The organism is Saccharothrix longispora, from assembly GCF_030852425.1.
Lineage (GTDB): Bacteria > Actinomycetota > Actinomycetes > Mycobacteriales > Pseudonocardiaceae > Actinosynnema > Actinosynnema longispora.
Window position 1 is genome coordinate 403,222 of the sequence record NZ_NSDM01000002.1, and the last position, 57,671, is coordinate 460,892.

General features: G+C 73.9%; 48 protein-coding genes (1 of these 48 running past the window's edge). 27 read left to right on the forward strand and 21 right to left on the reverse strand.

Going from position 1 to position 57,671, the window contains the following annotated elements:
• Positions 1-203 precede the first annotated feature (203 nt).
• A complete protein-coding gene (locus CKY47_RS06875; RefSeq protein WP_306744808.1) occupies positions 204-947 on the forward strand; it encodes a class I SAM-dependent methyltransferase in 744 nt (247 codons plus the stop codon).
• Between the two features lie 69 nt (positions 948-1,016).
• On the opposite strand, the gene CKY47_RS06880 is transcribed toward CKY47_RS06875, so the two are convergent.
• Positions 1,017-1,604 carry a TMEM165/GDT1 family protein gene (locus CKY47_RS06880; protein WP_306744809.1) on the reverse strand — a complete coding sequence of 196 codons (588 nt, stop codon included), beginning with the start codon at positions 1,602-1,604 and terminating at the stop codon, positions 1,017-1,019.
• 392 nt (positions 1,605-1,996) lie between these two features.
• On the opposite strand from CKY47_RS06880, the gene CKY47_RS06885 reads away from it, so the two are divergent.
• Positions 1,997-3,418 (forward strand): phosphatase PAP2 family protein, encoded by a 1,422-nt coding sequence (locus tag CKY47_RS06885; RefSeq protein WP_306744810.1) that lies wholly within the window; start codon positions 1,997-1,999, stop codon positions 3,416-3,418.
• A 62-nt stretch (positions 3,419-3,480) separates the two neighbouring features.
• On the opposite strand, the gene CKY47_RS06890 is transcribed toward CKY47_RS06885, so the two are convergent.
• On the reverse strand, positions 3,481-3,888 hold the full coding sequence (locus tag CKY47_RS06890; RefSeq protein ID WP_306744811.1) for an SPW repeat domain-containing protein: 408 nt from the start codon (positions 3,886-3,888) through the stop codon (positions 3,481-3,483).
• 1,000 nt (positions 3,889-4,888) lie between these two features.
• On the opposite strand from CKY47_RS06890, the gene CKY47_RS06895 reads away from it, so the two are divergent.
• Positions 4,889-5,938: a glycoside hydrolase domain-containing protein gene (locus CKY47_RS06895; protein WP_306744812.1), complete on the forward strand. Its 1,050-nt coding sequence runs from the start codon at positions 4,889-4,891 to the stop codon at positions 5,936-5,938.
• Complete coding sequence (locus CKY47_RS06900; protein ID WP_306744813.1) at positions 5,935-6,714, forward strand: PIG-L family deacetylase; 780 nt, start codon at positions 5,935-5,937, stop codon at positions 6,712-6,714. The genes CKY47_RS06895 and CKY47_RS06900 overlap by 4 nt, the downstream gene beginning before the upstream one ends.
• A gap of 118 nt (positions 6,715-6,832) precedes the next feature.
• On the opposite strand, the gene CKY47_RS06905 is transcribed toward CKY47_RS06900, so the two are convergent.
• The gene (locus CKY47_RS06905) at positions 6,833-7,720 is read right to left on the reverse strand and encodes an EamA family transporter (RefSeq protein ID WP_306744814.1); all 888 of its coding nucleotides are present in this window, start codon (positions 7,718-7,720) and stop codon (positions 6,833-6,835) included.
• 116 nt (positions 7,721-7,836) lie between these two features.
• Between CKY47_RS06905 and CKY47_RS06910 the strand changes: the two genes are divergently transcribed.
• Positions 7,837-8,730: a LysR family transcriptional regulator gene (locus tag CKY47_RS06910; protein ID WP_306744815.1), complete on the forward strand. Its 894-nt coding sequence runs from the start codon at positions 7,837-7,839 to the stop codon at positions 8,728-8,730.
• 30 nt (positions 8,731-8,760) lie between these two features.
• Here CKY47_RS06910 and CKY47_RS06915 read toward each other — a convergent pair whose 3' ends face one another.
• Entirely contained in the window at positions 8,761-9,915 is a 1,155-nt protein-coding gene (locus CKY47_RS06915) for a helix-turn-helix domain-containing protein (protein WP_306744816.1), read from the reverse strand.
• Positions 9,916-10,199: 284 nt separating this feature from the next.
• On the opposite strand from CKY47_RS06915, the gene CKY47_RS06920 reads away from it, so the two are divergent.
• The 15 genes from CKY47_RS06920 to CKY47_RS06990 all read left to right on the forward strand — a co-directional run bounded on the left by CKY47_RS06920 (position 10,200) and on the right by CKY47_RS06990 (position 36,522).
• Complete coding sequence (locus CKY47_RS06920; RefSeq protein WP_442638265.1) at positions 10,200-11,417, forward strand: YncE family protein; 1,218 nt, start codon at positions 10,200-10,202, stop codon at positions 11,415-11,417.
• 1,298 nt (positions 11,418-12,715) lie between these two features.
• The gene (locus CKY47_RS06925) at positions 12,716-14,152 is read left to right on the forward strand and encodes a M20/M25/M40 family metallo-hydrolase (protein ID WP_306744817.1); all 1,437 of its coding nucleotides are present in this window, start codon (positions 12,716-12,718) and stop codon (positions 14,150-14,152) included.
• Positions 14,149-15,828 (forward strand): pyridoxal-dependent decarboxylase, encoded by a 1,680-nt coding sequence (locus CKY47_RS06930; protein WP_306744818.1) that lies wholly within the window; start codon positions 14,149-14,151, stop codon positions 15,826-15,828. Before CKY47_RS06925 ends, CKY47_RS06930 begins: the two co-directional genes overlap by 4 nt.
• A gap of 13 nt (positions 15,829-15,841) precedes the next feature.
• Positions 15,842-16,573: a hypothetical protein gene (locus tag CKY47_RS06935; protein WP_306744819.1), complete on the forward strand. Its 732-nt coding sequence runs from the start codon at positions 15,842-15,844 to the stop codon at positions 16,571-16,573.
• 150 nt (positions 16,574-16,723) lie between these two features.
• Positions 16,724-17,212, forward strand: a complete 489-nt coding sequence (locus CKY47_RS06940; protein ID WP_306744820.1) for a YbaK/EbsC family protein — start codon at positions 16,724-16,726, stop codon at positions 17,210-17,212.
• A gap of 406 nt (positions 17,213-17,618) precedes the next feature.
• Complete coding sequence (locus tag CKY47_RS06945; protein ID WP_306744821.1) at positions 17,619-25,358, forward strand: alpha/beta fold hydrolase; 7,740 nt, start codon at positions 17,619-17,621, stop codon at positions 25,356-25,358.
• 42 nt (positions 25,359-25,400) lie between these two features.
• A complete protein-coding gene (locus tag CKY47_RS06950; RefSeq protein ID WP_306744822.1) occupies positions 25,401-26,618 on the forward strand; it encodes a hypothetical protein in 1,218 nt (405 codons plus the stop codon).
• On the forward strand, positions 26,615-28,552 hold the full coding sequence (locus tag CKY47_RS06955) for an FAD-dependent oxidoreductase (RefSeq protein WP_306744823.1): 1,938 nt from the start codon (positions 26,615-26,617) through the stop codon (positions 28,550-28,552). Before CKY47_RS06950 ends, CKY47_RS06955 begins: the two co-directional genes overlap by 4 nt.
• A gap of 10 nt (positions 28,553-28,562) precedes the next feature.
• On the forward strand, positions 28,563-29,543 hold the full coding sequence (locus CKY47_RS06960) for an NAD(P)-binding domain-containing protein (RefSeq protein WP_306744824.1): 981 nt from the start codon (positions 28,563-28,565) through the stop codon (positions 29,541-29,543).
• A 15-nt stretch (positions 29,544-29,558) separates the two neighbouring features.
• Positions 29,559-30,971, forward strand: a complete 1,413-nt coding sequence (locus tag CKY47_RS06965) for an aminotransferase (protein WP_306744825.1) — start codon at positions 29,559-29,561, stop codon at positions 30,969-30,971.
• A gap of 60 nt (positions 30,972-31,031) precedes the next feature.
• Positions 31,032-32,441: a diaminopimelate decarboxylase gene (locus CKY47_RS06970; RefSeq protein WP_306744826.1), complete on the forward strand. Its 1,410-nt coding sequence runs from the start codon at positions 31,032-31,034 to the stop codon at positions 32,439-32,441.
• 66 nt (positions 32,442-32,507) lie between these two features.
• Positions 32,508-33,416, forward strand: a complete 909-nt coding sequence (locus CKY47_RS06975; RefSeq protein ID WP_306744827.1) for a class I SAM-dependent methyltransferase — start codon at positions 32,508-32,510, stop codon at positions 33,414-33,416.
• Between the two features lie 18 nt (positions 33,417-33,434).
• On the forward strand, positions 33,435-34,490 hold the full coding sequence (locus CKY47_RS06980) for a TauD/TfdA family dioxygenase (RefSeq protein ID WP_306744828.1): 1,056 nt from the start codon (positions 33,435-33,437) through the stop codon (positions 34,488-34,490).
• Positions 34,491-34,564: 74 nt separating this feature from the next.
• Positions 34,565-35,749: a phosphoserine transaminase gene (locus tag CKY47_RS06985; protein ID WP_306744829.1), complete on the forward strand. Its 1,185-nt coding sequence runs from the start codon at positions 34,565-34,567 to the stop codon at positions 35,747-35,749.
• Entirely contained in the window at positions 35,746-36,522 is a 777-nt protein-coding gene (locus tag CKY47_RS06990; RefSeq protein ID WP_306744830.1) for an inositol monophosphatase family protein, read from the forward strand. Before CKY47_RS06985 ends, CKY47_RS06990 begins: the two co-directional genes overlap by 4 nt.
• Positions 36,523-36,528: 6 nt before the next feature.
• On the opposite strand, the gene CKY47_RS06995 is transcribed toward CKY47_RS06990, so the two are convergent.
• The 11 genes from CKY47_RS06995 to CKY47_RS07045 form a co-directional block, all read right to left on the reverse strand.
• Positions 36,529-36,993, reverse strand: a complete 465-nt coding sequence (locus tag CKY47_RS06995) for an Lrp/AsnC family transcriptional regulator (RefSeq protein ID WP_306744831.1) — start codon at positions 36,991-36,993, stop codon at positions 36,529-36,531.
• A 129-nt stretch (positions 36,994-37,122) separates the two neighbouring features.
• Positions 37,123-38,550, reverse strand: a complete 1,428-nt coding sequence (locus CKY47_RS07000) for a gamma-aminobutyraldehyde dehydrogenase (RefSeq protein ID WP_306744832.1) — start codon at positions 38,548-38,550, stop codon at positions 37,123-37,125.
• Positions 38,551-38,623: 73 nt separating this feature from the next.
• Positions 38,624-39,976, reverse strand: a complete 1,353-nt coding sequence (locus CKY47_RS07005; protein ID WP_306744833.1) for an APC family permease — start codon at positions 39,974-39,976, stop codon at positions 38,624-38,626.
• A gap of 40 nt (positions 39,977-40,016) precedes the next feature.
• A complete protein-coding gene (locus CKY47_RS07010) occupies positions 40,017-40,400 on the reverse strand; it encodes an STAS domain-containing protein (RefSeq protein ID WP_306744834.1) in 384 nt (127 codons plus the stop codon).
• A gap of 102 nt (positions 40,401-40,502) precedes the next feature.
• Positions 40,503-40,889, reverse strand: coding sequence for a response regulator (locus CKY47_RS07015; RefSeq protein WP_306744835.1), 387 nt, complete (start codon positions 40,887-40,889; stop codon positions 40,503-40,505).
• The gene (locus CKY47_RS07020; RefSeq protein ID WP_306744836.1) at positions 40,886-41,956 is read right to left on the reverse strand and encodes a PAS domain-containing sensor histidine kinase; all 1,071 of its coding nucleotides are present in this window, start codon (positions 41,954-41,956) and stop codon (positions 40,886-40,888) included. Before CKY47_RS07020 ends, CKY47_RS07015 begins: the two co-directional genes overlap by 4 nt.
• A 46-nt stretch (positions 41,957-42,002) precedes the next feature.
• Complete coding sequence (locus tag CKY47_RS07025; RefSeq protein WP_306744837.1) at positions 42,003-42,413, reverse strand: ATP-binding protein; 411 nt, start codon at positions 42,411-42,413, stop codon at positions 42,003-42,005.
• Positions 42,414-42,484: 71 nt separating this feature from the next.
• The gene (locus tag CKY47_RS07030) at positions 42,485-43,135 is read right to left on the reverse strand and encodes a response regulator transcription factor (protein ID WP_306744838.1); all 651 of its coding nucleotides are present in this window, start codon (positions 43,133-43,135) and stop codon (positions 42,485-42,487) included.
• Between the two features lie 189 nt (positions 43,136-43,324).
• Positions 43,325-44,110, reverse strand: a complete 786-nt coding sequence (locus tag CKY47_RS07035; RefSeq protein WP_306744839.1) for an endonuclease/exonuclease/phosphatase family protein — start codon at positions 44,108-44,110, stop codon at positions 43,325-43,327.
• 100 nt (positions 44,111-44,210) lie between these two features.
• Positions 44,211-45,392: an FAD-dependent oxidoreductase gene (locus CKY47_RS07040; RefSeq protein ID WP_306744840.1), complete on the reverse strand. Its 1,182-nt coding sequence runs from the start codon at positions 45,390-45,392 to the stop codon at positions 44,211-44,213.
• Positions 45,389-45,982 carry a PadR family transcriptional regulator gene (locus tag CKY47_RS07045; RefSeq protein WP_306744841.1) on the reverse strand — a complete coding sequence of 198 codons (594 nt, stop codon included), beginning with the start codon at positions 45,980-45,982 and terminating at the stop codon, positions 45,389-45,391. The genes CKY47_RS07040 and CKY47_RS07045 overlap by 4 nt, the downstream gene beginning before the upstream one ends.
• Positions 45,983-46,092: 110 nt before the next feature.
• Between CKY47_RS07045 and CKY47_RS07050 the strand changes: the two genes are divergently transcribed.
• Positions 46,093-46,620: a GrpB family protein gene (locus CKY47_RS07050; protein WP_306744842.1), complete on the forward strand. Its 528-nt coding sequence runs from the start codon at positions 46,093-46,095 to the stop codon at positions 46,618-46,620.
• Between the two features lie 103 nt (positions 46,621-46,723).
• Positions 46,724-47,602: an endonuclease/exonuclease/phosphatase family protein gene (locus CKY47_RS07055; protein WP_306744843.1), complete on the forward strand. Its 879-nt coding sequence runs from the start codon at positions 46,724-46,726 to the stop codon at positions 47,600-47,602.
• 190 nt (positions 47,603-47,792) lie between these two features.
• Here CKY47_RS07055 and CKY47_RS07060 read toward each other — a convergent pair whose 3' ends face one another.
• On the reverse strand, positions 47,793-48,278 hold the full coding sequence (locus tag CKY47_RS07060) for a carboxymuconolactone decarboxylase family protein (protein WP_306744844.1): 486 nt from the start codon (positions 48,276-48,278) through the stop codon (positions 47,793-47,795).
• A gap of 160 nt (positions 48,279-48,438) precedes the next feature.
• Here CKY47_RS07060 and CKY47_RS07065 point away from each other — a divergent pair, with 160 nt between their 5' ends.
• The 5 genes from CKY47_RS07065 to CKY47_RS07085 all read left to right on the forward strand — a co-directional run bounded on the left by CKY47_RS07065 (position 48,439) and on the right by CKY47_RS07085 (position 54,349).
• A complete protein-coding gene (locus CKY47_RS07065) occupies positions 48,439-49,329 on the forward strand; it encodes an RNA polymerase sigma-70 factor (RefSeq protein WP_306744845.1) in 891 nt (296 codons plus the stop codon).
• A gap of 91 nt (positions 49,330-49,420) precedes the next feature.
• Positions 49,421-50,863, forward strand: coding sequence for a beta-galactosidase (locus tag CKY47_RS07070; RefSeq protein ID WP_306745003.1), 1,443 nt, complete (start codon positions 49,421-49,423; stop codon positions 50,861-50,863).
• A gap of 41 nt (positions 50,864-50,904) precedes the next feature.
• The gene (locus CKY47_RS07075; protein WP_306744846.1) at positions 50,905-52,419 is read left to right on the forward strand and encodes a glycoside hydrolase family 53 protein; all 1,515 of its coding nucleotides are present in this window, start codon (positions 50,905-50,907) and stop codon (positions 52,417-52,419) included.
• 107 nt (positions 52,420-52,526) lie between these two features.
• The gene (locus CKY47_RS07080; protein ID WP_306744847.1) at positions 52,527-53,201 is read left to right on the forward strand and encodes a GntR family transcriptional regulator; all 675 of its coding nucleotides are present in this window, start codon (positions 52,527-52,529) and stop codon (positions 53,199-53,201) included.
• Positions 53,198-54,349, forward strand: a complete 1,152-nt coding sequence (locus tag CKY47_RS07085) for an MFS transporter (RefSeq protein ID WP_306744848.1) — start codon at positions 53,198-53,200, stop codon at positions 54,347-54,349. Before CKY47_RS07080 ends, CKY47_RS07085 begins: the two co-directional genes overlap by 4 nt.
• Positions 54,350-54,405: 56 nt before the next feature.
• Here the strand turns inward: CKY47_RS07085 and CKY47_RS07090 are convergent, their stop codons facing one another.
• The 5 genes in view from CKY47_RS07090 to CKY47_RS07110 are tightly spaced (at most 2 nt apart) and all read right to left on the reverse strand, a layout consistent with a single transcriptional unit that may run on beyond the window.
• Positions 54,406-55,905: an FAD-dependent monooxygenase gene (locus CKY47_RS07090; protein ID WP_306744849.1), complete on the reverse strand. Its 1,500-nt coding sequence runs from the start codon at positions 55,903-55,905 to the stop codon at positions 54,406-54,408.
• Positions 55,898-56,227, reverse strand: a complete 330-nt coding sequence (locus CKY47_RS07095) for a TcmI family type II polyketide cyclase (RefSeq protein WP_306744850.1) — start codon at positions 56,225-56,227, stop codon at positions 55,898-55,900. The genes CKY47_RS07090 and CKY47_RS07095 overlap by 8 nt, the downstream gene beginning before the upstream one ends.
• A complete protein-coding gene (locus CKY47_RS07100) occupies positions 56,212-56,670 on the reverse strand; it encodes an SRPBCC family protein (RefSeq protein ID WP_306744851.1) in 459 nt (152 codons plus the stop codon). Before CKY47_RS07100 ends, CKY47_RS07095 begins: the two co-directional genes overlap by 16 nt.
• Positions 56,671-56,672: 2 nt before the next feature.
• Positions 56,673-56,915: a phosphopantetheine-binding protein gene (locus CKY47_RS07105; protein ID WP_306744852.1), complete on the reverse strand. Its 243-nt coding sequence runs from the start codon at positions 56,913-56,915 to the stop codon at positions 56,673-56,675.
• Between the two features lies 1 nt (position 56,916).
• Positions 56,917-57,671 carry the 3' portion of a beta-ketoacyl synthase N-terminal-like domain-containing protein gene (locus CKY47_RS07110; protein WP_306744853.1) on the reverse strand. The gene runs 472 nt beyond the window's last position, so the window shows 755 of its 1,227 coding nt (coding positions 473-1,227); its start codon lies beyond the right edge, outside the window — the gene reads right to left on this strand; its stop codon occupies positions 56,917-56,919.

Consider the following 57,671-nt stretch of genomic DNA (forward strand, 5'->3'; position numbering starts at 1 on the left):
GCTGGTGGCTCGACGCCGGCCGGCACGTGGTCGGCCGGAGCGACCGGGGTCCCACGCCCTCGCCCGGCCCGCGTTGCCGCTGTCGGCCGGCCTGCCGCGCAGCGGCCCAGCCGCGCGTGCTGTTCCCGCCGTCGGGAGCGGCGCCGGGAGCGGCGCTGAAATCCGGTGGCGTGCCCACCCCCCGGCCGCCCATGGTGGTCGCCATGACGTTCGACGAACTGGTCGCCGAGGGCGAGTCCGTCCCGGTCGAGGGCTGGGACTTCTCCTGGTTCGAGGGCCGCGCCTCGGAGCAGCGCCCGTCGTGGGGCTACGCGACGCTGCTGGCGGCGCGCGCGGCCGAGGTCGACGCGGTGCTGGACGTGCAGACGGGCGGCGGCGAGGTGCTGGCGACGATCCCGCGCCCGCCGCGCCTGCTGGTGGCGACCGAGTCGTGGCCGCCGAACCTGGCCGTGGCGCAGCGCAACCTGGCCCCGCTGGGCGGCGTGGTCGTGCACGCGCCGGACGACGGGCCGCTGCCGTTCGCCGACGCGGCGTTCGACCTCGTGGTCGCCAGGCACCCGGTGCGGACGCCGTGGGACGAGGTCGGCCGGGTGCTGAAGCCGGGCGGCTCGTTCCTGTCCCAGCAGGTCGGGATGGGTTCGGTGCGCGAGCTGGCGGACTTCGTCATGGGCCCCCGACCGGTGGGCGACGACCGCGCCCCCGACCGCGTGGCGGCGGAGGCGCGCGCGGCCGGGCTGACCGTGGTGGACCTGCGCCCGGAGACGCTGCGCGTGGAGTTCTTCGACGTCGCCGCCGTGGTCCACTTCCTGCGCAAGGTGATCTGGATCGTCCCGGGCTTCACCGTCGCCGCCTACCGCGACCGCCTGGCGGCGATGCACGAGCACATCGCCCGCGAGGGCTCGTTCATCGCCCACTCGACCCGGTTCCTGATCGAGGCGCGGCGCTGACACGGCGCCCGGCGCGCGCATGGTCCGATGTGGACGGTGGGCGAACGGGGCGCCCGCCCACCGCGCCGATCAGGTCAGCTGGCGGACGGCGTCGACCGCGAGCCAGATGCCGAACAGGAAGAACAGGGCCGACGCGCCGTAGCGGATCGCCTTCTCCGGCAGGTTCCGGCCCAGGGCGCGTCCCACGACGATCGCCAGCGCGTCCGCCGCCACCATGCCCAGGGTCGAACCGACCCACACGCCGAACCAGCCGTGGTCCGTGGCCAGGGTGATGGTCGCGAGCATGGTCTTGTCCCCCAGCTCGGCGAGGAAGAACGCGGTGCCGACGGCGATGATCGCGGACTTGGTCACGCGCTGCGCCTTGGACTTCTCCTCGTCGGTGAGCGTGTCGCCGCGCAGCGTCCAGAACCCGAAGCCGATGAACGCCAGCGCCGCCACGAGGGCGATCCACCCGGTCGGCAGGGCCGCGCCCAGGCCGAACCCGATGCCCACCGAGGCGAGGTGCACGACGGCGGTGGCGAGGGTGATGCCGATCAGCACCGGCCACACCTTGAATCGGGTGGCGAACGTCAACGCCATGAGCTGCGACTTGTCGCCCAGCTCCGCGACGAAGATCACCCAGAACGACAGCGTCGTCCCGACCAGCACTGCATCCATTGAACCCGGTCCCTCATCCTGCGACCGGACCGGGGCGCGACGTGGGCGACCTCGATCCGGCACGCGACTGTGCCTGGATCGAAGGTCTCGCCCGCCCCGGCGGACCGGGGCCGCCCGACCGGACCCGGAACGGGTCAGTGTGTCGATCGGGACGTTGGGGGCTACTCCCCTTCGCTTGCACCGCGGAGCCTAGTCGACGGGACCTCCCGGAACCAACCAGGTGTGGCCCCGCCCACGTGGCGTCCGGACCAGGTCGACGACGGGTCGGCGTCGACGTCGGAGCGGGGATCGGGGTCGATCGACCGCAGCCGCGCGGGACGCGGCGGCGCCCCGGGTTTTCCGGACGATCCGGATGGGCACGCTGGAAGGTGATCAACGCACGAGGAGGCGTCGTGGCACGCGCGCGAACGGGTGTGGTGGTGGCGGAGCGGTTCGCCGCCTCGCTCGTCGTCGCCGCGCTGGGCGGGATCGGCTTCGGACTGGTGTTCCTGCTGGTGCGGTGGTCGCCGGTCGGCGGGGTGGACCAACTGGTGGCCGACTGGGCCAACCGGGTCGTGGCGGGCGACGACGGCGTCACGGCGGTGCTCCGGTCGGTGACGCGGCTCGGGGACACGCCGGTGCTGCTGTTCGTCGGCGGGCTCGGCGTGCTGTGGCTGCTGGTGCGCGGCCGGCGACGGGAGGCGGTGTACGTCGCCGTGACCGCGCTGGGGGCCGGGGTCCTCGGGCTGGTGGTGAAGGAGGCCGTGGGGCGGTTGCGGCCCCTGGTCGAGGTGGCGGTGGCGACCGCGCCGGGGCCGAGCTTCCCCAGCGGGCACGCGCTGGGCTCGTTGACCACCTACGGCGTGCTGCTGCTGGTCTTCGGGTCGGTGCGCCGGGTGCGCGTGGTGGCGGGTCCGGTCGTGGTGGCCGTGGTGGTGGCGGTCGGGGTGACGCGGGTGGCGCTGGGCGTGCACTTCCTGACCGACGTGCTGGCGGGGTGGCTGCTGGGACTGCTGTGGCTGGGCCTGACGGCCGAGGCGTTCCGGCGGTGGCGGCGCGACGTCGGGCTGCGCGACGTGCCGGTGACGCACGGCGTGGCGCCCGAGGCCGCCGACGACCTCAGGCCGGTGCCGCGCGGGCACGTGCCCGCGTTGGCGCACCCGTGGCGGGTGGCGGCCGAACTGCTGGTCGTGTGGGCGCTGCTGCTGTGCACGCTGTTCGGCCTGGGCCACCTCCTCACGGCGGCGGGACCGGACGCGCCGACGCGCTTCGACCGCGCGGTCTCGACCTGGTTCGCCGAGCGCCGCACCCCCTTCTGGGATTCCGTGCTGACCCCGTTCAGCACGATCGGCGGCACGCGCGTGGTGGTCGCGGGGGCCGTCGTGGTGTGCGTGGTGGCGCTGGCCGTGGCCCGCGCGTGGCGGCCGCTCGTGCTGGTCGTGACCGGGATGCTGGGCGAGATCACGCTGTTCCTGCTCGTCACGGCGATCGTCGACCGGGCGCGCCCGGCCACCCGGTCGACCGACGACCTGCCGCCCACGTCGAGCTTCCCGTCCGGGCACGTGGCGGCGACGCTCGTGCTCGGCGCGCTCACGGCCTACCTGGTGCTGGCCGGCACGCGCCACCGGTGGCGGTGGGTGGTGGTCGCGATCTGCGTCGCCGTGCCGCTCCTGGTGTGCCTGCAACGCCTCTACGCGGGCCTGCACCACCCCACCGACGTGCTCGGCAGCGCGCTGCTGGCCGCCGTGTGGGTGCCCGCGACCATCATGCTGACCGCGAGCGGCACAGGTCGCGCAGCAGCACCTCCCCTCCGCGGTGGCTCACCCCGCGGTTGACGTGCGGTCCCCCGAAGTGCCCGGCGGCCGGCCACCGGTCCCGCGTCAGCGGTGTCCCGCCGTCAGCGCGGCCTCGTCACGAGGGTCATCGCGACGCCGACCAGGGCGACCGCGCAGCCGAGGGCGAGCGCGTTCACCACCGGCACCACCTCGCCCTGCCGGATGCCGTTGAGCCACGGGTTCGCCGCGATCCACCAGCCGGACAGGGTCAGCACCGGCCCGGTCCAGCGGGCGTCCAGGGGCGTCATCATGCACACCAGGGAGACCACCACGACGATCGCGCCCGCCACGACGGCGTCCCGGACACCGTCGACCTGGTCGGCGAAACCCAGGCCGACCGCCACCGGTGACATGAGCTGCCACAGCCCGAGCAGGAACGCGGCCACGCCGAGCCACGACGCGAGCCGCCGCTTCACGCGCGCCCCGCCGTCGGTGCGCACGGCATCGATCGACACTTCCCAGCTTCCCATCGCACGACCGTTCGCGGTACCGACCCCCGGCAGGTGTCACTACGGCGGGCGGCGGCGTCCGGTTCACCCGAAGGCCCGCGTCACCCCGGGAACCGCTTCACGGGTGGAGTCCGATCAGGGGCCGTCCGGGCCCCGCCCACCCGGCCTGTGACCGATCACGCGGCACCACGGCACGGCCACTCCCGCGAGTGCGTCTTCGACGTCGTCGCGGAGGCTCGGCCCAGGGCTCCCCGGACGGTCACGACCGACGCCCCGTGGTGACTCGGCGAGGTGGCGGAGGAGTGCCGCGGGTCGTGCAGCCGGCAGCCCCCGGGCAACTCGGCCGCGGCTACCGCGTCGGCCGCGATCGCGACCCGGTGGGACGTCCGGCGCTGTGGGCGGTTCCCCACGTCCACCCGAGCGGAGCACCCACGCGTCCGTTTCCGCGTCCACTTCGGTCCCGACGACCACGGCCCGTGGTGCGCGGGTCACGGCGCTGCTCGACCTCACCCGGGCGGAGCACGGATTTCACGCTCCTGTGGTGGCCCATCACCCAGCACACTGGAAGCGGTGTGAGTGGGTGACTCCACGACGCTGCTCACAGCCGTCGGAGGGCTTGTCACGGCGGTGGCCGGCGCGCGGGCACCGGTCCGCGACACGCTCCGGGTTCCCGGCGCGAGAAGCAGACCGCGGCGAAGGGCTCGGCCCGGGAACCGGCCGTTGCGGCCGCGGACGGCGAGAGCACGCCCGACGAGTCGGCGGCGACCTTGGAGGAGCTCCCCGACCAGCCGGACCCGGAGGTGACCAGTGACGAGCGGGACGCGGGTGGACGAGCCGGTGCGGCAGGTGCGCGGCCTCGGCGGTACCCGGGCGGTGCAACCGGCCGGTCACGGGTCGACGGCCGCACCCGGGACCCGGCTCGCCGAACGCCACCCCACCTGCGCGTGCACGGCCTCGTCCGACGGTCCGCTCGGCTCGTCGGTGCCCGCTTCACCGCCCCTACCCCCCTCCGGAGGCTGACGTGCCTGCCCCCACGGGCTTCGGCCTGGACTACTCCGCGCGCGAACTGTCGCCGGCGGAGATCGACGACTACAACCGACGTACCCCGCACCAGCCGATCAGCTTCCTCATCCGCTACATCGGCTACCCGGCGAACCGGAAGTGCATCTCGGCGTACCCCGGCGCGCTGCGCGCCCACGAGGCCGCCGGACGGCTGGTGCTGCTGGTGCACCAGATCGGGTACCGCGACTTCGAGGGAGGCCGGGCCGCGGGCCGGGCGCACGCGACCACGGCGCTGGCCGACGCCCGAGCACAGGGCTACCCCGGGAATCGGCCGATCTTCTTCGCCTTCGACCGGTGGCTGTCGGGCAACTCCCAGGCCGGGCCGCTCACGCTCGGCCAGGTGTGGGACTACCTCCAGGGCGCGGTCGACGTGCTGGGCGCCACCCGGGTGGGGCTGTACGGCTTCCACGACGTGATCCACCCGGCCGTGCGCGAGAAGCGCGTGCGCTGGACGTGGCTGTGCGGCGCCGAGTCCGGCGTGCGCGAGGGCGTCGACTTCTACCAGTGGAACAACGGCCGGGTGTATCCCGGCGGGCTCGAGTGCGACCTCAACAAGGCGTACGTGGACTTGTCCGGGATCACGGGAGGTAACGACGTGGGACTCGTGGAGGGCTTCACCGACGAGGGTTTCGTCCAGCTGGTGCACCACAAGAAGGTCAGCACCCCGGACCCGGAGGGCGCGCCCGACGTCCAGCTGAGCATGGGGCAGCTGCTGGAGGGCTCGTGGCGCGGCGCGCAGCGGATCGACACCGTGGTGGTGCCGCTGCTGGCGCAGATCGCCCGCAACCCCGACGTGGACGCGGACGGGCTGCGCGACGTGATGTTCCAGGCGGCGCGCGAGCAGGGCCGCGTCATCGGCGAGCAGGTCGGCACCGCCCTGGGCGCGCGGGTGCGCGAGGGCCTGGAGCGGCTGTGCGACGTCGACGACCTCGACGAGGCGCGGCGGACCGCGCGTGAGCTGCTGCGCCTGCTCGGCTCGGCCGCGCCGACCGGCACGGGCGACGCATGACGACGGTGAACGTGGTCGCGCACCCGGACGACGACATCCTGTTCCTGTGCCCGGACCTGCTCAGCGACGTGCAGGCCGGGCACGGCACGACGGTCGTCTACCTCACCGCGGGCAACCTGCAGGCGGGCCCGGCCGGGATGCCGTACGCGGACCAGCGCATCCACGGCGTGCGGGCCGCGTACGCGCGCGCGGCCGCGGTGGCGGACGTGTGGGACTTCGAGCCGCTGGCGCTGCCCGACGGGCGCGTGCTGCCCACGAACCGGCTGCGCGCCGCGCCGCACGTGCGGTTGGCGTTCGCGTTCGTGTCGGCGGCGAACGGCGCGGACGACGGCGACCTGACCAGGATGCTGCGCGACCCGATGTTCGTCGCCCGCCCGATCGACGGCAGGCCGGGCTACACGGCGCCGCAGCTCGTGGCGATGCTGCGCAACCTGATCGACGCCCTCGGCCCCGCGTTCCTGCGCGGCCAGGACCCCGACGGCGTGGCGGTCGGTGACCACATCGACCACCAGGCCGCGGGCAGGTTCGTCATGGCCGCGAACACCGCCGCTCCGGGTGGCCTGGTCGACCGGCGGCTCGACACCTATCTCGGCTACCTGGGCCAGCACGCCCCGGCGACGTGGTCCGGGCACTGGGCCGACGAGAAGCTGGCCATGTGGCAGGCCTACAAGGCACACGACCCGAAGTTGGCCGGCACGTCCTCCTGGGACGGGATGGCGGTCCGACAGACCCGCCGCCACGTCTGGTGGCCGGGCGACACCGCGCACGACCTGTGACCGGAAGGAGGCGCCGGCTCGTCAGCGGCTCCCGCAGATCCCCACCGCGGCAGTCTTCCACCGCGCGCCACGCCCGGTGCGGTAGTCCCCCGTTCGGGCGACAGCCGCTGTGACGTCCTCACCCGGACGTCGCCGGGGGTTTCGACGCGCGGGAGGACAGCGTGGACCCGGCGCTCGCCACCACCACCAAGCCGACCGCGGCCACCGTGAGCGGCCCCACGTGCTGGGACAGCAGGAGCACGCCGACCAGCGTGGCGACCACCGGTTCCAGGCTCAGCAGCACCCCGAACACGGGGCGCGGCAGGCGGCGCAGCGCGGCCAGCTCCAGCGTGTACGGGATCACCGAGGCCAGCACGCCCGTGCCCAGCGCCACCAGCAGCAGCTGCGGGTCGCCCACCGCGTGCCAGGCGCCGCCGGCGCCGAGGGGCAGCAGCACGACGGCCGCCACCGCGAGGCCGACGACGAGCCCGCCCTGCCCCGGCACGACGGCGCCCAGCCGCGCGCCCGCCAGGATGTAGCCGGCCCAGAACACGCCGGCGACCAGCGCGAACACCACGCCGAGTGGGTCGAGGCCGCTCGCCGCGCCGTCGCCGCTCCAGCCCAGCGCGACCACGCCCACCGCGGCCAGGCCGACCCAGGCCAGGTCGCGGGCGCGGCGGGACAGCGCGGCGGCGAGCACGAGCGGCCCGAGGAACTCGACGGTGACCGCGACACCCAGCGGGATGCGGGCTATCGAGGCGTAGAAGAAGCCGTTCATCCCGGCCAGGGAGAGGCCGAACAGGACCGCCGCGGCCCAGTGCCGGCGTTCCCAGCCGCGCAGCGTCGGCCGCACGACCGCGCACAGCACGGCGGCGGCCAGCGCCAGGCGCAGCAACGTGGCGCCCGCCGGCCCCGCGGCGGGGAACAACCGGGCCGCCAGCGCCGCGCCGACCTGGAGCGACGTGCACGAGCCCAGCACCATCAGCACCGCGGCGCCACGCCGTTCGGTGGGGACGAGCGCGGTCATGCGGGAAGCGGTGACGCGAGGGACATGCGTCCACCCTCGATCACCGGGACCCGACAGTCCAGCGAACCTTTCTGCGCGATACTCGTCAGCAGGACCGCACGATCGCGGAGGTCACGGTGCTCGACGTCCACCGGTTGCGGCTGCTGCGCGAGGTGCAGCGGCTGGGCACGCTCGCCGCGGTCGCCCGCGCGCTGTCCTACAGCCCGTCCGCGATCTCGCAGCAGCTGGCGCAGCTGGAGGCGGAGGCGGGCGTGCCGCTGCTGGAGCCGGTCGGGCGGGGCGTGCGGCTGACCGAGCAGGCGCGGGTCCTCGTCCGGCACACCGAGGCGATCCTGCGCCGGCTGGAACTCGCCCAGGCCGAGCTGGCCGCGTCGCTGGACGAGGTCGCCGGCACCCTGCGGGTGGCGTCGTTCCAGACCGTCGTGCTCGCCCTGGTGCCGACCGCGCTCACCGAGCTGGCGCAGCGGCACCCGGGCCTGCGCGTGGAGATCACCCACCGGGACCCCGACGCCGCCTACGCCGGCCTGCTGGCGCGCGACCACGACATCGTCCTGGGCGAGGAGTACCCGGGGCTGCCCGCGCCGCCGGACCCCGGCGTGGAGACCGAGGACCTCGCGCACGACGAACTGCGCCTGGCCCTGCCCGCCCGGGGTCCGCTCCGCCGCGCCACCACCCGGCCCGCCGACCTGGCCGCGATCCCGTGGGTCCTCGAACCGCCGGACACCCCGCCCGGCCGCTGGGCGCTCACCGCGTGCCGCACGATGGGCTTCGAGCCGGACGTCCGCTTCGAGAGCCCGGACGTGCTGCTCCAGGTGCACCTGGTGGAGAAGGGTCTGGCCGCAGCCCTGCTGCCGGACCTGCTGTGGACCGACCGCGCCCACACCGTGCGCCTGCGCCGGCTGCCGTCCCGCCCGCACCGCCGCCTGTTCACCGCGGTCCGCTCCGGGGCGACCACGCACCCGGCCGTCCGCGTCTTCCGCGAGGCGCTGCACCGGGCGCGCACCGGTTAGCGCCCGGCCGGGGCCGTTCGGCGGGGCCCCTCAGCGGTGGTGGCCCAGCCACGTGCGCAGGGCCCACCACCAGCGCAGCGCGTCGAGCACCGCCGAACGGTCGCCGAACGCGGGGTGGTCGGTCGAGGTGCCGGTGATCTCCTCCAGCCGGTCGAGGCGGTAGCGGACCGTGTTGGGGTGGACGTGCAGTGCCCCGGCGGTGCGGTTGAGGCGCCGGTCGTGGTCGAGGTAGGCCAGGGCGGTGCCGACCAGTTCGCGGTGGAACTCGTCGTCGTGGTCGAGCGCCGCGAGCAGGGTGGTGCTGAGCAGCCCGGCCAGCACGGGGTGGGCGGCCAGCGCCGTGTCGCCGGCCAGCTCGGTCAGGTCGCGCACGCCGCGCAGGCCGAGGTCCGCCGCGACCCGCAGGGCCGCCGTGCACAGGGGGTGGACGTCGCGCAGCGCGTCGAGCGGCACCGCGGGCGCGACGACGACCAGGGCGGCCGGTGCGGCGGGCGGGTGCGGCGCGAGGCCGGTCAGGCGGCCCTCGACGATGCCGCAGACGCCGCCGTGCGCGAGGAAGCGCTGTTCCAGGGCGCGGGCCTGGACGGGGTCGGTCACCGCGGACACCAGGCAGTGGTACCTGCCGTCGGGGCGCAGCCCGGCGCGGCGCAGCTCGTCGTCGGCGGGCGGGGGCGTGCCGTCGCGCAGCAGCAGGCGGCGCAGCAGCTGCGTGCGGGTGTCACGGGTCGTGCGGGACAGCTCCAGCTCGGCGGTGTGGTAGCCGTTGACGACGTGGCGCTCCAGCGCGCCGGTGTAGCGCTCCAGGTCGAGGATCGCCTCCAGGATCACGTCGTCGGGCACGCCCGCGTCCCGGCAGCGGGAGATGGCGATCGCGGTCGCGCGGGTGCGGCCCGCCTGGACCCCGCGCAGCAGGCTGGTGATCGGCACGCCCTGCGCGGCCCGGTCGGAGCCGAGCGCCTCGGCGGCGGCGAAGTCCTGCTCGTCGGGCTCGCGCGCGTTGGTGAACGAGTCGAGCCCGGCGGCGAGCATGACGGCGACGTGCCGCCGGTTCTCCGCCTCGGGCAGCTTGGCGACGTCCGGCGCGTGGCTGCGCGCGGCCCGGACGAGCTGGTCGACGACGTCCTCGTCCGCGGCCATCTCCTTGAGGACCCGGCCGATCACGCCGAGGCCGTGCACCGCGGCCATGCGGCCCTCCCACCGGTGTTGTCGATGGGCCACAACGGGTGGGCCGCGCGTTGGGTCCGCGCCCCTACCGGGTGTGCGCCCTCTGTTGGTTACCTGTGGCTACCGCACGGTAACAGCACGGTCGCGGCGCCGGGAGCCGCCGATCCCGGTGGACCTCGCTCCCCCGCCGTGCGCACCCGTTGTCCGTGCGCGGTTTCCGCACGCGCGTGATGAACCCCTGCGTCCGGATTGGAGCTTTCGTGACAACGACGACACGCGCACGGCGACGTGCCCGCTTCCCCGTCCTGCTCGGTGCGGTGGTGCTCGCCGCCGGCCTCGTGCCCGCGGGCGCCGGGGCGGCGGCCCCGGCGCCCGGCCTGCGGCAGGTGATGTTCGTCGGCAACAACTGGGAGGGCACGGCGGACGTGATCGCGTCCTCCGGGGACTTCGCGAGGATCGGCCGGGTGAACGTGGTCCCCGACCGCGACCGGCGACTGGCGGAGATCTACCTCAACCCGGTCAAGCTCGGGTTCTTCCTGGGCATCCGGCTCGGTCCCGGCGAGGGCCACGACCAGCTGATCGACGACATGTACACCACGCCGGACGGTTCCGCGCTCGTCGTGTCGCGGCCGAGCTTCGCCGACGTCGTGTCGATCGACCTGGCCACCGGCGGGGTCCGCTGGCGGTTCCCGGTGTCGGGTTTCCGCGCCGACCACATGGCGGTGTCTCCGGACGGCACGCGCGTCGCCGTCTCGGCCTCGACGTCGAACACCGTGCACGTGCTGGACATCGTGACGGGCAGGGAGGTCGGCTCGTTCGGCACCGGCGACAAGCCGCACGAGAACGTGTTCAGCGCCGACGGGCGGTACCTGTGGAACATGTCGATCGGCGAGGTCTTCACCGACCTCGACGACCCGTTCTGGGACTTCACCAAGGGGGACCGGAAGATCACCGTGGTGGACACGGCGACGTTCCGCGACGCCCGCGTGATCGACATGCGGCAACGCCTCGACGCCTTCGGCCGTGCCGACCTGTCGGACGCCGTGCGCCCGGTGTCGTTCACCCCGGACGGGTCGAAGATGTACTTCCAGGTCTCGTTCTTCAACGGCTTCCTGGAGTACGACGTGGCCGCCGACCGCGTCACCCGCGTCAAGGAGCTGCCGAAGAACCCTGCGACGAGCGACGACCGCACGACCTACGTCAACGACTCCCGCCACCACGGCATGTCCATGTCGCCGAACGGGGACAAGCTGTGCGTCGCGGGGACGATGGACGAGTACGTCACCGTGGTGGACCGGGCCACGCTGGCCGAAGGCCCCCTCGTGCCGGCGGCCAAGCCGTACTGGGCCACGGTGAGCGGTGACGGCCGGGCGTGCGTGATCTCGGAGAGCGCGGCCGACCGGGTGACCGCGGTCGACTTCGCCACGGGCCGCAAGCTGGTCTCGGTGCCGGTGGGCGACCACCCGCAGCGGGTGCGGGTCGGCCACGTGCCCACCGGTTGGACGGGTCCCGCGAACAGGTGATCCCGGTACGGCCTGTCACGCGTTCCCGCACGACCGCGACCAGGCCGTCCCGCAGAACCGGGTGACCACCGCAGACGTCGCGCCGGTGGATCGACAGCGGGGCCGACCGTCGCCCCGCTGTCGATCCGCGCCGAGGACCGGCAACCGGACCTCTCCGCCTGACGACCGGTCACCCCGGGTCCGCGGGAGCACTTGATGCCCCGATGCGGTAACGACGGGGGCCCACCGGCTCACCGTGCGCCACCGGCCGGTCCGGGCCGGGCGCCCCGTGGAGGTGGACTCCGCTCCCGACCGGGTTTCCACCCACCGGGCAGCCGGGGACGGCGGCATGGTCTGCCGCATGGGAAGTTCGACAGCAGGACGTCACCGGCGGGGGCTCGTCACGGGTCCCGCGCCGGCGGCGTCGGTCACCACCGCCGCACCGCTCGCGGCACGATCGCCGGAGGTCCCGGCCCCCGCGCACGTGGACGTGCCGCTCGTCGCGCGCGCCCGGACGACGAGTTCCCGTCGCCGGCCGCCCCCGGCCGTCCCGGCACGGCGACGACCTGTGCGCGCACGTCGACGGCACCGACGCCGTGGAGATCGCCCCGGACCCGCGCGGCGCCTCGGCGGACACCCCGACCACGTTCGCGCTCGCCGTGCCGCCGTTCACCTCCGGGGGCGGGTCGTGCGCGGCCGGGGATGCCGACCGCGCACCGGGGCCGGCGCCGCAGGTCGGGCACGCGGCCGTGCCGCGCGACGGCGGCTGCTCGGTGGAGGTGCGCGTCCCCGTGCGCGCCCTGCCCGACCGGGCCGACCCGGCGGCGCCGACCCTCGACGTGCCGGTCCACGGCTCCGACACGCGGGACCGGACGCGGCTCGCGTGGTCCCCGTCCGGCGGCGCCCGGTCCGACCCGCGCGTGGGGCACGGCCCGGCCGGCGGCTGCGGCCCGCCCGTGCGCGACCGGGCGGAACCGGTGGGTCCCCACCGGGGCGGCGTCGAGCGCGGACTCGTTCCCGTCCCGGTTCCAGGGCGTCCGCGCCGGCGTCCCGCCCGGCGTCGGCCCACGCCGCTGAGCGCCTTTCCCTCGCGCACCAGGGGTGACCGGTCCCCCTCACCGGTCACGCCGCCACCTCCCCGGAACACGCACCGTCGCCGCCGACCGCGTCCGGCCACACGTTGGTGGGGTCCGACGCCCACGACCTGTCGGGCACCGCCGTCGCGGTGCCACGATGCAGTGAGATGCCGATCCCGCGTGGCGCCCGGTCCGGAGTGGACACTCCTCGACACCGCCCGCACACCCACGGGAAGGACCCCTATGACCGCGGTCGCCTCCGAGGAGGGTCTGCACGACCACGTGCGCGACTCGGCCCCCGAGTTCTGGCAGGCCCTGATCGACCTGGTGAAGCACAAGTCCACGGCCGACCAGCCGGACCCGCCGCTGTGCGTCACCGCCGAGACGATCGCCGGGCTGTTCCGGTCGGTCGGCCTGAGCAGCGCCGGCGTCACCACCATCACCCACGGGGGGAAGTCCTCCGCTCCCCTGGTGTACGCGGACGAGCGCGCGGACACCGACGGCGCGCGGACGGTGCTGCTGTACGCGCACTACGACGTGCAGCCCGCCGACGAGTCCACGTGGCAGGTCACGAAGCCCTTCGTGCCCAAGGAGGTCGCGGCCGGCGGCGACACCCGGCTCTACGGGCGCGGCGCGGCCGACGACAAGTCCGGCGTCGTCATGCACCTGGGGGCCCTCAAGGCGTTGCGGGAGACCTGGTCCCGGCTGCCGGTCAACGTCAAGGTCGTCGTCGAGGGGGAGGAGGAGAGCGGCAGCGTCCTGGACTCCTACCTCGCCGACAACCCCGGGGACCCCCGGTTCAAGGCCGACCTGGTCGTCGTGGCCGACACCGGGAACCTGGCGGTCGGCCGGCCGGCCCTCACCTCGACCCTGCGCGGCATCCTGGCGGTGGACGTGACCGTCAGGACGCTCGCCAAGGAGGTCCACAGCGGCATGTACGGCGGGCCGGCGCCCGACGCGTTCATGGTGCTGGCGCGGCTCCTGTCGACGATGCACGACGCGAACGGCGACGTGGCCGTCCCCGGCCTGACCCGCTTCGAGCACGACTGGCCGGCCGTGCCGGAGGAGCAGTACCGGGAGAACGCCGGCGTGGAACCCGGGGTCGACCTCGTCGGCACCGGCACGCTCGCCCAGCGCCTGTTCGGCCGGCCCGCCCTCAACGTGGTGGGCCTGCGCGGCGCGCCGAGCATGGACCGGCCCGCGAACGTGCTGCACCCGGAGGTGACCGCCCGGATCAGCGTGCGCCTCGCGCCGAACCAGGACCCGGACGCCGCCCTGCGGGCGATCGAGGAGCACATCGGGGCCAACGCCCCGGGAGCGGTCGTGCGCGAGGTCGAGCCCGTGAGCCTCGGCCAGGGCTTCGCCGCCTACCGGGGGCCGTACCACGCCGCGGTCGAGACCGCGCTCAAGACCGCCTACGGGACCGGCGACGTCGCGCACGCCGGCCAGGGCGGCTCCATCCCGCTGGTCTCCGCGCTCCACGCGGCCAACCCCGGCTCGGACATCGTGCTGTGGGGCTGCGAGGAACCGCTGGCCAACATCCACGGGGACGACGAGAGCGTCAGCAGGTCCGAGCTGGAGCGCATGACGCTCGCCGAGGCGCTGCTGCTGAACGCGCTCGCCGAACCCCGCCGAACGGCTCCCGCCCGGGGGCGAACCACCACAGGAAGGCGAACATGACCATCGCAGACCAGCTACGGGACCGCGCGCGCACGACGGGCGCGGACTCCGCACCGAGCCCGACGGACCAGGACTTCGCGCTCCCTCCCGAAGGCGTGCCCGAGCCGCAGCGCAACGCGGTGCTGGACAAGCTGGAGAACTACTTCGCCGACCTCCAGGGCAGGTTCCTCGGCTACCAGACCAACGAGGACCTCCAGCTGCGCGAGCCGATGGCCCGGTTCCTCGACTACCACTTCAACAACGTCGGCGACCCGTTCGAGGACTCGCACTTCACCCTGCACACGCGGTGGGCCGAGCGCGCCGTCCTGGACTACTACGCCAAGCTGTGGCACGGCAAGCCGCGCACCGAGGTCGACGGCGAGGTGCCCAAGGACGCCTACTGGGGCTACGTGCTCACCATGGGTTCCTCGGAGGGCAACAACTACGCCCTGTGGAACGCGCGCGACTACCTCTCCGGCAAGACCCTCATGCGCGAGCCGGCCGAGGGCGGCGGCGCGCAGTACGTCTGGGTGCAGGACACCGCGCCCGCCGACAACCAGAACGCCTACTCCCCCGTGGGCTTCTACTCGCAGGACACGCACTACTCGGTGGCCAAGGCGCTGCGGGTGCTGAACATCCCGAACTTCTACGAGGTCGGCAGCAAGATGTACCCGTACGCCAACCCGCTGAACCCGGGACAGCCGTGGGACCACGAGGTCCCGTCCGCCGGCGGCGACGGCGGACCGGGCAGCATCGACGTGGACAAGCTGGCGACGCTGGTGGAGTTCTTCGCGAGCATGGGCCACCCCGTGGTGGTCAACCTCAACTACGGCAGCACGTTCAAGGGCGCCTACGACGACGTCGGCGCCATCTGCGAGCGGCTGCGGCCGATCTTCGCCCGGTACGGGTTGGACAAGCGCAAGGTGCGCTACGGCCGCGACGAGAACGGCAACGAGCTGGTCGACGAGCGCACCGGCCACTGGATCCACGTCGACGGCGCGCTCGCCGCGACCTACGCGCCGTTCATCGAGAAGCTCGTCGACGCGGGCGAGATCGCACCGACCACCCCGCTCCCGACGTTCGACTTCCGCATCCCCGAGGTCGCCTCGATCGTCACCAGCGGGCACAAGTACCCCGGCGCGCCCTGGCCGTGCGGCGTGTTCATGACCAAGGCGAACCTCCAGATGCAGCCGCCCGAGCAGCCCGCCGTGATCGGGTCGCCGGACACGACGTTCGGCGGGTCCCGCAACGCGTTCTCGCCACTGGTGATGTGGCACTTCCTGGCCAAGCACTCCGAGCGCGAGCAGATGACGATGATCCGCCGGGCCCTGGAGGTCACCGACCACGCGGAGCGGAAGCTCAAGGAGCTGGGCGGCACCTGGGAGGCGGCGCGCACGCCGCTGGCGCTCACGGTGCGGTTCAAGCAGCCGCCGCCCGAACTCGTGCACAAGTACTCGCTGGCCACGATCCCGCTCAAGGTGGGCAACTCGGTCGTCCACTACGCGCACCTGTACGTGATGCCCCACGTCACGGAGCAGGTGATCGACGCCCTGGCGGCCGATTTGGCCAACTCCAGCCCGGTCAGCGTGCCGGCGCAGCGCGGCGGCGCGGACCTGGCGACCTACGTCGACGGCTCGGCCGACACCGGCGACATCGCCCGCCTGGCGCTGGTGCGCGTCTCCGGCAACGCGTTCTAGGGAGGACCGGCTCATGACGAAGTCCCACGACGAGGAGACACCGGACATCCACGGCTTCGTGCTGATGGGCGACCGACTGGTGTACGGCGGTCACCTGGCGATGTTCACCATGGCGGCCCACCGCTACCAGGTGGTCGCGACGTTCGGGTTCGGCGCCGACGTCCAGAAGGCCTACGTCGACGCCCAGCAGGCGGCGCCGACGGCGACGTTCGTCGTCGTCAACGACGAGAAGCTGCTGCTCCAGGAGATGGTGGCCGACCGGAGGTTCACCGGCACGATCCTCAAGGTGGTCGACAACGACCTCGGGCACCCCACGACGATCGTGGCCGGCGTCCCGGTCGAGATCACGACCGTGCTGCACAACCGGCCGTTCCGGGACGCCGACGAGTACCCGCCCGCCCCCCGGTACCTGCTGTTCGCGCACGGTTCGGAGGCGCACGTCACGCACTACATGACCAAGAAGCCCGACTACCAGCTGCTGGCCGACGTGAGGGTGGTCGAGTCGGACCTCACGTCCGCCGAACTCGCGGCCGGCGTGCTCGTGGACCTCCAGGACGTGGAGGAGGACCACTCCCCCACCACGACCCCGATCCCACCGGGCACGACCGTGCGCGCACTGGGCGCGCAGGGGAAGAAGGCCACCTTGGAGGTCACCGGCACCCGCTGGTTCGACACCGAGGAGCTGAACGGCCCGACCAACTACTCCGTCCGCCTCCTCGCGGCACTGGACGCGGCCTCCGTCTGACCCCGCGACGGGGTGGCGCGGGGTCGACCGACCCTGCGTCACCCCGTCGTGTCGTCACCCCATCGGGGCAGCGATCCGGAGGACGGCTCGACCTCCGCGGTCTGGCATGATGCCCGCACCACCGCGCCGTCGAGAGAAGTTGGCCGACACATGAGTTCCGACACCGCGCACGACAAGCTGATCGCCCTGCTGGACGAGCACGACGCCACCTACCGGGTGATCGAGCACGCGCCGGAGGCCGTGACCGAGGTCGTCAGCCAACTCGCGGGGTACGACCAGCGCCAGGCCGCGAAGTGCATCGTGGTGATGGTCAAGGTGGGCAAGAAGGTCACCCGCTACGCGGCTGCCGTGATCCCCGGCCACAAGCGCGTCGACTTCACCAAGGTCAAGGCGCTGTTCGGCGGGACCTACGCCGGGTTCGCCTCACCGGAGGCCGCCGAGGAACTGGCCGGGACCCCGGTCGGGACGATTCCCCCCTTCTCGTTCGACGAGCGGATGGAACTGTTCGTGGACCCCGAGGTGCTCCAGCACCCGGAGGTGTTCTTCAACGCGGCCCGGTTCGACCGCTCCATCGCATTGGCGACGGCGGATTACGAGGCCATCGCCAAGCCCACCGTCGAGTCCATCGCCCAGGCCTGAGGCGGCCGCCGGACCCGGGCCGCGCCCGCTCTCCGGACGCCCCCCGAAGCATTCCCGCAGTTTCGTGGTGCCGCGCGGTCACCGGTTGGCGACCCGGCGCGCCCACCTCCACGAGGTCCTCCCCGTCAAGGCTCCGGCTATCGCACCCCCGGGGCTTCTCAAATGCGCCGGGGGCCGGACAGCCGCTTGACGCGGCCCGAGCACGCTGCTACTTTCAATTTAACGCGACAAATATTCACATATAAATACCGCAAAGCCTTCTGACGGAATTCCCGTCAGCAGTCGGCGGCACATCGGGACAGCGGCGTCCTCGCCATCAACGACCACCACCCGATGCAGTTACCTTGAATTCGGTGCCAGTTTTTCGCGCGCGAATGGGCCCGCCGCTTTCACGAGGAGCTGTTGCTTGCTGCACCCCACGACAGAACCCAGCGCCGCGAACGGCGCGGACGCCGTCGTGCTCGCCCGGCGCGAGGACGCGGCCCTGCGGCTGTTCGCCTTCCCGCACGCCGGGGGCGGGCACCAGAGCTTCGCCGAGTGGCCCGACGGGCTCCCCGAGGACGTCGAGGTCGTCTCGTACACCCTGCCCGGCCGGGGCCGTGACCTGGGCGGACGTCCGCACGCGGGGTGGCGGGAACTCGTGGGTGACCTGGCCGACCTGGTCGTGCGGCACGACGACGGGACGCCGTTCGCGTTCTTCGGCCACAGCTTCGGCGCGCTGGTCGCGTTCGAGGTCTGCCGCCGCCTGGCCGACGAGGGCCTGCGCACCCCCGGGGCGTTGTTCCTGTCCGCGCACCGGGCGCCGCACCTGCCGTGGGGCGAGTCGGCGCGGCATTCCTTACCCGAGGCCGAGTTCCTCGACCTCGTGCGCGCGTGGGGGCTCGTCCCGGAAGACCTCCTGGCCGACGACGAGCTGCTCCGGCTGATCCTCCCGCCCCTGCGCGACGACCTCCGGCTCGACGAGGAGCACGTCTGCGCGACCGGTGACGCGACCGGTCGCCGACTGGCCGTCCGGTGCGTCGTGTACGGCGGTTCCGAGGACCGGACGGTGACGCCGGGAGAACTGCGGGCGTGGCGGCAGCACTTCACCGGCACAACACACTTCGACACCGAGATCCTGCCCGGCGGTCATTTCTTCACCGTTACCGCGCGGACCTCCCTGCTGGACAGCATCAGCGTACATCTCGATCAGGTGAAAAAGGACGTCGGCCCGTCGATCAGCATCACGGGAACGGCGTACCCGAAACCCGATCGGACGATCTGGGCGCGTTTCCGGGAACACGTGGCGTCACAGCCCGACGCCCTCGCGCTCATTGATCACCCCCGGCAGTGGACCTACCGCGAACTCGACGCGAGCGCGACGGCCCTGGCCGCCGACCTGACCGACGCCGGCACCACGCGGGGTGACGTCGTCGGCCTGCTGCTGCCCCACTCGGCCGAGTACTGCATCGGCCTGCTCACCTGCTTCGGCCTCGGCGCGCCCGCGTGCCTCCTGGAGAAGAACTGGCCGCCCTCGCTGCTCGCCGGGTTCCTGGAGAGCGCCGACGTCCGGGTCGTGCTGACCACCCCGGAGCTCGTGGACCTCCTCCCCGCCGCGTTCCGCGAACCGGGACGGGTGCTCGTGCTCGACCGCGACCGTCGGGCGGACGCCCCGGTGGACGGGCGGGAGCCGGTGGTGTTCCCCGAGGTGCAGCCGACCGACATCGCGCTGATCTCGATGACGTCCGGCACGTCCGGCACGCCGAAGGCGGTGCTCAACAACCACCTCGGCTGCCTCTACTGCTTCGACGCCCGCTACGAGCTGTACCCGTACGCGGAGAACTCCCGCGACGGCCTGAACGCCTTCTTCGCCTGGGAGTGCCTCAGGCCGCTGCTGGCGGGCAGGTCGGCGGTCGTGATCCCGGACGACCACATCTTCGACCCCGTGCGGCTCGTGGACACGCTGGAGGGGTCCGCCATCACCCGCGCCGTGGTGCCGCCCTCGCTGTTCGAGACCCTGCTCGACCACCCCGTCGTGGGTCCGACGCTGGTGGACCGGTTGGCGCACATGGAAGTCTGGTTCCTGATGGGCGAGGTCGTGCCCACCCGGGTCGTCGACAAGGCCGCCGCCCTGCTGCCGCCGCACGTGCGGCTGGTCAACTCCTACAGCACGTGGGAGTGCCTGGACGTCTCGTTCGCCGACCTGCTCCCCCGCCCCGCCGGCGCGGTCACCCGGTCGGCGTTCGCGCCCGCCGGCCGCGTCCTCGACGGCAGCGCGGCGGTCCTGCTCGACGCCGACGGCGAACCCGTGCCCCGCGGCGGCGTCGGCGAGCTGCACTTCGCCGGTCCCGGCGTCGCCGACGGCTACCTCGACGACCCGGTGAAGACCGCCGAGCGGTTCGTGCCGTGCCCGCCCGCGCTGGCCGGCTCCCCGTTCGCCGGGCACACCTTCTACCGCACGGGCGACCGCGCCCGGTTGCTGCCGGACGGCGGCCTGGAGATCCTCGGCCGCACCGGCGACCAGGTCAAGGTGCGCGGGTTCAAGGTGTCGCTGCGGGCCGTCGAGCACGTCCTGGAGGACCAGGACGGGGTGTCCCGCGTCATCGTGCGGCCGGTGCTGGACAGCCGCACGAACCAGCCGACGGGCCTTCTGGCCTACGTCGTGGGCGAAGGCGGCCGGCCCTCGGAGACCGTGCTGGCCCGCTCGAAGCGCAAGGCCAGGCGCGACCTGCCGGAGTACGCCCGGCCGCGGCACTTCATCGGCCTCGACGCGCTGCCGATCGGCAAGGGCGACTCGCGCAAGCTCGACCTGTCGGCCCTGCCCCCGCCGCCGGAGGAGGACGGCGAGGAGGCCGACCACGGCGGCGGCGCCGCGCCCACCACCATGGAGCAGCGCGTCGCGCGGGCGTGGCAGGAGGTGCTCGGCGTGCCGAGGGCCGAGCCCGACGACAACTTCTTCGACCTGGGCGGCGATTCGCTCAGCGCGTCGCGGCTGTCGGGCGTGCTGGCCGAGCGGTTCGGCATCTCCCTGCCCGTCGTCGACGTCTTCCAGCACAGCACCGTGCGGGCCATGGCCGAGCACTGCTCGCGGGGTTCCGGCCCGGCCGCCGCCACGGCGCGCGCCCGCCGCCCGCACACCACCCGGCTGGCCGTCGTGGGCATGGCGGGGCGCTTCCCCGGCGCGCCGGACGTCGAGGCGTTCTGGGAGAACCTCAAGAACGGCGTGGACTCGCTGACCACGTTCAGCGCCGAGCGCCTGCGCGCCAAGGGCGTCCCCGAGGAGGTCCTCGCGCACCCGGAGTGGGTGCCCGCGGCCCAGGTCATCGACGACGCGGACAAGTTCGACGCCGGCTTCTGGGGCATCGGGCGGCGCGAGGCCGTGATGATGGACCCGCAGCACCGGGTGTTCGTCGAGACGGCGTGGGCCGCGCTCGAACAGGCCGGGTACGCGCGGCGCGGCAACCCCTACGGGCGGCGCACCGGCGTGTTCGCGGCGTGCGGCATCGACGGCTACCTGATCCACCACCTGGAGGGCGGCAGCCTCAAGGACCCGTTGGACCCGGCCGGGGTGTTCCTCACCGAGATCGGCAACGAGAAGGACTACGTCGCGACCCGGGTGGCCTACCTGCTCGACCTCGGCGGCCCGGCGGTGACCGTGACGTCGGCGTGCAGCAGCGCGCTGGTCGCGGTGGCGCAGGCCGCGCAGGCGATCACGTCCGGCCAGTGCGACATGGCCGTGGCCGGCGGGTCGTCGATCACCTTCCCGAACTTCGGCTACCGCTACGCCGAAGGTCTGGTGGGCAGCGTGGACGGCCACGTGCGCCCGTTCGACGACGCGGCGAGCGGCACGCTGTTCGGCGACGCCGTCGGCGCGGTCGTGCTCAAGCGCCTGGACCTGGCGATCGAGGACGGGGACCACGTCTGGGCCGTCCTCACCGGCTTCGGCGTGTCCAACGACGGCCGGCTGAAAGCGGGCTACGCCGCGCCGAGCGCGCGGGCGCAGACCCAGTGCATCTCCGACGCCATCGCCATGGCGGGCATCGGCTCCGAGCAGGTGTCGTACGTGGAGTGCCACGCGACCGCCACGCACGTCGGCGACGCCATCGAGGTCAAGGGGCTGCGCGACGCGTTCGCCGAGCACCGGGGCCCCGACGCGCCGGCGGGCGTCCGCACCGCGCTGGGCAGCGTCAAGGGCAACATCGGCCACGCGAACTGCGCGGCGGGCATCACCGGGTTCATCAAGGCGGTCCTGTGCCTGCACCACCGCACCCTCGTGCCCACGGTGAACTACGCGACGCTCAACCCGAAGCTGGTCGACCACGTGGACGCCGACGGCTCGCCGTTCACCGTGCAGCAGGCCCTCGAGGAGTGGACCGTGGCCGACCCGGCGACCCAGCTCCCCCGGCGCGCGGGGGTGTCGAGCTTCGGGATCGGCGGCACGAACGCGCACGTCGTGCTCGAAGAGGCCCCGCCGGTCGAACCGGGCGGACCGGACCCCCGTTCCCTGCACCTGGTCACGGTGTCCGCGCGGAGCGAGGGCGCGTTCCGGCGCAACGCCGACGCGCTGGCGCGGTTCCTGGAGGGGCTGCCCGCCGACGAGCTGGGCCCCGCGATCAGGTCCCTGCACGTCCGCCGCGAGTCGCACACCCTGCGCGCGAGCGCCGTCGTCCCCGCGGGTGACCTCGGCGCCCTGCGCCGGCTGCGCGACGAGCCGCCCCGGACCACCGTGCCGACGGGGCACGCGGCCACCGTGGCGTTCACCTTCTCCGGGCAGGGCTCGCAGACCGCGGGCATGGCGCGCGGCCTCTACCGGGGCGGCGCGGACGGCGGCCGGTTCCGCCGGCACTTCGACGCGGCCTGCGCGCGACTGGCCCCCCACCTGCCGGAGGACCCGGCCGCGCTGGTCCTCGGCGCGGACGACACCTCCGTGCTGCGGCCGACGACGACGCAGTGCGGCCTGTTCGCGGTGGAGTACGCGCTCGCGAGCACCCTGGTGGACGTCGGCGTCACCCCCGTCGCCGTCGCCGGGCACAGCATCGGCGAGTACGCCGCGGCCGTCGTGTCGGGTGTGCTGGCGCTGGAGGAGGCCGCCGAGCTGGTGGCGGTGCGGGCGCTGGCCACCGAGCAGCTCGTCGGCGAGGGCGGCGGGCGCGTCGGCGGGATGCTCAGCGTCGTCGGCGACGAGGACGTGCTCCTCGACCTGGTCGACAGCCGGGAGGACGTGTGGCTCGCCGCGGTCAACGCGCCCGGTCAGATTGTTCTGTCGGGGACAGAGCCCGCCCTGCGGGAAATCTCGGAAGCACTTGCGCGCGGCGGCGCGACGTGCCGGTCGGTGCCCGTGTCGCACCCCTTCCACAGCGACCTGGTGGCCCCGGTCGCCGAACGGGTCGCCGCCGCGGCGGCGCGGTTCGGCGCCCGCGCGCCCGAGGTGCCGCTGGCGGCCAACCTGACCGGGACCTGGCTCGCCCCCCGCCACCGGCCCGACGCGCACTGGGGCGCGCACGTCACGTCGACCGTGCGGTGGCGCGACGACGTGGCCGCGCTGCTGAAGTGGGAGCCCGACGTCGTGCTGGAGATCGGGCCGGGCGCGGTGCTCACCTCGTTCACCCACAAGCTGCTCAAGCACCTCGGCGACGCGTCGTCGACGCCCGTGGCGACCATGCCGAGGGCGAAGGACCCCGGCGCGGACGACGAGGCGGCGTTCCTGGACGCCCTCGGGCAGCTGTGGTGCCGGGGCGTCGAGCTGGACTTCGAGGCGTTCCACGACCGCCCGGGGGCACGCCGGCCGACCCACCGGCCGCTGCCGTCGTACAGCTTCGACCGGACCAGCCACTGGACGAGGCCCGAGGCGTCCATCCACGTCGACGACGAGGTCCGCGACCCCGGACCGGCCGCCGGGGACGCGCCGGGCCGGCTGGTCCGGCACACCGCCAAGCCGGGTCCGCGGGTCACGCTGTACTGCTTCCCCTACGCGGGCGGCGGCCCGGCCGCGTTCCGGTCGTGGGCGCGCTCCGCCCCCGCGTGGCTGGACGTCGTCGCGGTCGAACCGCCCCGGTCGGGCGACGACGCGGCGGCGCTCGCGGAGCTGGCCGCCGACCTGCGGGCGGACGCCGGCGCCGGGGCGGTGGCGTTCTGCGGCCTGAGCTTCGGCGCGTCGCTCGTGCTGGACCTGCTGAGCGGCCCGCTCGCCGACTGGCGGGACCGGGTGCTGGCGGTGTCCGCCGTGGGCCGCGCCCCGCTCGCCGACGAGGTGGTCGCCGCGGATGCCGAATCGTTCCTGATGGTGCCCGACGAGCTGCGCGACGACGAGCGGTGGCGGCGGGACGTCCTGCCGCTGCTGCGCGCCGACCTGGCGTTCGACGCCCGCTCGGCGCGCCGGGTGGCCGAGCGGCCGGGTCCGGTGCTGGACTGCCCGCTCCAGGTGCACTGCGGCACGGACGACCCGTCGTTCCCCGCCGCGTCCGCGCACGGGTGGGCCGCCGTCACGAGCAGCCCGGTCGTGGACGTGCAGCTGCACACCGGCTCGCACGACTTCATGCTGCACCGCCGCGAGCGGGTGCTGGAGCAGCTCGTCGCCCTCCTCGACCGCCTCGCCCCGGCCGACGCCGGGGACGCCTTGCACGAGGTGCGCTGGACGCCCGTCGCGCCGACGACCGGACCGCGGGAGATCCCGTGGACCGACCTCGACCGCACCGGGACGGCCGCGACGACCCGGTTCCTGCTCGACACCCTGACCGGTCCCGACGCCGAGGCGGCCGTGCTGCTGCGACCGGCCCCGGACGTGCCGGCGAACCGGCACTGCGCGGTGCTGCTGGACCTCGCGCGGTCGCTCGTCACCGGTGGGGCGCGCGGCCGGCTGGTCCTGGTGGTGCCCGCCCGGCCGAACAGCGGCCTGGTGGCCGGCCTGACGCGGTCGCTGGCGCTGGAGGAGCCCGGCCTGGCGGTGCAGCGCGTCCACGTGCGGGGCCTGCCGGAGGACGTGGACCACCCGGTGCCCGACCTGCTGGTGCGCGACCTGCTGCGGTCGGTGTCCCGCCACCCGCTGGAGGCAGACCTGCTCACCGGCGGGGTCCTGTCCGGCGGAACCCTGCCCGGCGGGGTCCTGCTGGGCCGCCGCCTCCTGCCCGCCGCGCTGCCGGACCTGCCACCCGGCACGCTGGGCGCGGCCGAGGGCGGCTACCTGGTCACCGGCGGCACGGGCGGCATCGGCCGGGTGGTCGTGGACTGGCTGCTGAACACCCAGGGCGTCGCCCCCGAACGGGTGATCGTGACCGGCCGGACGGCACCCGTCGACCTGCGCCGGGGCGTCCGGTTCGTCGAACTCGACCTCGCCCGGCCGCTCGACGCGGCGGCCGGGATCGGTCCGCTGGCCGGGATCGTGCACCTCGCCGGGGCGCTGGACGACGGCGTGCTGACCAACCTGGACGCCTCCCGGTTCGACGCCGTGCTCGCGCCCAAGCTCGCCCTGGCCGGGCTGGTCGACCTCGGCCGGGCGTGCGGCACGCCGTGGATCACGGCCTTCTCCTCCACCAGCGCCCTGCTCGGCTCGGCGGGCCAGGCCAACTACGCGGCGGCCAACGCCTGGGTGGACGCCCGCGCCACGTGGTCCGCGCCCGACGACGGCCCCGCCGTCGTGTCCGTCGCCTGGGGCACCTGGGGCGAGGTGGGCATGGCGGCGCGCAACGCCAGGGCGCTCGACGCGGCACGCGACGGCGGCGAGACGCCGTTGACCACGGGCCGCGCGCTGGCCCTGCTCGGCCGGGTCGTCGGCGCGCAGCTGTCCGGCGCCGCCGGGCGCCACTTCGCGGCCTGCGACGTGGACTGGGGGCGCGGCCCCTGGGCGGGCACACCGCTGGTGTCGATGCTGCCGGCCGCTCGGCCCCCCGACCGCGCCCGACCGGCCGAGGTCGTCCTGAGCGCGCCGAAGTCACCGGCCGCGCCCCGGACCGACGACCGCCACGACGACCCCGTGCACGCGTTCCTCAACGGCTACGTCCACCAGTGGGACGAGTCGAAGCAGCTCGCCGACCTCGGGCTCGACTCGCTGGACTTCGTCCGGATGCGCGGCGACTTCGCCCGCGTGTTCGGCAAGGACGTGCCGCTGACCGCGATAGCGAGGCCCGACCAGCGCCTCGGGGACCTGCACTCGCTGCTGTCGGACTACTGATCACGCACATCCGCTTGCCGGGGGAAGGGGCAGGTCATACCTGTGAGCGACACGGAGCACCGGACCGCGACGCGCACCGACGACGCGGCCGACGCCTACGACGACGCCGTGCGGCGATTACCGCGTGCGGAGGTCGAGCGCTTCGCCGAGGCCTCGGCGCGCTACCGGGCGGCGGTCGCGGAGCACCTGTCGCCCGCGCTGCGGGACCTCTCCTCGAACCGGCCCGTGGACCCGGACCGGCTGCGCGCCCTGGCCGCGACGGTGGCCGACGACCCGCTGCACCCGGCGTTCGACCCGGACACCGCGCGGTCGGCGGAGGACGTCGTGCTGGAGCGGCTGCACCTGGTGCGACGCGTGTGGGAGCCGTTCTCCGACTGGTGGTGCGGCTACTTCTCCGACCGCGACGGCTCGACCGTGCCGCTGGTCGACCTGTGGCAGCTCTACGTCCCCTTCGCCCGGTGGATCGTGCGGGAGAAGCGCGAACGCCGCCCCGACGGGCTGTTCGTGATGGCCTTCAACGGCAGCCCAGGCGCGGGCAAGACGGTGCTCACCACGGCGCTGTCCGTCGTGGTCAACAAACTCCTGGACCCCCGCGCCGAGGGCCGGGCGGTCGCCCGCAGCGGTGACGACTGGTACCTCGGCAGGGCCGAGCGGGAGCCCCTGCGGCTCCTCGGCTACGACGCCGGCGTGCCGGGGGTGTCCAACCGGGCGCTCCCCGGGACGCACGACCTCGCCTGGCTGCGGCGCAACCTGGCGGAGATGGAGCGCAGCGGCCCCGACACCGTCATCCGGATGGGCAACTTCGACAAGCGGGCCGACGACCAGCCCAGCGGGCCCGACCGGTACTTCGAGTCGCACGGCAGGGTGGGGGTGCTCCTGTTCGACCTGTGGTTCGCCGGCGCGCGGACCGACGTCGACCCGGCGGACCTGCCCGACGGCCTGCGCCGCCGGGTCGCGGAGCACCTGCGCGGCTGGGCGCCCGTCTTCGACCGCTTCGACGCGCTGTGGGCGTACGACTGGAACCCCTACGCCCGGCTGCTGGCCGACCGGGAGGCGCAGGAGCGCCTGGTCGAGCAGCGGCGCGGCACGCGCGGCATGAGCCGCGAGGACATCCGCACGTTCATGGCCTACATGATCGAGCGGGCCTGGGACTGGCGGACGACGTCGCCGCTCCCGGCGGAGGACAGGATCACCTTTCGCGCCTGGCGCGACACCAACCACCGCGTGATCGCGGTGCACCGAGGAGGTCGGGCTTCGTGACGCAGTCGCCTTCCCACCCGCCGGCCGGGCGGACGTTCGCCATGCCGGACGTGGTCCGCCAGTTCCGCGAGCTGGTCGACGAGGAGTCGCGCGGGGACCGCGTCCACGACACCGTCGTCGTCGGCGGCGGCGCGGCCGGCGCGGGCGTGCTGCGGGACATCGCCTCCCGCGGCAACGGCAGCGCCCTGCTCGTGGACCGCGGCCCGTTCGGCGGCGAGACGTCGAGCAAGACCGGCAAGGCGATCCACCCCGGCATCCGCTACCTGCGGATGGGCTTCCACCGGCTGCTGCTGGCGGCCGGCCTGCGCCGGGACCCGAAGATCAGGCAGACGCCGGTGCAGAACCTCCGGTCGGCGTGGCTGGACCTCAAGCTGGTCTGGTACGGCACGCGCGAGCGCAAGATCCTGATGGACACGACCCCGGACACCGTCCAGGAGATCCCCAACGTCGTGTTCGTGCTGCCGGACAGCCCGGAGAGGAAGTGGGCGGTCTTCTTCGGCATCTCGCTCTACGACCTGTTCACCGCGGTGTGGGCGTGGCTCGGCCGCTCGCCGCGCGGCAGCCGGGTGAAGCTGTTCTTCGACAAGCGCGCGCTGCACCGCGAGCTGCCGCACCTGGCGGCGGACTCCCCCGCGCTCGCCGGCATCCAGTACTGGGACGGCAAGGCCAGCAACGACAAGAGCCTGGTGCTCAAGGCGATCCGCGACGCCTACTACCGGGGCACGGAGGCCCACCCGATCCGGGCGCTGAGCCTCGTCGAGGTCGAGCACTACGAGTGGCGGCGGGACGGCGCGCGCGGGTACTTCCTGGTGACCCTGCTGCGCCGCTTCGACCACGACGAGCTGCCCGAGCGGGTCACCGTGAAGGCGCACACGATCGCCAACGGGGCCGGTCCCTGGCTGGACCGGGTGCGCGACCGGACGACGCGGCCCGACGGCAGGCGGTCCGTCGTGTACTCCCGGGGCTCGCACCTGGAGGCGACGAACCGGTTCATCCACGAGAGCCTGTCGGCGGACCCGAAGCTCCAGGTCGGTCTGGTGCCGCTGAACGCCGAGCGCCAGCACTACCTGCGCCCCTTCCACCAGAACGGCATCTGGTACGTCCAGTGCACGACGACGGACCGGCCGCACGAGGACCCGGACCTCGTCGTGCCGATGGAGGACGAGGTCGAGGAGCTGCTGCACTCCTACAACGAGCTGGTCGACGACCGCTGGAAGATCACCCGGCGCGACGTGTTCCACGTGTTCTGCGGCATCCGGCCGCTGGCGGCGAGCGACGGCGGCGAGATCGCGGTCAAGGACCTGACCCGGATGTTCCGCATCACCCGGCACGACCGGGGCGGCCCGGTGTTCGACATGGTCAACATCAAGCTGACCGAGTTCCGCTGGGCCGGCCGCGAGGTGGTCGAGCAGATCGCCGCGGAGCTGCGCCGCAAGGGCGTCAAGAAGCTGAACGCCTCCACGACGCACCGGCTGCCGTTCCTGACCGTGGAGGGCGAGGAGCGGTTCGCCGTGCACCGCGCCGACCACCCGCGCGGCGACCGGGAGTTCCTGCGGGAGAAGGTCCGCCACCACGTCGAGCACCAGCTGGCGTGCAGCTACGAGGACTACCTGATGAACGCCGGCGGCATCAGGGACGCGGTGGTGTTCGACGAGGACGGTCGCTGCGAGATCGACCTCGGCGTGCTCGACCTGGTGCTGGCGGAGATGGCGGCCGCCCTGGGCTGGGACGCCGCGCGGTGCGCCCGCGAGTGGGACCGGTTCGCGGAGGTCTACACCCGCAACATGGCGCACTGCGACCTGCGGGACCGCGTGCGCGACCACCCGGGACCCCGGGCCGAGATGTCCGTTGTGGACACCGAAGACGTCGAGGACGCCGTGGACGTGCGCGACGTCGTCGGCATGCAGGATGCCAAGTCCGGCGCGGGCGACTGAGGGAGCGGGCATGTACTTCGAGCGGGACGCGAGTCTGCACCACGTCGAGGAGGAGGTCGTCGCCGTCGTCGGCTACGGCATCCAGGGCAAGGCGTTCGCCGCGAACCTCCGCGACAGCGGGGTGCGGGTCGTCGTCGGCAACCGGGAGGACGAGTACCGGGAGGCCGCGGTCGCGGACGGGTTCGACACGCGCCCGATCGCCGAGGCCGCCGCCGCCGCGTCGATCGTGCTGCTGCTGATCCCGGACGACGCGCACCCGGAGGTGTTCGCGGAGGACATCGCGCCGAACCTGCGCGACGGCGACCTGTTCGTCATCGCGCACGGCTTCTCGATCCGGTTCGGGCGGATCACCCTGCCGGCGGGCGTCGACGCGGCGCTGCTGGCCCCGAAGATGTTCGGCAAGCCCATCCGGCAGCACTACCTGGACGGCTCGGGGGTGCTCGCGTTCCTCGACGTCGTCCAGGACGTGACGGGGTCGGCGCTGGCGCGGACCCTGTCGGTCGCCAAGGCCGTCGGCTTCACCCGCTACGGCGTGATGCCGGTGTCCCTGGCCACCGAGACGGAGCTGGACCTGTTCCAGGAGCAGTTCCTCACCCCGCTGCTCATCGACGCCGTCCGGATCGCCTACGAGGTGCTGGTCGAGTCCGGGTGCGAGCGCGTGCCGTCGCTGCTGGACATGCACGCCTCGGGCGAGATGGCCGAGATGCTGGTCGAGGCGATGTCGGCGGGCCTGTACGAGGTGATCGAGCAGCAGGGGTCGCCGACGTGCCGGTTCGGCGTCCAGCGCTACCTGGGCAAGCTGGTCGGCGACGACCTCAAGGCCAAGGGCCGGGAGATCCTCGCCGACATCAGGGACGGCGGCTTCGTCGAGGCGCTGGACGAGGAGGCCGCGGCCGGCTACCCGAGCCTGGACGAGTACCGGGCGGCCTACCGGGCGAGCGACGTGACCAAGGCGCACGACGAGCTGCGGGCGATGCTCCGCTCCTCCTGAAGGAAGGCCAGGACCTTGTTACCAGACGTCAAGCACATCGGGCACGGCCTGCCGGACCACGACTCGCTGGTGGCGCGGGACGCCCGCCACGTCCTGCACCCGTGGGCCGACCTGTCCACCCTGGGCACCCAGGAGTCGCTGATCATCGCCGAGGCGCACGGCATCGAGGTGGCCGACAGCGCGGGCAGGACCTACCTCGACGCGATCGGCGGCATGTGGTGCGTCACCGTGGGCTACGGGCACCCGGAGCTGGTCGAGGCGATGGCGGCCCAGGCGCGGAAGATGGCGTACTTCACGCCGTTCGGGGACGTCTCCAGCGAACCCGCCGCGCGACTGGCCGCGATGCTGGCCGACCTCACCCCCGGCGACCTCAACCGGGTGCAGTTCACCACCGGCGGCTCGACGGCGGTGGAGTCGGCGGTCCGGATCGCGCACTACTACTTCGCCTCGCGCGGCCAGGCGGCCAAGCGGCACGTGCTGTCCCGGGTGAACGCCTACCACGGCGGCACGTACCTGACGGCGTCGCTGTCCGGCAAGTCCGCGGACCGCACGCTGTTCCAGTACGAGAGCGACTGGGTCCACCACCTGGAGAGCCCCGGCTACGACCCGGACACCTCACCGGTGTCCGCGGCGGAGCGCCTCGACGGGCTGGTCGCCGGGATGGAGCGGGCCATCGCCGGGATCGGGGCGGAGAACATCGCGTGCTTCGTCGCCGAGCCGATCCTCGCGTCGGGCGGCGTGCTCGTGCCACCGCCCGGCTACCACGAGGCGACGCTGGAGCTGTGCCGCCGCAACGACATCCTCTACGTCTCCGACGAGGTGGTCACCGGCTTCGGCCGGCTCGGGCACTTCTTCGCCTCCGAGGCGAAGTTCGGCGTCGTGCCGGACATGATCGTCACGGCCAAGGGCCTCACCTCGGGCTACCAGCCGCTCGGCGCGGTGATCGTGTCCGACCGCGTCGCCGAGTCGCTGGCCGCGAACGCCGACCGGGACAAGCCCGTCTTCTCCAACGGGTTCACCTACTCCGGGCACCCGGTGGCCTGTGCCACGGCCGTCGCCAACATCGAGGTGATGCGGCGCGACGACGTGTGCGGCCACGTGCTCGACGTCGGCCCGTACTTCATCCGGCGGCTGCGGGAGCTGCGCTCCTCGTCGATCGTCGCCGCGGTCCGGGGCGACCACCTGATGGCGTGCGTGGAGTGCCACGTGCCCGGCGAGGACGGCCCCACCGCCCGCAACCAGGCGCTGGCACGCCGCGTGGACGCGTACTGCGAGGAGGCGGGCCTGCTCGTGCGGCCCTACGAGAACCTCTGCATCATGTCGCCGCCGCTGATCATCACGCGGGGCGAGGTCGACCGGATCGTCGACATCATGGCCGACTCGCTCGCCCGCGCGGAGCACGACCTGCGGACCGGCGCGGTCCGGTAACCGGCGCGACCGCGGGACCGGACGACACCGACGAAGACCGGAAGACCTGGAAGTGGTGCCATGGAAGCATCCTCATCGACCCTGGACTGCCGAGGGCTGCCCCCGGCCCTGGCGGTGCTGCGGATCAAGCAGGCCATCTCCGCCACCCGCGACGCCCACGCGCCCGTGCGGGTGGTGCTGGGCGAGGACTGCGGGCGCGACCGCGTGTCGCTCGCGCTCGGCGAGGCCGCCGGTCGGCTCCAGTACGCCGACGCGCCCGGCCCGGAGCCGACCCGCCCGTGGTGGCAGCGACGCGACCTGCGCTACCGGGACGGTCGCCTGCACCTGGGCGGAACCGACGTCGGGGAGCTGGCCGAGCAGGTCGGCACGCCCGCCTACGTCGTCCGGGCGGACCGGGTGCGCGAGAACGTCGAGCGCCTGGCCGGCGCGATGGCCGCCGCGGACCTGGACCACCGCGTCTACTACGCCATCAAGGCCAACCGGTCGCCGGGCCTGCTGACCTACCTGCGCACCACCGGGCTGGTCGGCGTCGACGTGTGCTCGGCGGGCGAGCTGCTGCACGTGCTCGGCGCCGGGTTCGCTCCCGACTCGATCTCGTTCACCGGCACGTCGCTGTCCCGCCGGGAGATCGAGCTGCTCACCCGCTTCCGGGGGCTGCGCGTCAACTTCGACTCGCTGTCCTCCCTGGACGCGTTCGGCCGGGCGTGCCCGGGGCGCGAGGTCGGCCTGCGCATCAACCCCGGTGTGGGCGTCGGCTACCACGGCGACGAGCGGCTGAACTACAGCGGCGCGCCCACCACCAAGTTCGGGATCTACCGCGAGCACCTCGACGAGGTGCGGGCGATCGCCGAGCGGTGGGACCTGGACGTCGTCCGGCTGCACTTCCACGTCGGCTGCGGCTTCCTGGACGCGGAGCTGTCGCAGCTGGAGGACGCGCTCGACGCCGCCGACGCGTTCACCGGGCACTTCCCCGACCTGCGGGAGATCAACCTGGGCGGCGGGCTCGGCGTGCCGCACACCGCGGCGGACCGGGCGCTCGACCTCGACCGGTGGGCGGGCGCGGTGGCCCGCCGGTTCGCCGGGCGCGGTCTGGTCGTCGCCGTCGAACCGGGTGACTACCTGGTGAAGGACGCGGGCCTGCTGCTCACCACGGTCACCTACGTGGAGCGGCGCCGCGACGTGCTGTTCGCCGGGCTCGACGCGGGCTTCAACCTCGCCGTGGAACCGGCCTTCTACGGGCTGCCCTGCGAACCCGTCGCGGTCGCGCCGCGACCGGACGGGGCCACCGCGACCTACACCGTGGTGGGCAACGTGAACGAGGCGCTCGACCGGTGGGCGTCCGACCACCGGATGCCCGAGCTGCGGGAGGGCGACCACGTGGCGCTCATCAACGCCGGCGGCTACGCGGCGTCGATGCGCTCGGACCACTGCCTGCGCGGGGAAGCCCGCGAAGTACTGCTGATCGACTGAATCCACCGACGCTTCCCACCAGCCGTCCGCGCTCTCCTTGGGGGTCTACCAATGCGGTCAGAAAGCATGCTGTCAGCGTGGACGCACACTCCCGGCATCGCAGGCGACATCGTGCCCAGCTTCGCCTTCAACCCGACCGACCCGTGGACGACGACGTTCCAGGAAGCCCTCCGGCGCGCCGACCTCGCCGGCCGCCACGTGTACGAGGTCGGCGTGGGCACCGGGACGAACATCGCCTTCATGCTGCGCCAGTGCGGTGCGTCCATGGTGCTGGGCAGCGACCTGGACCCCCGGTTACCGCTGCTCGCGCAGCGGCTGATCGGCGAGATCGCGCCCGACCTGCTGGAGCGGTTCCGCCCCATCGAGGGCTCGGTCAACCTCATCGACACGCCCGACGCCAGGGCGGGGGTGGCCCTCGCCGACGTCGTCGTGGGCTGCCTGCCGCAGGTGCCCGACCCGGATGACGCGATGTACCTGGACTTCCACGGCGCCCAGTTGGAGACGGCGACGCCGGTGGGCGGGCGCGCGGACGACCACATCGCGCACTACTACCCGTGGACGGCGTTCAACGACTACCCGTTCAACGCGGTGGGCCTCGGCCTGATCGAGGCGTTGCTGCGGCGGGTCAGGTCCTGCTCCCCCGCCGCCCGGGTCGTGCTGACCTTCGGGTGCCGGATCGGCCGGGACCCGATCCTCCGGCTGTTCCGCGCCAACGGGTACCGGCCGGAGGAGCTGGTCTCGCGGATCGTGCCGCAGAACGAGCGCACCGACATCTCGTTCTTCGTCGCCCTGGAGGCCGCCCTGCGCGGCACCGGCTGCGAGTCGGACTTCACCTGCGAGTTCTACGCCGATCCCGACGGCCGGGTGCCCCTGTCGGCCACCGAGGCCAAGGAGCGGCTGGACGCCGACCCGGCGCTGCCGGTGTTCCACGAGATCTGCGTCCTGCGGGGCCACCCCGGGCCCGCCGCGGAATGACCAGTTGGAGGTACAGCAGTGGACACCAGAGCAGGTAGCGGCGCGCCGGCCTTCCGCCTCGTCGAACCCGGCCCGCCCTTCACCGTCCCCGTGCGCGGTCGCGAGTTCCTGGCCGGCTCGTCGCACGCGAACTTCCCCGACACCGTGCCCGACGTGGGCGCGGCGCTGCCGACGCTCGCCGCCGACGCGACCGGCTGCCCGCCCGACGTGCTGGCCGCGGCGGTGCGGGAGGTCGTCGACGAGACGCTGCCGCAGGCCGGCGGCGTGCTGCTGCGCGGCCTGCCGCTGATCGACAAGGCGGGTTTCGAGGGGCTCATCGGCGGCCTGGGCTACGACCGCGCCGGGTACGAGGGCGGCATCGCCGTCCGCAAGCAGGACTCGGGCGCGGCGCTCAACGCGAGCCAGGAGGACCGCCGGATCACGCTGTCCCCGCACAACGAGATGGCCTACCTGCCCACCTACCCGCGGAAGATCTTCTTCTTCTGCGAGAGCGAGGCCACCCGGGGCGGCGAGGTGCCGGTCAACGACATCCGCGAGACGGCCGCGGTGCTGCCCGACGACGTGAAGGACGCGTTCCGGGAGAGGGGCGTGCGGTACCACCGCAACCTGGCTAAGGAGTCCGGCAACGGCGAGATGGGCTGGGTGGACACCTTCCGCACCGAGGACCGGGCGGCCGTCGAGGAGCACATGGTCGCGTCGGGCTACGAGTTCGCGTGGGACGAGGACGAGGGGCTGCGGTACCACTACGCGCGCGGCGCGTTCACCACCCACCCGGACACGGGCGAGGAGCTGTGGTTCAACCAGGTGACCGAGCTGCACTGCTCGTACTGGCGCTCCCACCCCGGTTTCCCGCCCGACCTGCCCGACGAGGCGTACCCGGCGACGACCACCTACGGGGACGGTTCCCCGATCGACGAGGACCTGATCTCCTCCCTGCGCGGCGCGCTGTGGACCACCTCGCGGGCGGTGCGGATGCGCCGGGGCGACGTGCTGGTGCTGGACAACCAGGTGTTCCAGCACGGGCGCTTCTCGTTCGAGGGGCCGCGCCGGCACTTCGTGAGCCTCGCGCGGTAGGCGGCGCGGGGTGCGCCGCCGCCGGTGGCGCACCCCGCGCGACCGTGGACACGACTTCGGGGGGAAGACCTCGCATGGACAGACCGGAGCTCAAGCCCGCGCGCCCGTGGTTCTCGGCGGGCCCCTGCGCCAAGCGGCCCGGGTGGGACCTCGACGCCCTGAAGGGCGCCTTCGTCGGCCGCTCGTTCCGCATCCCGGAGGGCCGGGCCAGGCTCGCCGAGGTGATCGAGAAGTCGAAGCGGGTGCTCGGCCTGCCGCCGGACTACGAGGTGGCGATCGTGCCCGGTTCGGACACCGGCGCCATCGAGATGGCGATGTGGAACCTGCTGGGGCACACCGGGGTCGAGGTGTGCTGCTGGGAGAACTTCGGCTTCACCTGGCTCGCGGACGTCGTGGACCAGCTGCGGCTGCCCGACGTGACCGCGCACCGGGCGGACCGGTACGGGGCGCTGCCCGACCTGTCCCGGGTGGACTTCGACCACGACGTCGTCTTCACCTGGAACGGCACCACGTCGGGCGTGTGCGTGCCCGACGGCGACTGGATACCCGACGACCGGCGCGGTCTGACGATCTGCGACGCCACGTCCGCCGTGTTCGGGATGGACGTCGACGCGGCCAAGCTGGACGTGATCACCTGGTCCTGGCAGAAGGCGCTGGGCGGCGAGGGCGCGCACGGGATGATCGCCCTGTCGCCCGCCGCGGTCGAGCGCCTGGCGGTGTTCCGGCCCGACCGACCGCTGCCCAAGGTGTTCCGGCTGGCCAAGGACGGCCGCGTGCTCGACGGGCTGTTCGACGGGTTCACCATCAACACCCCGTCCATGCTCGCCGTGGAGGACGCGCTCGACGCGCTGGACTGGTGCGCCGAGGTCGGCGGGCTGCCCGAGCTGGTCGCCCGCTCGCGCCGCACCCTCGACGTCGTCGCGCGGTGGGTCGAGGCGAGCCCGCACGTGGAGTTCCTCGCCGAGGACCGCCGCACCACCTCGTCGACGAGCATCTGCCTGAGGTTCACCGACCCCTTCCTGGACGGGCTCCCCGCGGAGCGCACGGCGGCGTTCGCGGCGCGCGTGCGGGAGCGGATCGAGGAGAACGGCGCCGGCCACGACCTGGCCGCGCACCGCGAGGCGCCGCCCGGCATCCGGATCTGGGGCGGCCCCACCGTCGACACCGAGGACGTGGCGGCGCTGCTGCCCTGGGTCGACTGGGCGTTCGCCGAGACGCTGCACGAGTTCACCACCACCACGAGCATTGGGCACACATGACCGACGCGCTCACCTCCGAGCTGACCCGCTTCGCCGAGCACCTCGCCGACGAGGCCAGGCTCCTGCTCGCCCGCGCGGCGGCGGAGCCGACCTCCGTCGACGTCAAGGCGGACAACAGCTTCGTCACCGCCACGGACCGCGCCATCGAGGCGAGGCTGCGCGAGCTGATCGGCGCGGCCTACCCGGACCACGGGATCGTGGGCGAGGAGTACGGCTCGTCGAACGCCGACGCGGAGGTCGTCTGGGTGCTCGACCCGCTGGACGGCACCGCGCCGTTCATCGCGGGCATCCCGGTGTACGGCACGCTGATCGGCGTGGGCAGGCACGGCAGGCCGTGGATCGGGGTGCTGGACTACCCGGCGACCGACGACCGGTGGGTGGGCGTCAGCGGGACGTTCGCCGAGCGCAACGGGGCGAAGGTGGCCGTCCGCCGCTGCGCCGACCTCGCCTCCGCCCTGCTGACCTGCTCGAACCCCGACTTCTTCGGACCCGCGGACCACGCGGCGCTGACGCGGGTCCGCGAGCGCGCCCGGTACACGCTGTACGGGGGCAGCTCGTTCGCCTTCGGCGCGCTGGCGAGCGGTCGCACGGACCTCGCCGTCGACAGCGGGCTCAAGGTGTACGACGTGTTCGCGCCGGCGGCCGTGATCAGCGGGGCGGGCGGCGTCGTGACGGAGTGGTCCGGCGCCGAGCTGACCCTGGCGTCGGGCACCCGGGTCGTCGCGGCGGGAGACCCCGAGCTGCACGCGACGGCGCTCGCGCTGCTCGCCTGAGCGCGGTCACCGCGGGGAGCCGCCGGGCACCGGGCGGCTCTCCACGACCTGCTTCATGACGAGGGTGGACGTGAGGCGCTGGATGCCCGGCAGCGCGGACAGGTGGTCGTCCTCCAGGCGCTGGTAGGCGGCGAGGTCCGCGGTGAGCACGCGCAGCAGGTAGTCGGGGTCGCCGAACAGCCGCTGCGCCTGGACGACCTGCGGTATCCCCGCGACGGCCTCCTCGAAGCGCAGCAGCGTGTCGCGGTCCTCCTGGCGCATGGTGACGAACACCAGCGCCTCGAAGGTCAGCCCGACCGACTCGGGGTCCACGACCGCCCGGTAGCCCCGGATCGCCCCGCTGCGCTCCAGCTCGCGCAGCCTGCGGTGGCAGGGGGACACGCTCAGCCCGACCCGCGAGGCGAGGTCGGTGACGGTCAGCCGGCCGTCCTCCTGGAGTTCGGCAAGGATCTTCCGGTCGATCACGTCCACGTGGAAGATCCTTCTACCACGTGGGCGGAATCGCAAGAACTCGCACCGACCTCCGGGTTATCTCCGGCGTTTCCCCGTCCGGGAGGCCGATCCCCCCGCGAGAACGCCGGATGCCCGCCGGTTCCGCCGTCAGGCGTCGAACGCGCTCATCACGTGCTTGATCCGGGTGTAGTCCTCGAAGCCGTACACCGAGAGGTCCTTGCCGTACCCGGAGTGCTTGAAACCGCCGTGGGGCATCTCGGCGGCGAACGGGATGTGCGTGTTGACCCACACGCAGCCGAAGTCGAGCCTGGCGGACATCCGCATGGCCCGGCCGTGGTCGCGGGTCCACACCGACGACGCCAGCCCGTACTCCACGTCGTTGGCGAACCGCAGGGCCTCGGCCTCGTCGGCGAACGGCTGCACGGTGATCACCGGGCCGAAGATCTCGGTCCGGCTGACCTCGTCGTGCCGGCGCAGGCCGGAGACGACGGTGGGCGCGTAGAAGTAACCCCGATCGCCGACGCGGGCGCCGCCGTGGTGCACGGTGGCGTGGTCGGGCAGCCGGTCGACGAAACCCGCCACCCTGGCGAGCTGGTCGGCGTTGTTCAACGGGCCGTAGGCCACGTCGGGCTCGTCCGGGCCGCCGGTGCGGGTGGCCCGCGCCTCTTCGGTGAGGGCGGCGACGAACTCGTCGTGCACCTCGGCGGCGACCAGGACGCGGCTCGCGGCCGTGCAGTCCTGGCCCGCGTTGAAGTAGCCCGCCGCGGCGATGCCCCGCGCCGCGGCGGCGACGTCGGCGTCGGCGAACACGACGACGGGCGCCTTGCCGCCGAGTTCGAGGTGGGTGCGCTTGAGGTCGGCCGCGGCGGCGGCGGCGACCTCCATGCCCGCGCGGACGGACCCGGTGATGGACACCATGTCGGGCCGGGGGTGGGAGACCAGCGCGCGGCCGGTGTCGCGGTCGCCGCACACCACGTTCAGGACGCCGTCCGGCAGGAACTCGGCGCAGATCCCGGCCAGCAGCGCGGTGGTGGCGGGCGTGGTGTCGGAGGGCTTGAGCACCACGGTGTTCCCCGCCGCCAACGCCGGGGCGACCTTCCACACGGCCATCATCAGCGGGTAGTTCCACGGCGTGACCTGCGCGCACACGCCGACCGGCTCGCGCCGCACGAACGAGGTGAGGCCGGGCAGGTACTCACCCGCCGACCGCCCCTCCAGGACGCGGGCCGCGCCGGCGAAGAAGCGGATGTGGTCGGTGCACGGCGGGATCTCCTCGGCGGCGGTCAGCGCGCGCGGCTTCCCGGTGTCGCGGCACTCGGCGTCGACCAGCTCGTCGGTCCGCGCGTCCAGCGCGTCGGCGATCCGGAGCAGGGCGCGCTGCCGCTCGGCGGGCGTGGTCCAGCGCCACGACTCGAAGGCCCGCGCCGCGGCTCCCACTGCGGCGTCCACGTCGGCCTGCCCGGACAGCGGGGACGTCGCGTAGACCTCGCCGGTGGTCGGGTCGACGACGTCCAGCTCCCGCCCGTCGGCCGCCGGGCACTGCTTGCCGTCCACGAAGTTGGCGAACGCGGTCATGGGTCCCCCTGCTGCCTCGGTGCTGCGCCGCGTCCGATTCCACCAGAGCCGCCGGCGCGGCGGTATCCGCGGATCAGCTCCGGCCCGAAGGCTCCGGCACTTCGGCGTCCCCGGCTCCGGCCGCGTCCCGGTCCCGGCCGCCGCGCCGGGCGCGCACGGCGTTGACCGCCGCGAGCAGCGCGCCCAGCCCCAGCAGGACCAGGCCGCGCAGCCACACCGCGCCGTCGATCCGCGTGAACAGCAGCAGGCACGAGGCCAGGCCCAGCCACGGCAGGACGGTGGGCACCCGGAAGTGGTCGGCCTCTCCGCCCTCGCGGCGGCGCAGCACCAGCACGGCGGCGTTGACGGCGGTGAACACGACCAGCAGCAGGAGCACCAGCGTCTCGGCCAGGGCGGCGACCTCGCCGGTCAGCGCCAGCACGAGCGACAGCGCGGAGGTCGCCAGGACCGCCACCCACGGCGTGCGGCGGCCGGGCAGCACGCGGGCCAGCGGCGAGGGCAGCAGGCCGTCGCGGGCCATGCCGTAGGCCAGCCGCGACGACATGATGCCGGTGAGCAGGGCTCCGTTGGCCACGGCCACCAGCGCGACGACGCCGAACAGCCAGTCCGGCACGCCGCCGGCGAGGCGCACCACCTCCAGCAGCGGCCCGCTGGACCCGGCCAGCTCGTCGGTCGGCACGGACGCGCTGGTCACCACCCCGATCAACAGGTAGACCACGCCCGCCGTGAGCAGCGCGCCGAACAGCGCCCTCGGGTAGGAGCGGCGCGGGCGCTCGACCTCCTCGGCCAGGTTCACCGACGTCTCGAACCCCACGAACGAGTAGTAGGCCAGCACGGTGCCCGCGAGGGTCGCGCCCAGGACGCCGTGCCCGCCCGTACCCACCTCGGCGAGTCGGCCCAGGTCGGCGTCACCGCGCAGCACCACCCACGCGCCCAGGCCGATGACCAGCAGCAGCCCGCCGACCTCGACGACCGTGGCCACCGCGTTCGCGCCCAGCGACTCCTTCACGCCGCGGATGTTGAGCAGCGCCAGGACGGCCAGGAACACGACCACCACGAGGAGCGTCGGCAACGACACCAGCGCGCGCAGGTAGTCGCCCGCGAACGCCAGCGCCAGCGCGCCCACCGACACGACACCGGCCGCGAGCATGCAGAACCCGACCAGCGAGCCCGCCGCGGGGCCGAACGCCGTGGTCGCGTAGTGCGCGGAACCACCCGCGCGCGGGTACCGGGTGGCCAGCTCGGCGTACGACCCGGCCGTGAGCGCGGCCAGCACGAGCGCGGTCAGCAGCGGCAGCCACACCGCGCCGCCGGACTGCTCGGCGACCTCGCCGACGAGCACGTAGACGCCCGCGCCCAGGATGTCGCCGAGGATGAAGAAGTAGAGCAGCGGTGTGCCCACCGCCCGCCGCAACGAGGTCGCCATGCCCGCCCCTGTACCCCACCGGGGTGATCGCGAAGCAGGTTCAGGCGGGTTGGCCGACGCGCGCGGCGGACTTCCAGGTCAGGGCTTCGGCGAGGGTCGGGAAGAGGGTCAGCACCCGGACCACGCCGGTGATCTCCAGCGGCCTGAGCACCACCCGCCCGGCGGCCACGAGCACCAGCTCCCCGCCCGCGCGCCGCACGTGCCGGTTGGCCTCCAGCAGCAGCGACAGACCGGACGAGCCGAAGAACCGCACGGCGGTCAGGTCCAGCACGAGCACGGGTGGCGGCGGGCCGAGCAGCACGTCGCGCAGGCGCGGCGCGGTGTCCAGGTCGAGTTCACCCGCGACAGTGACGATGACGACGCCGTCGACCCGGACCACGTCGACGTCCAAGGCGGGGGACGGGTGCTCGATCGGTTCAACCACGGCGGCTCCCGAGGGTGCGGTGCGGTCGTACGAGGCAGTTATACCAACATCGGCGCGTCGCGCCCGTCGGATGAGCCCCCGAACGGGCGTGGCCGCAAGTCGTCACTCGATCGAGTGACCAAGGCGGCGCACGGCGGCCACGATGTCGCTGTTGGGCACCCCCTTGACCAGGTACTCCGACACCCCGGCCCGCTTGATCTCCCCCACGGCCGCCGAGTCGGCGTACGCCGAGAGCGCGAGGATGCCGACGCGCGGCGAGCGGAGCCTGATCTCCCGCACCGCCCGGCCGCCTCCGCCGCCGGGCATCCGCACGTCGAGCACCACGACGGCCGGGGCGTGCCGCGCGGTCATCTCGATGGCCTCGTCCGCGTCCCGGGCGACCGCGACGACCCGCAGGTCGGGCTCGGCGTCGAGCACCTCGCGCAGCGCGTCGCGGATCAGCGGGTCGTCGTCCGAGATCACCACGGCGATCGTCGGGTACCCCGTCACGGCTCCTCCTGGACGTCGGGCGAGGGCACCCAGAACCGCACGGCGGCGCCCCCGGTCGGGTTTTCGCCCAGGGTCCACCAGCCGCCGGCGGTCTCCGCGCGCTCGCGCATCTCGATGGTGCCGAAGTGCTCGAACGGCGTCCGGTCGGTCGGCGCGCCGATCCCGACGCCGTCGTCCGCGACCTCGACGAGGGTGCCCCGGTCCACGCTGGTCAGCGAGACCTCGACGGCCGTGGCGCGGGCGTGCTTGTGGACGTTGTTCAGCGCTTCCTGGCAGATGCGGAAGATCGTGATGGCCACGTCGGCGGGCGGCTCGTGGTCCAGGTCGTGCCGCAGCCGGTAGGTCACGCCCCACTGCGCGGTGACGTCGGCGAGGTAGTGGTCCAGGGCATCGGCCAGCCCGTGCTGGTCCAGCTCCGGCGGGCGCAGTCGGAACACCAGGTAGCGCAGGCGGTCGATGGACGTGCGGACCACCTCGTCGAGCCGGCGCACGACCTCGGCCTGCTCCTCGGGCACCCGGCCGGCGAGCAGCTGCAACCGCATGCCGACCGCGACCATGGCCTGGATGGAGTCGTCGTGCACGTCCCACGCGATGCGGCGGCGCTCCAGCTCCTGCGCCTCCACGAGGTGGCTGACCAGCCTGCGCTGCTCGGTCAGCTTCTGCTCGGTGCGCCTGCGCTCGGTCATGTCCCGGGTGACCTTGGCGTACCCGCGCAGCTCACCGGTCTCGTCGAACAGCGCGGTGATGACGACGTTCGCCCAGAAGCGCGACCCGTCCGCCCGCAGCCGCCACCCCTCGTCCTCGAACCGGCCGACCTCCGCCGCCACCTCCAACTCACGCCACGGCTTGCGCGCCGCCAAGTCCTCCGGCGGGTAGAACGCCGAGAAGTGACGCCCCAGCACGTCCTCCGCCGAGTACCCCTTGATCCGCTCCGCACCCGCGTTCCAGCTGATCACACGGCCACCCGGGTCCAGCATGAAGATGGCGTAGTCCACGACGCTCTGGACGAGCAGCCGGTAGGCGTCCTCGGCGGGTGTCTGGATACCGCTCACGGGGTCGACGGGCATGGCGCCACTGTGCACCACGAGACCCCTGCCGGTCGTGGGCGGGCGGTCAGGCCGCCGGGTCATCCTCCGCGCCCACCTCGGCGTCGAGCTCGAACCACACGACCTTGCCATCGGGCCGCGGGTCGACGCCCCAGCGCCTGGCGAGCCGGGCCACGACGACCAGGCCCCAGCCACCGGACGGCCCCGACACGCGGGTGCACGGCAGCAGCGGGCTGGCGTCGAACACCTCGACGCGCACGGAGCGCGCGTCGCCGACCAGCCGGACGACCGGTTCGGAGGCGGTGTGCCGCAGGACGTTGGCGACGAGTTCGGAGGCGAGCAGCACGACGTCCTCGTGGTCACCGCGAAAGCCCCGGCGGAGGAGCGTGCCGCGGACGAAGTCGCGGGCCCCCGAGGCCGCGCCCGGCCCGCGGGGCACGGCGAACTCGGCCGGCCGCGCTGACAGGGAGAGGTCCACGTCGCACAGGGTGGCGGATGCGCCGTCGGTTGCCCAGACGCACCCACACCGGTCCGACTGGTGCACGTGCATCAGTCGAGCAGCCCGTCACGCCGGGCGATGGCCACCGCCTCCAGCTTCGACCGGGCGCCCAGCTTCTCCAGCACCCGCTGCACGTGGTTGCGCACGGTGTTGCGGGCGATGCCCATCCGCTCGCCGATCTCCTCGGTGCCGGCGCCCTGCGCGAGCAGCACCAGCGCCTCGCGCTCCCGCGCGGTGAGCGCGCCCCGGCCGCCCGGCACGCGCCCGGTGAGCTTGCCCAGCACGCCGGCCAGCACCGCGCCGTCGAACACGACCTCGCCCGCCGCCACCCGCAGCACGGCGTCGGTCAGCTCGTCCAGGCGCGCGGACTTCGACACGAGCCCGGCCGCGCCGCACTCCGCCGCGCGAGCCGCGACCGACACGGTGACCTCCCCGGTCAGCACGAGCACCCGAGCGCCGGCCTCGCCGAACAGCCCGACGGCCTCCAGCCCGTCCCCGTCGGGCAGGCGCCGGTCCAGCAGCACCACGTCGGGGAGCAGCCGCCGCACGTCGGCCACGGCGGCGGCGATGGACCCGGCGGTGGCCACGACCTCGACGTCCACGGCATCAGCCCAGGCCAGGCCGAGCGCCTCGGCCACCAACCTGTGGTCCTCGACCAGGACCACGCGGACCGGTGCGGACGGGTGGGGAGGGAGCGTCATGCGTGCCGTTCCTCGTCGCCGGGACAGGCCCACCACCCTAGTCACCCGCGACACCCTGCGGCCGACCGGTCCAGCGTGCTGCGCCGAGCGGCCCCACCACCCGAGAGTCCGACCCCCGGGTCGCGACCCGGGGGTCGGACTCTCGCCGCCGGACCGGCCGAACCCCCGTAGCGGTGAGCGGCCCGCTCCTCAGAACGCGTAGGCGACGACGAACGCCGGGTGGTCGGTGCGGTACATGGGGTGGGTCGCCGTCGAGACGAACGCGAGCGTGCGCGCGGTGACGTGCTGCACGCCGCCGTCCCCCTTGCGGAACCACCCGGCGGGCACGCAGTTCTGCGCGTTGGTGGACGAGCCGGGGCTGTACCCGAGGTTCAGGTCGCCCGCGACGACGTGCCGGGTGGTCGCCGAGCCGGTGGGGTCGAACGACAGGGGCTTGGCGGGCAGCAGTTCCCGGCACTGCGCCAGCGCGGTGGACGCCGTCGTGCTCAGGTGGGTGGTGCAGGCGGTGAAGGCGCGCACGGCACTGAGCGCGCAGCCCCACGCGCGCATCTCCGTGCCGCCGTCCTGCGCCGAGTAGATCCCGTTCCCGCCGGCGGCGATGCCCTCCTTCACCACGATCCCGCTGCCGTACGCCCCGCGCCCCGCCGTGCACTGGTAGTCCGAGCCGGTGGACCGGTTGCGCGCGGGCGCGAACCGGAACCCGGCCCCGGCGCCGACGGCGGCGGTCGACCGGGCCATGTCCGACCGGCACACCTCGTTCACCGAGACCACGTCCGGCAGTCGGCGGCCGATCACGGTCACCGCCTCGTCCACCGCCCGACCGCCCTGGTAGCACCCGGCGACACCGCTGTTGCACAGGTTCACCTGGAGCACGACGAACGGCGTGGCGGCGACAGCGGCGGCGGCCGGGACGGTGGACAGGCCGCAGAACAGCAGCGCGGCCACGGCGAGCGACGTCCGGCGCGGGGTTCCCATGCGGGACATGCTCACGGCGGCGGGACGCCGGGACAACCCCGGCCCCCGGTCCCGGGCGACCGGGACCCGGACGACCTCGCGGTCCCCCTCCGCGGAGGTCCTACGGCCGGACGGCCGCCGACGGCTCGTCCCACTCGATGCGGTGGTCGAACTGCCACGTGTAGCGCTCCGGCTTGGCGAACTTCACCGCCCACGGCATCAGCAGGTCGCGCAGCACCCGGCCCACGGGGCCCGCCGCCTTGTCCCGGTTGGTGCGGGCGGCCATCGCGATGATGCGCTCCACGCGGTCGCGGCGCAGGTGCTCGTAGGCGGCGAACGCCCGTTCGTGCGGGAGGTCGCGCAGGCAGCGGGCCAGTTCCACCGCGCTCTCGACCGCCAGGGAGGCGCCCTGGCCGGAACTGGGCGACGTGGCGTGCGCGGCGTCGCCGACGAGCACCATGCGCCCCCGGCTCCACGTCGGCACGGACGGGATGTCCTCCAGCGCCCCGGTGACGAGGACGTCGGCCGGGTCGGTGCGGTCGATCAGGGCCACGGCGGGCACGCGGTCGTCGGCGAAGGCGGCCCGCAGCGTCGCCACCCACTCCTCGACGGGCGTCCTCCTCGCCTCGGTGGTGGACAGCGGGGTGCGGCTCGGCAGGTTCGCGAACCACCCGCCGGAGCCGTCGTCGAGCACCTGGTAGCCGAAGAACGCGCGCTTGCCGAACACCATGTGCATGACGCCGCCGGTGGCCGGAAGGCCGGTGTCGGCCACCCGCGCGCCGAAGCCGAGCAGGCCCGCGTACCGGGGTCCCGGCGCGGCCGGGTCGATCAGGCGGCGCACGGTGGAGCGGATGCCGTCCGCGCCGACCAGCAGCCCGCCCGCGGCGGACGTGCCGTCGGCGAAGTGCGCGACGACGTGGTCCGGCGCCTCGGTGACGTGCGTCAGCCGCTTGCCGGGCACGACCCGCACGCCCTGCCCGGCGGCCTCCTCGCGCAGCACGCGCTGGAGGTCGTCGCGCCACACCATCGACATCGGCGGCTCCGTGCCGAACTCGGCCAGCACCTTGCCGGTCCAGCTGCGCATCCGCATCGAGGTGATGGGCGTGGTCACGGCGCGCACGGCCTCCTCCAGCCCGACCGCGCCCAGCGCCCGCATCCCGTTGGGCGCGATGCTCAGCGCACCGCCCGCGCCGCCCGCGGGCCGCGCGTGGGCCTCGAAGACGGTGGCCTCGATCCCCGCCCGCCGCAACGCCACCGCGGCCACCGGCCCCCCGATGCCGCCGCCGATCACCAATGCCGTCATGTCCCCTCCTGGTGGAACTTCGCCCAGAGCGGTCCCCAACCGTGCTCCGGGTCCTGGATGCGGTCGACGAAGCCCCGGACGAACGCAGCCTCGGCGTCGAGCAGGGCCAGCCGGTACTCCTCTTCGACCAGGAAGAGCGGGTGCACGTCGCCGCCCTCGACGAGCGCGGCGATCGCGGCGCGCTGCTCGGCCAGCCGGGCCAGCCGGTCCGCGAGCAGCGCGAGCACCTCGTCCGGTGGCAGCGCGGCGATCAGCGACAGCGCGGCCACGAAGTGCGGGTACTCGTGCTTCGGTTCGGCGACCAGCTCGCGCATCCAGTCGCGCAGCTCGGCGCGGCCGGCGTCGGTCAGCGCGTACGTGGTGCGCTCCGGCCGGGAGCCCTCGCGCGAGGTCCCGTGCTCGGCGATGAACCCGGCCTTCGCGAGCTGCCCGACCACCATGTAGAGCGAGCCGTGGTTGAACTTGATGCTGCGCGCGTCCCCGTGCTCGCGCAGCATCCGGCTCAGCTCGTAGGCGTGCGCCGGCCGCCTGACGAGGTAGCTCAGCACCGCGAGTCCCAGCAGGTTGCCGACCTTGCGCTTGCCCGCCACGTGTCCCCCTAGTCAGTTATGACTATCCAGTCTTGGCTAGTCGATGTCAACCAATCCATCGTCCGCACGAGTGCGGTTGACGAGCGGCCGATCTGCCTACCATGGGTGTGGTGACCTCGGTGCGCGGCCGTTACGACTACACCGTCGAGCTGGTGTTCCACGACGTCGAGGCGGTCGCCCAGTACCACCGCGACCGGTCGACCGTCGGGGCGGCGCTGGGCGACCTGGACCACGCGATCGAGCCCATCGGCAGCAGGCTCGTCCCGGGGATCTGGTCGAAGCCGATCATGGACCTGATGGTCCGCGTGGAGGAGCGCGACCTCCCCCGCGCGACAGCCCTGCTGGCCGGGACGGGGTTCCAGGCCATCACCATCGCCGAGCTGTCGCGCACCATGCTGCGCCGCTACCGCCCCGGCACGGTCGCGCCGAACCTGCACGTCCACCTCGTCACGCCGGACGCGTGGTCGGCCAGCCCGGAGCGCGCCTTCCACCGGCTGCTGCGCGAACGCCCCGCCGTCGCCACCGCCTACTCGGCGGTCAAGCACCTGGCGCTGGAGCTGAGCGGCGGCGACCCGCAGCGCTACGGCACCGTCAAGGGCCGGTTCATCGAGTGGCTGGCGGAGGCCGGGCGTCCCTGACCCGATTCCGCAGGGCCGGCGCCGCACGTCGCCGCGCCCCGAAGGCGGGATGTCAGCCGGCTGAAACGGAAGGCGCCCGGCGGACGACCCTGCGGTTGATCGGATGTCGCGAAGCACCCCGGCCACCGCCGGGCCGACCGACACCACTCACCGACCGCGGACCTCCGTCCGCGCTCCCACCCGCCTGCCGAAGGGCAACACCGCCGTGCGCGTCATCACCTGGAACGCCAACCGCACCCACCGCTGGGACCTGCTCTGGGCCGACCCCCTCGTGGCGGGCCTCGCCTGGGACGTCATCTGCCTCCAGGAGGTCGGCAACCCCGACGTGGCGCACTGGACGCACGCGCAGGGACCCGTGTGGAGCCAGGACCGGGCCGCGCGGGACACCGACGAGTCCTTCGTGCAGCGGCGGTACACCTACCAGCCGGCCCACTACCCCGCCGCCCTGCACATCACCCACACCGAGTGGGGCAACCGGCAGAAGAACCACCTGACGATCATCACGCAGACCAGGCCGTCCTGGGCCACCGAGCTCGGCGGCGCCATGAGCGACCGGCCGGTCCTGGGCATCAAGGTCCGGTTGGCCCTGCCGACCGGTCCCGCCGACGTCCTCCTCGGCTGCGTGCACCTCGTCGCCAACAGGACCAAGTCCCCCCGGGAGTTGGGCGTCCTGGTGCCGTACCTCGACAGGATGTGCCGCGAGGCGAACGCGCAGGGTTGGCTGCTCGTGGGCGACTTCAACTGCTCCCCGACCGAGATGGTGCAGTCGGCCGGCAGCACGGTCGGCGTGTGGTACCCGCCGTTCCCGACCCAGGACTCGGTCGGCGAGCCGATCGACTACGTGGTGGTCGAGCCGCACCTGTACCAGGCGGTCATGGCCATGCCGGGCATTTCCGGGAACTGGGAACAGGGCACCGCGGCGAGCGACCACCGGCTCGTCAGGTACACCCAGCCCAACGGCCCCGCGCTCCAGGTCCTCTAGCGGGCCGGCCGAGGGCCTGCCCCGGCACCCGGGGCGCCGCGCTGGAGGGCGTGCGGCACGGGTGCCGCGGATCGTGCCGGCCTCGGAGCGGGGCATCGACGTCCCGGCCTGCGTGCAGGACGTCCGAGGGCCGGCCTGCCCCGCCCCGGTCCCGGTCCACCCCCCCCCACGCGGACCGGGACCGGGGCGGTCAGGCGAGCGCGGCGGCGAACGCGCCGGGCTCGTAGGAACCTCCCCGCCGGCGCACGATCACCGCGAGCCGGTTGGCGGCGTTGATCAGCGCGACCAGGGAGACCAGCGCGGCGACCTGGTCGTCGTCGTAGTGCTCGCGCACCCGGGCCCAGGTCTCGTCGGACACGCCCTGGTGGGCGTCGGCGAGCCGGGTGCCCTCCTCGGCGAGCGCCAGCGCGGCCCGCTCGGCATCGGTGAACACGGCGGACTCGCGCCAGGTGGCGACCAGGTGGAGCCTGACCTGGGTCTCGCCCGCCGCGGCGGCCTCCTTGGTGTGCATGTCGACGCACCAGCCGCAGCCGTTGATCTGGCTGGCGCGCAACGACACCAGCTCCTGCGTGGAACTCGGCAGCGTCGACCGGTGGATCACCGCGGCCGCGTTGGCGAACCGCTTGGCGAACGTGCCGGCGAGCTCGTTCCGGAAAAGGTCGAACCGGGCTTCCATGACGTCGTCCTCACTTCGTGGTGGTGCGCTGGACGGACACGAGATGCCGGCGGACAGCCGCGCGTGACAGCGCCACCGGGTGACGTGGGACACGGACCGGGGGTGTCACAGGATCGCGTCGGCCGGCGTCTGGTGGGCGTCCGACCGAGAGGAGCCACCCGTGGCAGGCACGTCGCAGACCGCCACCGACACGTTCGTCGCCCACCGCAGCCTGCTGTTCACCGTCGCCTACGAGGTGCTCGGCTCGGCGGCCGACGCGGAGGACGTCCTCCAGGAGACGTGGCTGCGGTGGGCGGGCGTGGACCTCGACGCGGTGCGGGACCGGCGCGCGTACCTGGTGCGGGTCACGACCCGGCAGGCGTTGTCCCGGTTGCGCGCGGTCGGCCGCCGCCGGGAGTCCTACGTCGGTTCGTGGCTGCCCGAGCCGCTGCTCACCGCGCCGGACGTGGCCGAGGACGTCGAGCTGGCCGACAGCGTCTCGATGGCGATGATGCTGGTGCTGGAGACGCTCGCGCCGACGGAGCGGGCGGTGTTCGTGCTGCGCGACGTGTTCGACCTCGGCTACGGCGAGATCGCGGAGGCCGTGGACAAGAGCCCGGCCGCGGTCCGCCAGATCGCCCACCGGGCCCGGGCCCACGTCGCGGCGCGCCGACCGCGCGGGGCCGCCTCGCGGGACGAGGCGCGGGGCGCGCTCGACGCGTTCCGGCGGGCGGTCGAGACGGGGGACCTCCAGGGGCTGCTCGACGTCCTCGCCCCGGACGTCGTCCTCCTGGGCGACGGTGGCGGGATCAAGCAGGCCGTCCCGCGGCCGGTCGTGGGCGCGGACCGGGTGGCCCGCGTGCTGGCCGGCGGGCTGGGGAAGCTGCCCGTCACCGCGACGCTGCGGCCGGCGCTGGTCAACGGCTGGCCGGCACTGGTCCTGCTGCTCGACGGCGGGATCGACACCGTCGTGGCGGTGCGCGTCGACGACGGCCTGGTCACCGGGCTCTACGCGGTGCGCAACCCCGAGAAGCTGTCGCACATGGCGAGCGAGACCGCCCTGCGCCGGTGAGCGGCGTGGTCAGCTGGGGTCGCGGTCAGGTGGAGTCGCGGACCACCAACTCGGTCGGCAGGATCGCCGCCGCCGGCGGTTCGCCGTTCATCTGGTCGACACCGCGTGGGGCACCACCTTCTGGGGCCAGCGCTACGGCGACTGGGACGAGGTCGAGCCGCCGCGCGCCACCGCGACCGCGGGCAACCCCGCGCAGGAGCTGGACTTCCTGCGGTTCTGCTCCGACGAGCTGCTGGCCTGCTACCGGGCCGAGCGGGACGTGCTGCGCGAGCACTCGTCCGCGCCGGTCACCACGAACTTCATGACCACCAACTGCAAGTCCGTCGACTACTGGCGCTGGGGCCGCGAGGTCGACGTGGTGGCCAACGACCACTACCTGACCGCCGAGGCCGACCGCAACCACATCGACCTGGCCATGTCGGCCGACCTGACCCGCGCGGTGGCCGGCGGACGGCCGCGGATGCTCATGGAGCACTCCACCGGCGCGGTCAACTGGCAGCCCCGCAACATCGCCAAGCGGCCGGGCGAGCTGGCCCGCAACAGCCTGGCGCACGTGGCGCGCGGCGCGGACGCGGTGATGTTCTTCCAGTGGCGGGCCTCGCGCTTCGGCGCGGAGAAGTTCCACTCGGCGATGCTGCCGCACTCGGGCACCGGCAGCCGGGTGTGGCGGGACGTGGTGCGGCTGGGCGCCGACCTCGGGTCGCTGGCGGAGCTGCGCGGCAGCCTGGTGCGCGCGGACGTGGCCGTGGTGTGGGACTGGGAGTCGTGGTGGGCGATGGAGCTGGCGTGGCGCCCGTCGGTGGACCTCGACTACCGCGAACGCGTCGCCGCGTTCTACGAGCAGCTCTGGGACGCCCACCTGACCTGCGACTTCGTCGCCCCCGGTCAGGACCTCGCGGGCTACCGGCTGGTCGTCGCGCCCTCGCTGTACCTGACCGCGCCGGGCACCGCCGCGGTGTTCGGGCGGTACGTGCGCGACGGCGGCACGCTCGTCGTGTCGTACTTCTCCGGCATCGTCGACGACAACGACGCCGTGCACCCCGGCGGCCACCCCGGCGCGCTGCGCGAGGTGCTCGGCCTGGAGGTCGAGGAGTTCCTGCCGCTGCGCGCCGGCGAGCGCGTCTCCCTCACCGGGGGCGCGACGGGCGACGTGTGGGCCGAGGACGTCCGGCCGCACGGCGCGGAGACCGTGCTGGAGTACGCCGACGGCCCGGCGGCCGGGAAACCCGCCGTGACCCGGCACCGGCTCGGCGGCGGCAGCGCCTGGTACCTCTCGACCCGGTTGCGCGGCGACGACCTGGCGGGCGTGCTGCGCGGGGCGTACCGGGACGCGGGCGTCGAACCCGCCGACCTGCCGCGCGACGTGGAGGTCGTGCGGCGGCACGGCCCGGACGCCGAGTACCTGTTCGTGCTCAACCACACCGACGTCGACACGCGGATCGAGGCGTCGGGCACCGAACTGCTCACCGGCGGGCGCTGCGACGGCCTGCTGACCGTGCCCGCGGGCGCGGTGGCCGTGCTGCGCACCGGTTGAGCGGACCCACCCACCGCGTTCTCGACGAGGAGGACGAACCGATGTCCGCATTCCCCACGTTGCTCACCGCCGCGGTGCTCGCCGCCGCGGTGGTGGCACCGCCGCCCGAGGCGGTCGCCGCGAGCACGCTCGCCAACCCCGGCTTCGAGTCCGGCGCGTCCGGCTGGACGAGCACCGGCGGCGCATCGTTCGCCGAGGCGGGCGGGCGCAGCGGCAGCACCCGGCTCACGCACTGGTCCTCCTCCGCGTACCGGGTGGAGACCCGGCAGACGTTGACCGGCCTGACCGACGGCCGGTACACCGCCCGCGCCTGGGTGCGCTCGTCCGGCCGGCAGCACTCCGCGCACCTGGCGCTGCGCGACTGCGGTGGCGCGGAGCAGCGGGTCGCGCTGCCGGTCAGCGCGGACGGGCTGTGGACGCGGGTCGCGGTGTCCGCACAGGTGTCCGGCGGCCGGTGCACGGTCGCGCTGGTGTCCGACGCCAAGGCCGGCGACTGGATCAACGTCGACGACCTGGAGTTCGTCGGCGGTGGCGCCGCGGTGCCGGTGCGCGGTGGGGACACCTCCACCCTGCCCAAGTCCGAGGCCAACGGCGGCGTGTACCGCACGGCGTCCGGGCGGGCACAGGACGCGTTGCTGATCCTCAGGGCCAACGGCATGAACCTGGTGCGGCTCAAGGTCTGGGTGAACCCCGCCGACGGGTACGACGACAAGGCCCGGGTGCTGGCGATGGCCAAGCGGGTCAAGGCGCAGGGCATGCAATTGATGATCGACTTCCACTACTCCGACGCGTGGGCCGACCCGGGTCGGCAGCGCAAGCCGGCCGCGTGGGCGGGGTACTCGTTCGCACAGCTCACGAAGGCGGTCCACGACCACACCTACGAGGTGCTGAACGCCCTGAAGGCGCAGGGCACCACGGCCGACTACGCCCAGGTCGGCAACGAGATCAACCCCGGCATGCTGCTGCCGGACGGGTCGTCGGACAACTGGGCCAACCTGTCCGCGCTGCTCAAGAGCGGCGTGGCGGCGGTGCGGGCGGTGTCGTCCTCGACGAAGGTCATGCTGCACCTGGCCAACGGCGCGGACCAGGGCACCGTGCGGTGGTGGTTCGACAACGCGGTGAGCCGCGGGGTGCCGTTCGACGTGGTGGGCCTGTCCTACTACGGCTACTGGCACGGCACGCTCGGCGCGTTGCAGCGCACGCTGTTCGACGTGCCCGCGCGGTACGGCAAGGACGTGATGGTGGTGGAGACCGCCTACCCGTTCACGATGGCCGACGCGGACTCCGAGCCGAACGCGTTCAGCGACTCCTCGAAGCTGCTGCCCGGCTACCCGGCGACCTCCGAGGGCCAGCTCGCGCACTTCCGCGACGTGATCAGCGTGGTGCAGGCCGTGCCGCGGGCGCTCGGGGTCGTGTACTGGGAACCCACCTGGTACGCGGTGCCGGGCAACGGCTGGGACCCCTACGACCCGGACTCGGGTGACGGCTGGGACAACCAGGCGCTCTTCGACTGGTCCGGCAGGGCGCTCCCGGCGATCACGGCGTTCGACCGCTGACGGCTCCCCGTCCGGCGGGTGACCATCCCCACCCGCCGGACAGGTCCGCTCGTCCCGCACAGGTTATAAGCTATGACCTGTCGTCGTCCGAGCGGGAGGAGCACCCCGTGCTGCCGGAACCAGCGCCCCTGTTCCAGACCAAGGCCGAGTTCGCCTACGACGAGGTGCGCCGACGCGTGCTCTCCGGCGAGCTGGCGCCCGGCTCGGTGATCAACCAGGGGCCGCTCGCCCGGGAGATCGGGATCAGCACCACGCCGTTGCGCGAGGCGTTGAAGCGGCTCAAGGCCGAAGGGCTCGTGGAACTGGGCGCGCACCGCGACGCGCGGGTCGCGGAGCTGCGCGCCGAGGAGGCCCGCGACCTGGTGGAGGTGCGCCGGGCGCTCGACCCGGTGGCCGTCGACCTGGCCGCGCGGCGGCGCACCGCCGACGACGTCCGCGAGATGCGCGAGGCCGCCGAGGGACTGCGGGCGCTGACCGCCGACCCGGGCCCGGACGAACTGGCCGTGCACCGGCGGTTCCACGCCGCGCTGTACCGGGCCTCGCACAACGCGCTGCTGGTCGAGGCGCTCGACGGGTTGTGGGACAAGACCGACCGCTACCGGCGGCACGCCCTGGAGGTCGAGCGGGACGAGGAGGCGCGGGCCCGGAAGGACCGCGAGCACGCGGCGCTGCTGGAGCTGGTGATCGCGGGGGACGGCGAGGCCGCGGCGGCCGTGATGCGGGAGCACGTCGACACCAGCCTGACCGCCCACGCCGCGTGGCGGCTGTCGAAGCGGCCGTGAGGCGCCTCCCGACCGTCGCGCTGTTCGGCCACGCGGTCCTCACCCAGGTCGTCACGTTCGTGCTGCGGCCCACCGCGTCCTACCGGGCACTGGAGCTGGACGTGCCCGCGTCGTGGCTGGGCGCGCTGTCGGCCTGCTTCGCGCTCGTGCCGCTGGTGCTGGCACTGCCCGCCGGGCACGTGGTGGACCGGGTCGGCGAACGGCGGGTGCTGGTCGCGGGCAGCGTGCTGATGGCCGGGGCCGCGGCGGTGTTCGCGTTCCTCGACGGCGGCCTGCCGGGGTTGCTGGCGGGCAGCGTGCTGCTCGGCACCGCGCACCTGTGCTGCGTGGTGGGCCAGCAGGCGCTGGTGGCCAACGCCGCCTCCGGGCGCGGCCTGGACTCCGCGTTCGGCTACTACACGTTCGCCGCCTCGCTCGGCCAGCTGCTCGGGCCGCTGCTGATCCCCGTGTTCGGCGGCGGCGGGTCCATCCCGGACACCGGACCGATCTTCCTCGGCACGTTCCTGGTCGGCACGCTGCTGGTGGTGTTCGCGGCGCCGCTGCCCAGCAGCCGGACCGGCCGCGAGCGGGCGGCGGGCGGGTCGGTCGGCCTGGGGCCGCTGCTGCGCCTGCCCGGCCTGGCGAGGGCGCTGACGACCAGCTGCGTCGTGATCGCCGCGGTGGACATCTCGCTGGTCTACCTGCCGGCGCTGGGCGCGGAGCGCGACCTGTCCGCGGGCCTGGTCAGCGCACTGCTGGCGCTGCGGGCCGCCGCGTCCATGGTGTCGCGCGTCCTGCTGGGGAAGCTCAGCGCGGCCCTGGGCCGCACGCGACTGCTGGTCGGCAGCGTCGCGATGGCGGCGGTGGGCCTGGCGTGCTGCGCGCTGCCCGTGCCGGTGTGGGCGCTGGTGGCGGCGGTGGTCGTGGCGGGTCTCGGCCTGGGCGTGGGACAGCCGCTGACCATGTCGTGGCTGGCCGAGTCGGCGCCGCCGGGCGCGCGGGGCCGGGCGATGTCGCTGCGCCTGACGGGCAACCGCGCGGGCCAGGTGGTGGTGCCGGCCGCGGTGGGCGCGGTCGCCGCCGGCCTGGGCGCGGCGGGGGTGCTCGGGCTGACCGCCGTCACCCTGGCCTGGACCGGTTACCTGGCCCGCAGACTGTCCGTCGACTGACACCAGCGGGCCAGGCCGCTCCGGGGTCGGCGCCGCCCTCGGAGCCGGCCGGGCCGCTACCCGGCCGGTGCGCCGACCACGTCCTCGACGGTCGCGGCCGGGGCGTCCACCCCCCGGCACAGCACGCGGTCGAGCGCGGCGTGCAGCGAGCCGGGGTCCGTGCCCCACCAGGCGGCGAACCCGTCCGGCCGGAGCAGCACCGCGCCGTCGGCGGGCACCCCCTCGGCGACCAGCGGGCCGGGCGCGGGCCGGCAGGTGACCGGCACGACGGCCCGTGCCGCCGCGTCCTCCCAGCCCCGCGCGAACGCGCCGGTCAGCAGCGCCCAGTCGCCGAGCAGGTCCCCGGTCGACGCCTGCGCCACGCGGGTCGAGCGGGGGTGGTCCGGGTCGGGGACGAACGCCCCGTCCGGGTAGGCGCACTCGAACATCAGCCGCCCGCGCCGCGCACCGTTCCCGGCGGCGTCGCCGGGACCGCCGTTGAGCACCCGGTACCGCTCCACGCACAGCTTCGTCGTCGCCCACGCCACGGGCAGCCGCTCGGCCTCGTAGGTGGCCATCAGCTCCTCCCCCGCGACGCCGCGGTGCACCAGGCCGAGCTTCCAGGCCAGGTTGAACGCGTCCTGCACGCCCGTCGCCACGCCGAACGAGCCCACCGGCGGCATGGTGTGCGCCGCGTCCCCGGCGACCAGCACCCGGTCCACCCGCATCCGGTCGGCGACGCGGCCCGCGATGTCCCACGTGGTGTCGGCGACGCGCTCCACCGCGATCGACACCCCGTCCGCGCCGATGGCGGCCCGCACCAGCTCGGCGCACCGCTCCCGGGGGAAGTCGGCGGCGACCTGCCCGGGTTCGAGGGAGATCGCGAACCGCCACCGCCGCGCGCCGTCCACCGAGGTGAGGAAGCCGCGCACGGCCGGGTTGGCCACGGTGAGCGCCACGACCCGGCGGCCGCGCAGCGGTCCGGCGAGGTCCGCTTCGAAGTGGACGTTGAGCTTGCGCGCGATCGTGCCGGGCCCGCTGTGCCCGATGCCGAGCAGGTCGCGCAGCGCGCTGCGCGCGCCGTCCGCGACGACCAGGTGCCCGGCGCGCACCCGCACGTCGCCGCCGACCGAGCGCAGCGTCGCGAGCACGCCGTCGGCGACCTGCTCGACCTCGACGACCTCGGTGCCGTACCGCACGTCCGCGCCGCCGGCGTGGTCGCGCAGCACGGGTTCGAGCTGGTCCTGGTCGATCGGCGCCCACTGGCCGGGTCCGCCCGCGGTGCTCCGGTCGGGCAGCCGCACCCGCTCGGGCCCGGCCACGCTCCCCGCGTGCGCGACCACGGTGTGGTCGGCCACCGGCGAGCGGACGGCGCGGATCGCCCGCTCCAGCCCCACCGCCCGGTACAGCTCCACCGTGGGCGGGTTCAGGGAGCGGGCCCGGGGTTCGGCGAGCGGTGCGGGCCGGCGTTCGGCGAGCAGGGACGGCACGCCGAAGTGGGCGAGGAACACCGCCGCGGACAGCCCGGTGACGCCGCCGCCCGCGATCAGCACCGGGACGCGCACCGGCTCACTCATCGCGCTCCCAGTGGTAGAACTCGGTCGCCAGCGCGTCCTTGGGCTCGCGCCACGCCTGCGGGTCGAAGGGCGAGATGAACGGCCGCAGGTCCTCGCTGATCCGCCGGAACTCCGGGTGGTAGCGGTGCGCGGACACGGCCTCGTCCAGCGGCCGGTCGCCCTCGATGAGGTGCAGGTACAGCTCGCCGAACCGGAACAGGCTGCGGGCGCGCACCCCGATCACCCCGGCCAGGTCGGTGCGGTTGTCCGACTCGGCGAACACGCGTGCGACGTCCTCGGCGGCGTCGGGGCGCATCCTGGCGACGATCAGGGTGCGGTGCACGCGACCTCCTCGACCTTCCGCTTGATCAACGCCATCTGCACGGGGGTGTTCTCGTCGATGCGCCGGGCCATCGCGTCGTCGTCGAGGGGCGCGCCCGGTTTCATCGCGAAGTCCTGCACCCACCGCATGCGCACGCCGCCGTCGACCTGCTCGTAGGTCCAGCGGATGTCCATGTGCTCGAACGGCCCGGTCTCGACGCGGCGCGCGGTGACCGTGCGGGTGACCGGGTCGGCGACGCGCTCGGAGACCCAGCTCCAGACCTTGCCGTCCGGGTCGGGGTGCATGGTGAGCCGGAACAGCACGCGGTTCCCGTCGCGCTCCAGGACCTCCGCCGACGCGTACTCGCTGAACAGCTCCGGCCAGCGCTCGACGTCGTTGGTGCGCTCCCACACCACGTCCATCGGCGCGTCGACCACGACCTCGTTCTCGGTGTGCCCGGCCATCGTCACGCCTTCCCGGTCAGTGCGGTCAGCAGCTCGCGGGGCGACTGCTGGGTGGTCATGTCCACGTCGGCCGGCAGGCCGTGGTTGCGCTTGAGCTCGGCGAGCACGCCCATGAGGCCGAGCGAGTCCACGTCGAGGTCCGCGAACGTGGTGCTGCCGTCGGTGAGCCGGTCCTCGGTCACGACGACCCCGGTGCAACGGCTGATCAGCCCCGCCAGCTCGGTCGGGGAAGGGGTGGTGTCCACGTCAATTTCCTCCTCGGGTCGGTTCGGGACGGCGCAGGACCAGGGCCGAGTTGCCGCCGTGCAGGCCTCGGGCCAGGACCAGCGCGGTGCGGACGTCGAGCGGGCGGGCCTCGCCGGTGACCAGGTCGAGGTCGAACCGCCAGTCGCGCACGCCCGGCGTGGGCGGCACGACGCCGTGCTCGACGGCCAGGACGGCGGTCGCCACGTCGAGCGGCGCGGCGCCCGCGTAGCAGCGGCCGTAGCCGGTCTTGGGCGCGGTGACCGGGACGGCGCGGTCGCCGAGCAGCAGGCGCAGCGCCCGCGCCTCGGCCTCGTCGGCGCGCGGGTCGCCCAGGGCGTCGAGGAACACCGCGTCGACCTCCGCCGGGTCGAGCCGTGCCTCGGCCAGGGCGGTGCGAGCCGCCCTTGCGAGGCCCTCGGCGGAGTCCTCGTAGCGCTGCGGGCCGGTGAACGTCGCGCCGTGCCCGGCGACGACGGCCCGTGCGGCGACGCCCCGGTCCCGGGCGGCGTCGGCGTCCTCGACGACGAGCACGGCGCCGCCCTCGCCGGGCGCGAACCCGGCGGCGCGCGAGGTGTAGGGCAGGTAGGCCGTGCCGGGGTCCTCGCCGGTGCTGAGCAGGCCCAGGCCGAGCTGGCAGCACATCGAGTAGGGGCAGAACGGCGCCTCCGCGCCGCCCGCGAGCATCGCCCGCGCGCCCCTGGCCAGCTCACCGCGCGCGGTGGCGAACGCGTCCAGGCCACCGGCCTCGTCCGCGA

Bases quoted from the DNA above. Each gene is read 5' to 3' on its own strand.
- CKY47_RS06875 (WP_306744808.1), top strand. From the start codon at position 204: ATGACGTTCGACGAACTGGTCGCCGAGGGCGAGTCCGTCCCGGTCGAG.
- CKY47_RS06880 (WP_306744809.1), bottom strand. From the start codon at position 1,604: ATGGATGCAGTGCTGGTCGGGACGACGCTGTCGTTCTGGGTGATCTTC.
- CKY47_RS06890 (WP_306744811.1), bottom strand. From the start codon at position 3,888: ATGGGAAGCTGGGAAGTGTCGATCGATGCCGTGCGCACCGACGGCGGG.
- CKY47_RS06900 (WP_306744813.1), top strand. From the start codon at position 5,935: ATGACGACGGTGAACGTGGTCGCGCACCCGGACGACGACATCCTGTTC.
- CKY47_RS06905 (WP_306744814.1), bottom strand. From the start codon at position 7,720: ATGACCGCGCTCGTCCCCACCGAACGGCGTGGCGCCGCGGTGCTGATG.
- CKY47_RS06915 (WP_306744816.1), bottom strand. From the start codon at position 9,915: ATGGCCGCGGTGCACGGCCTCGGCGTGATCGGCCGGGTCCTCAAGGAG.
- CKY47_RS06925 (WP_306744817.1), top strand. From the start codon at position 12,716: ATGACCGCGGTCGCCTCCGAGGAGGGTCTGCACGACCACGTGCGCGAC.
- CKY47_RS06930 (WP_306744818.1), top strand. From the start codon at position 14,149: ATGACCATCGCAGACCAGCTACGGGACCGCGCGCGCACGACGGGCGCG.
- CKY47_RS06935 (WP_306744819.1), top strand. From the start codon at position 15,842: ATGACGAAGTCCCACGACGAGGAGACACCGGACATCCACGGCTTCGTG.
- CKY47_RS06940 (WP_306744820.1), top strand. From the start codon at position 16,724: ATGAGTTCCGACACCGCGCACGACAAGCTGATCGCCCTGCTGGACGAG.
- CKY47_RS06960 (WP_306744824.1), top strand. From the start codon at position 28,563: ATGTACTTCGAGCGGGACGCGAGTCTGCACCACGTCGAGGAGGAGGTC.
- CKY47_RS06970 (WP_306744826.1), top strand. From the start codon at position 31,032: ATGGAAGCATCCTCATCGACCCTGGACTGCCGAGGGCTGCCCCCGGCC.
- CKY47_RS06975 (WP_306744827.1), top strand. From the start codon at position 32,508: ATGCTGTCAGCGTGGACGCACACTCCCGGCATCGCAGGCGACATCGTG.
- CKY47_RS06985 (WP_306744829.1), top strand. From the start codon at position 34,565: ATGGACAGACCGGAGCTCAAGCCCGCGCGCCCGTGGTTCTCGGCGGGC.
- CKY47_RS06990 (WP_306744830.1), top strand. From the start codon at position 35,746: ATGACCGACGCGCTCACCTCCGAGCTGACCCGCTTCGCCGAGCACCTC.
- CKY47_RS07000 (WP_306744832.1), bottom strand. From the start codon at position 38,550: ATGACCGCGTTCGCCAACTTCGTGGACGGCAAGCAGTGCCCGGCGGCC.
- CKY47_RS07005 (WP_306744833.1), bottom strand. From the start codon at position 39,976: ATGGCGACCTCGTTGCGGCGGGCGGTGGGCACACCGCTGCTCTACTTC.
- CKY47_RS07020 (WP_306744836.1), bottom strand. From the start codon at position 41,956: ATGCCCGTCGACCCCGTGAGCGGTATCCAGACACCCGCCGAGGACGCC.
- CKY47_RS07030 (WP_306744838.1), bottom strand. From the start codon at position 43,135: ATGACGCTCCCTCCCCACCCGTCCGCACCGGTCCGCGTGGTCCTGGTC.
- CKY47_RS07035 (WP_306744839.1), bottom strand. From the start codon at position 44,110: ATGGGAACCCCGCGCCGGACGTCGCTCGCCGTGGCCGCGCTGCTGTTC.
- CKY47_RS07040 (WP_306744840.1), bottom strand. From the start codon at position 45,392: ATGACGGCATTGGTGATCGGCGGCGGCATCGGGGGGCCGGTGGCCGCG.
- CKY47_RS07055 (WP_306744843.1), top strand. From the start codon at position 46,724: ATGTCGCGAAGCACCCCGGCCACCGCCGGGCCGACCGACACCACTCAC.
- CKY47_RS07060 (WP_306744844.1), bottom strand. From the start codon at position 48,278: ATGGAAGCCCGGTTCGACCTTTTCCGGAACGAGCTCGCCGGCACGTTC.
- CKY47_RS07075 (WP_306744846.1), top strand. From the start codon at position 50,905: ATGTCCGCATTCCCCACGTTGCTCACCGCCGCGGTGCTCGCCGCCGCG.
- CKY47_RS07090 (WP_306744849.1), bottom strand. From the start codon at position 55,905: ATGAGTGAGCCGGTGCGCGTCCCGGTGCTGATCGCGGGCGGCGGCGTC.
- CKY47_RS07100 (WP_306744851.1), bottom strand. From the start codon at position 56,670: ATGGCCGGGCACACCGAGAACGAGGTCGTGGTCGACGCGCCGATGGAC.